Origin of the sequence: Campylobacter sp. CNRCH_2014_2452 (assembly GCF_025772865.1) — a bacterium.
Lineage (GTDB): Bacteria > Campylobacterota > Campylobacteria > Campylobacterales > Campylobacteraceae > Campylobacter_D > Campylobacter_D lari_D.
Genome location: NZ_JAKMSX010000001.1, coordinates 173015 through 219675 on the forward strand (window position 1 = coordinate 173015; position 46661 = coordinate 219675).

At 29.7% G+C, this 46661-nt stretch carries 48 protein-coding genes and 1 pseudogene (1 of these 49 cut by a window edge); 31 read left to right on the forward strand and 18 right to left on the reverse strand.

Annotated elements, in window-relative coordinates:
• The 7 genes in view from L8X38_RS00865 to yajC are tightly spaced (at most 8 nt apart) and all read right to left on the reverse strand, a layout consistent with a single transcriptional unit that may run on beyond the window.
• Nucleotides 1-1013, reverse strand: the 5' portion of a protein-coding gene (locus L8X38_RS00865) for a hypothetical protein (protein ID WP_263661013.1). It extends 355 nt beyond the left edge of the window; 1013 of the gene's 1368 nt are visible here — the first part of the coding sequence; the start codon lies at nucleotides 1011-1013; its stop codon lies beyond the left edge, outside the window.
• Complete coding sequence (lptE, locus tag L8X38_RS00870) at nucleotides 1014-1511, reverse strand: LPS assembly lipoprotein LptE (protein WP_263661014.1); 498 nt, start codon at nucleotides 1509-1511, stop codon at nucleotides 1014-1016.
• Nucleotides 1508-3937, reverse strand: a complete 2430-nt coding sequence (gene leuS / locus L8X38_RS00875; protein WP_263661015.1) for a leucine--tRNA ligase — start codon at nucleotides 3935-3937, stop codon at nucleotides 1508-1510. Before leuS ends, lptE begins: the two co-directional genes overlap by 4 nt.
• An 8-nt stretch (nucleotides 3938-3945) precedes the next feature.
• Nucleotides 3946-4287 (reverse strand): DUF6394 family protein, encoded by a 342-nt coding sequence (locus L8X38_RS00880; RefSeq protein ID WP_133318707.1) that lies wholly within the window; start codon nucleotides 4285-4287, stop codon nucleotides 3946-3948.
• A gap of 2 nt (nucleotides 4288-4289) precedes the next feature.
• Nucleotides 4290-5261: a protein translocase subunit SecF gene (secF, locus tag L8X38_RS00885; RefSeq protein WP_258107597.1), complete on the reverse strand. Its 972-nt coding sequence runs from the start codon at nucleotides 5259-5261 to the stop codon at nucleotides 4290-4292.
• Entirely contained in the window at nucleotides 5261-6841 is a 1581-nt protein-coding gene (gene secD, locus L8X38_RS00890) for a protein translocase subunit SecD (protein ID WP_039628546.1), read from the reverse strand. The genes secF and secD overlap by 1 nt, the downstream gene beginning before the upstream one ends.
• Nucleotides 6834-7109 (reverse strand): preprotein translocase subunit YajC, encoded by a 276-nt coding sequence (gene yajC / locus L8X38_RS00895; RefSeq protein WP_039618686.1) that lies wholly within the window; start codon nucleotides 7107-7109, stop codon nucleotides 6834-6836. The genes secD and yajC overlap by 8 nt, the downstream gene beginning before the upstream one ends.
• On the opposite strand from yajC, the gene L8X38_RS00900 reads away from it, so the two are divergent.
• The gene (locus L8X38_RS00900) at nucleotides 7079-8401 is read left to right on the forward strand and encodes an apolipoprotein N-acyltransferase (protein ID WP_263661016.1); all 1323 of its coding nucleotides are present in this window, start codon (nucleotides 7079-7081) and stop codon (nucleotides 8399-8401) included. The two genes, yajC and L8X38_RS00900, sit on opposite strands and share 31 nt — an antisense overlap.
• A gap of 10 nt (nucleotides 8402-8411) precedes the next feature.
• On the opposite strand, the gene metK is transcribed toward L8X38_RS00900, so the two are convergent.
• The gene (gene metK, locus L8X38_RS00905) at nucleotides 8412-9605 is read right to left on the reverse strand and encodes a methionine adenosyltransferase (RefSeq protein ID WP_263661017.1); all 1194 of its coding nucleotides are present in this window, start codon (nucleotides 9603-9605) and stop codon (nucleotides 8412-8414) included.
• Nucleotides 9606-9734: 129 nt separating this feature from the next.
• Between metK and sstT the strand changes: the two genes are divergently transcribed.
• The 18 genes from sstT (at nucleotide 9735) to L8X38_RS08485 (ending at nucleotide 25642) form a co-directional block, all read left to right on the forward strand.
• On the forward strand, nucleotides 9735-10961 hold the full coding sequence (gene sstT, locus L8X38_RS00910; protein ID WP_263661018.1) for a serine/threonine transporter SstT: 1227 nt from the start codon (nucleotides 9735-9737) through the stop codon (nucleotides 10959-10961).
• Nucleotides 10962-10970: 9 nt separating this feature from the next.
• On the forward strand, nucleotides 10971-11849 hold the full coding sequence (locus L8X38_RS00915; protein WP_263661020.1) for an aspartate carbamoyltransferase catalytic subunit: 879 nt from the start codon (nucleotides 10971-10973) through the stop codon (nucleotides 11847-11849).
• Nucleotides 11850-11853: 4 nt separating this feature from the next.
• Complete coding sequence (locus L8X38_RS00920) at nucleotides 11854-13575, forward strand: M3 family oligoendopeptidase (protein ID WP_263661021.1); 1722 nt, start codon at nucleotides 11854-11856, stop codon at nucleotides 13573-13575.
• The gene (locus tag L8X38_RS00925) at nucleotides 13568-14014 is read left to right on the forward strand and encodes a hypothetical protein (RefSeq protein ID WP_220566874.1); all 447 of its coding nucleotides are present in this window, start codon (nucleotides 13568-13570) and stop codon (nucleotides 14012-14014) included. Before L8X38_RS00920 ends, L8X38_RS00925 begins: the two co-directional genes overlap by 8 nt.
• Entirely contained in the window at nucleotides 14011-16074 is a 2064-nt protein-coding gene (locus L8X38_RS00930) for an ATP-dependent helicase (RefSeq protein ID WP_220566875.1), read from the forward strand. The genes L8X38_RS00925 and L8X38_RS00930 overlap by 4 nt, the downstream gene beginning before the upstream one ends.
• Nucleotides 16071-16889: a tRNA pseudouridine(55) synthase TruB gene (gene truB / locus L8X38_RS00935; RefSeq protein WP_220566876.1), complete on the forward strand. Its 819-nt coding sequence runs from the start codon at nucleotides 16071-16073 to the stop codon at nucleotides 16887-16889. Before L8X38_RS00930 ends, truB begins: the two co-directional genes overlap by 4 nt.
• Nucleotides 16883-17110 (forward strand): carbon storage regulator CsrA, encoded by a 228-nt coding sequence (csrA, locus tag L8X38_RS00940; RefSeq protein ID WP_012661763.1) that lies wholly within the window; start codon nucleotides 16883-16885, stop codon nucleotides 17108-17110. The genes truB and csrA overlap by 7 nt, the downstream gene beginning before the upstream one ends.
• Nucleotides 17107-17862, forward strand: coding sequence for a 4-(cytidine 5'-diphospho)-2-C-methyl-D-erythritol kinase (locus L8X38_RS00945; protein ID WP_220566877.1), 756 nt, complete (start codon nucleotides 17107-17109; stop codon nucleotides 17860-17862). Before csrA ends, L8X38_RS00945 begins: the two co-directional genes overlap by 4 nt.
• Nucleotides 17862-18317: an SsrA-binding protein SmpB gene (smpB, locus tag L8X38_RS00950; protein ID WP_257399249.1), complete on the forward strand. Its 456-nt coding sequence runs from the start codon at nucleotides 17862-17864 to the stop codon at nucleotides 18315-18317. The genes L8X38_RS00945 and smpB overlap by 1 nt, the downstream gene beginning before the upstream one ends.
• A 12-nt stretch (nucleotides 18318-18329) precedes the next feature.
• The gene (locus L8X38_RS00955) at nucleotides 18330-18947 is read left to right on the forward strand and encodes a TlpA family protein disulfide reductase (RefSeq protein WP_220566879.1); all 618 of its coding nucleotides are present in this window, start codon (nucleotides 18330-18332) and stop codon (nucleotides 18945-18947) included.
• Nucleotides 18931-19224, forward strand: coding sequence for an ATP-dependent Clp protease adaptor ClpS (locus L8X38_RS00960; RefSeq protein ID WP_220566880.1), 294 nt, complete (start codon nucleotides 18931-18933; stop codon nucleotides 19222-19224). Before L8X38_RS00955 ends, L8X38_RS00960 begins: the two co-directional genes overlap by 17 nt.
• Nucleotides 19221-21350: an AAA family ATPase gene (locus tag L8X38_RS00965; RefSeq protein WP_220566881.1), complete on the forward strand. Its 2130-nt coding sequence runs from the start codon at nucleotides 19221-19223 to the stop codon at nucleotides 21348-21350. Before L8X38_RS00960 ends, L8X38_RS00965 begins: the two co-directional genes overlap by 4 nt.
• Nucleotides 21325-21966, forward strand: coding sequence for a leucyl/phenylalanyl-tRNA--protein transferase (gene aat, locus L8X38_RS00970; RefSeq protein ID WP_220566882.1), 642 nt, complete (start codon nucleotides 21325-21327; stop codon nucleotides 21964-21966). Before L8X38_RS00965 ends, aat begins: the two co-directional genes overlap by 26 nt.
• Nucleotides 21967-22058: 92 nt before the next feature.
• On the forward strand, nucleotides 22059-22490 hold the full coding sequence (flgB, locus tag L8X38_RS00975; protein WP_220566883.1) for a flagellar basal body rod protein FlgB: 432 nt from the start codon (nucleotides 22059-22061) through the stop codon (nucleotides 22488-22490).
• A 10-nt stretch (nucleotides 22491-22500) separates the two neighbouring features.
• Nucleotides 22501-22995, forward strand: coding sequence for a flagellar basal body rod protein FlgC (gene flgC, locus L8X38_RS00980; protein ID WP_133318691.1), 495 nt, complete (start codon nucleotides 22501-22503; stop codon nucleotides 22993-22995).
• A 5-nt stretch (nucleotides 22996-23000) separates the two neighbouring features.
• Entirely contained in the window at nucleotides 23001-23297 is a 297-nt protein-coding gene (gene fliE / locus L8X38_RS00985) for a flagellar hook-basal body complex protein FliE (protein WP_133318690.1), read from the forward strand.
• A 3-nt stretch (nucleotides 23298-23300) separates the two neighbouring features.
• A complete protein-coding gene (locus L8X38_RS00990) occupies nucleotides 23301-25109 on the forward strand; it encodes a peptidoglycan D,D-transpeptidase FtsI family protein (RefSeq protein ID WP_220566884.1) in 1809 nt (602 codons plus the stop codon).
• Between the two features lie 329 nt (nucleotides 25110-25438).
• On the forward strand, nucleotides 25439-25642 hold the full coding sequence (locus L8X38_RS08485; RefSeq protein ID WP_412175435.1) for a BspA family leucine-rich repeat surface protein: 204 nt from the start codon (nucleotides 25439-25441) through the stop codon (nucleotides 25640-25642).
• Here L8X38_RS08485 and hemH read toward each other — a convergent pair.
• Genes hemH through L8X38_RS01005 form a run of 3 tightly spaced genes read right to left on the reverse strand, consistent with a single transcriptional unit; the run spans nucleotide 25637 to nucleotide 28496 of the window.
• On the reverse strand, nucleotides 25637-26563 hold the full coding sequence (hemH, locus tag L8X38_RS00995; protein WP_263661025.1) for a ferrochelatase: 927 nt from the start codon (nucleotides 26561-26563) through the stop codon (nucleotides 25637-25639). The two genes, L8X38_RS08485 and hemH, sit on opposite strands and share 6 nt — an antisense overlap.
• A 2-nt stretch (nucleotides 26564-26565) precedes the next feature.
• Nucleotides 26566-27423 (reverse strand): Gfo/Idh/MocA family protein, encoded by an 858-nt coding sequence (locus L8X38_RS01000; RefSeq protein ID WP_263661026.1) that lies wholly within the window; start codon nucleotides 27421-27423, stop codon nucleotides 26566-26568.
• The gene (locus L8X38_RS01005) at nucleotides 27420-28496 is read right to left on the reverse strand and encodes a DegT/DnrJ/EryC1/StrS family aminotransferase (protein ID WP_263661041.1); all 1077 of its coding nucleotides are present in this window, start codon (nucleotides 28494-28496) and stop codon (nucleotides 27420-27422) included. The genes L8X38_RS01000 and L8X38_RS01005 overlap by 4 nt, the downstream gene beginning before the upstream one ends.
• Nucleotides 28497-28604: 108 nt before the next feature.
• Between L8X38_RS01005 and alaS the strand changes: the two genes are divergently transcribed.
• The 6 genes from alaS to L8X38_RS01035 all read left to right on the forward strand — a co-directional run bounded on the left by alaS (nucleotide 28605) and on the right by L8X38_RS01035 (nucleotide 37140).
• The gene (alaS, locus tag L8X38_RS01010) at nucleotides 28605-31142 is read left to right on the forward strand and encodes an alanine--tRNA ligase (protein WP_263661027.1); all 2538 of its coding nucleotides are present in this window, start codon (nucleotides 28605-28607) and stop codon (nucleotides 31140-31142) included.
• Entirely contained in the window at nucleotides 31142-31684 is a 543-nt protein-coding gene (gene maf / locus L8X38_RS01015; protein WP_263661028.1) for a septum formation inhibitor Maf, read from the forward strand. The genes alaS and maf overlap by 1 nt, the downstream gene beginning before the upstream one ends.
• A complete protein-coding gene (locus L8X38_RS01020; RefSeq protein WP_263661042.1) occupies nucleotides 31684-33615 on the forward strand; it encodes a PBP1A family penicillin-binding protein in 1932 nt (643 codons plus the stop codon). Before maf ends, L8X38_RS01020 begins: the two co-directional genes overlap by 1 nt.
• Nucleotides 33616-33699: 84 nt before the next feature.
• Complete coding sequence (msrP, locus tag L8X38_RS01025) at nucleotides 33700-34593, forward strand: protein-methionine-sulfoxide reductase catalytic subunit MsrP (protein WP_263661029.1); 894 nt, start codon at nucleotides 33700-33702, stop codon at nucleotides 34591-34593.
• Nucleotides 34593-35153 (forward strand): sulfite oxidase heme-binding subunit YedZ, encoded by a 561-nt coding sequence (locus tag L8X38_RS01030; RefSeq protein WP_263661030.1) that lies wholly within the window; start codon nucleotides 34593-34595, stop codon nucleotides 35151-35153. The genes msrP and L8X38_RS01030 overlap by 1 nt, the downstream gene beginning before the upstream one ends.
• A gap of 91 nt (nucleotides 35154-35244) precedes the next feature.
• Nucleotides 35245-37140 (forward strand): NAD(P)/FAD-dependent oxidoreductase, encoded by a 1896-nt coding sequence (locus tag L8X38_RS01035; protein WP_147575233.1) that lies wholly within the window; start codon nucleotides 35245-35247, stop codon nucleotides 37138-37140.
• A gap of 33 nt (nucleotides 37141-37173) precedes the next feature.
• Here L8X38_RS01035 and L8X38_RS01040 read toward each other — a convergent pair whose 3' ends face one another.
• From L8X38_RS01040 to L8X38_RS01050, 3 genes are read right to left on the reverse strand one after another with little or no spacing between them, the layout of a single operon-like run.
• Nucleotides 37174-39294 (reverse strand): heavy metal translocating P-type ATPase, encoded by a 2121-nt coding sequence (locus L8X38_RS01040; protein WP_263661032.1) that lies wholly within the window; start codon nucleotides 39292-39294, stop codon nucleotides 37174-37176.
• Nucleotides 39284-39475: a cation transporter gene (locus tag L8X38_RS01045; RefSeq protein WP_263661033.1), complete on the reverse strand. Its 192-nt coding sequence runs from the start codon at nucleotides 39473-39475 to the stop codon at nucleotides 39284-39286. The genes L8X38_RS01040 and L8X38_RS01045 overlap by 11 nt, the downstream gene beginning before the upstream one ends.
• Nucleotides 39476-40021 carry a GNAT family N-acetyltransferase gene (locus L8X38_RS01050; protein ID WP_263661034.1) on the reverse strand — a complete coding sequence of 182 codons (546 nt, stop codon included), beginning with the start codon at nucleotides 40019-40021 and terminating at the stop codon, nucleotides 39476-39478. It lies immediately after the preceding gene.
• A gap of 80 nt (nucleotides 40022-40101) precedes the next feature.
• Here L8X38_RS01050 and L8X38_RS01055 point away from each other — a divergent pair, with 80 nt between their 5' ends.
• From L8X38_RS01055 to L8X38_RS01080, 6 genes are all read left to right on the forward strand, one after another.
• Nucleotides 40102-40809, forward strand: coding sequence for a YebC/PmpR family DNA-binding transcriptional regulator (locus L8X38_RS01055; protein ID WP_263659021.1), 708 nt, complete (start codon nucleotides 40102-40104; stop codon nucleotides 40807-40809).
• A gap of 11 nt (nucleotides 40810-40820) precedes the next feature.
• On the forward strand, nucleotides 40821-41303 hold the full coding sequence (locus L8X38_RS01060; RefSeq protein WP_133318677.1) for a peptidylprolyl isomerase: 483 nt from the start codon (nucleotides 40821-40823) through the stop codon (nucleotides 41301-41303).
• A 48-nt stretch (nucleotides 41304-41351) separates the two neighbouring features.
• Complete coding sequence (locus L8X38_RS01065; RefSeq protein ID WP_220566898.1) at nucleotides 41352-41780, forward strand: trehalose-6-phosphate synthase; 429 nt, start codon at nucleotides 41352-41354, stop codon at nucleotides 41778-41780.
• Nucleotides 41781-41830: 50 nt separating this feature from the next.
• Nucleotides 41831-42436, forward strand: a complete 606-nt coding sequence (locus L8X38_RS01070; protein ID WP_263661035.1) for a DedA family protein — start codon at nucleotides 41831-41833, stop codon at nucleotides 42434-42436.
• A 127-nt stretch (nucleotides 42437-42563) separates the two neighbouring features.
• Nucleotides 42564-43340 (forward strand): threonine/serine ThrE exporter family protein, encoded by a 777-nt coding sequence (locus L8X38_RS01075; RefSeq protein WP_263661036.1) that lies wholly within the window; start codon nucleotides 42564-42566, stop codon nucleotides 43338-43340.
• Nucleotides 43337-43855, forward strand: coding sequence for a threonine/serine exporter family protein (locus tag L8X38_RS01080; protein WP_133318673.1), 519 nt, complete (start codon nucleotides 43337-43339; stop codon nucleotides 43853-43855). Before L8X38_RS01075 ends, L8X38_RS01080 begins: the two co-directional genes overlap by 4 nt.
• Here L8X38_RS01080 and argS read toward each other — a convergent pair.
• From argS to L8X38_RS01100, 4 genes and pseudogenes are all read right to left on the reverse strand, one after another.
• Nucleotides 43852-45450 carry an arginine--tRNA ligase gene (gene argS, locus L8X38_RS01085; RefSeq protein ID WP_412175437.1) on the reverse strand — a complete coding sequence of 533 codons (1599 nt, stop codon included), beginning with the start codon at nucleotides 45448-45450 and terminating at the stop codon, nucleotides 43852-43854. The two genes, L8X38_RS01080 and argS, sit on opposite strands and share 4 nt — an antisense overlap.
• A 6-nt stretch (nucleotides 45451-45456) precedes the next feature.
• Complete coding sequence (locus L8X38_RS01090) at nucleotides 45457-45696, reverse strand: twin-arginine translocase TatA/TatE family subunit (protein WP_133318671.1); 240 nt, start codon at nucleotides 45694-45696, stop codon at nucleotides 45457-45459.
• A gap of 1 nt (nucleotide 45697) precedes the next feature.
• Nucleotides 45698-46312 (reverse strand): guanylate kinase, encoded by a 615-nt coding sequence (gene gmk, locus L8X38_RS01095; RefSeq protein ID WP_263661038.1) that lies wholly within the window; start codon nucleotides 46310-46312, stop codon nucleotides 45698-45700.
• Nucleotides 46309-46661: pseudogene (locus L8X38_RS01100) on the reverse strand (highly acidic protein); the annotation flags it as partial. The pseudogene L8X38_RS01100 and the gene gmk, both read right to left, overlap by 4 nt.

The window sequence follows — 46661 nt, forward strand, 5'->3', positions numbered from 1 at the left end:
TAAAGCTTATAGTTTTCATCAAGTTTTTTAAGTTCTTGAGCAAGACTCCACTGCTCTCTTTGCTCATCATCACTTGTAGCTTGAATTTGAGTTTTAATTTGCACTATTTGCTCGTTTGCATACAAAAGTTTATCTTTTAGTGTATCAAAATTAATTTGAACATTACCATTTTCATCTTTAGTTAAAGCATTAATAAATTTCACATCTTCTTGGCTGTTATCATAAAGCTTTGATACCATTTCATTTAAGCTTTCTAAGTGCTGATTAAAAAAAGAAAGGTTTTTTTGTATATAATATTTATCTGTTGCTTCTTTTTTTTGCAACATTAAATAATACTCATGTGCAAATTCTTTCCTGGCAATTAATTTAGGATTTTCTTTTAAATTTTGTTTAAACTGCTCAAGCTCTTTACTTGCTCCAAACAAAGACTCCAAAGAAGCTAGTAAAAGTTCAGCCTGCTTCTCATAAGATCTCTCCTTTAACATAACAATGAGTTTTTCAACTAAAGTGTGAAAATCCAAAAACGCTCGAATATTAAATTCTTCTAATTTTTTTAAAAGCTCATAATCCTCATAAGATTTTTCAAGCTCTCTCCATTTAGCTCTTAAAAGATATATGGTTTCTAAATCCATAGCTTGAGATAATCTGTGTTGAGTAATTTTTGCTAGTTCTTTGATTTTTTTATCTTTGCTAATACTAAGCTGATGCACAATCAAATCAAGCAAAGCATAAACATCTTCATATTTTCTACTTACTTGCCTATTAAGCCTAGAAACTAAAAACATCAAAAACTCATCAATAGTTCGAATACTTTTTCCTTTTAGCTCTTGCTTATAAATATCATCTAAAAGATTAGTATATTTTTCTATCCTTGCTTTATTAAAACTCATCACTCCCGCTTTTTTAGCACATTCTTCAAATACCTCACTATAATTTTCAGGAGTTGGATGCAACTTACGCTCTTTTAATTTTATCAATGTTTCTTTTGCGATCTCATTGATATGACTTGCCATTTATTTATAACCCCTAATAGCTATGATAGAAACAAATTCATCAAAAGCCTCACTTGATGCATTTTTAATTGCTTCAAATCTAGCTTGATCGCTAATAATAGAATTTGGATTAATATCAAAATTATAACTTCCCTTGGTATTTACAACTTCTTCTTTACCATTTTTATAACGCATAAGAAATTCCAAGTAAAGCTCTGCTTTATAATTAACTACATAACCATTTCTATCATACACCATAGGATGAAATTCTAACTTTTTCATCGTAACTATAATAGAACTATCTGCATTATGCTCATCTATGACTTTTCTGCCAAGCTTATTAAGCATAGCTTCTCTTAAAATATCTGTTATATAAACACTATTTTCGGGATCTTGTTTACTAATATTGATTTTCAAAAATACATTTTCACCCAAAACCCTACTTGCCATTTGAGATGATGGGATATATCCACAAGATATAATAAAAAAAGCAAAAAAAGATATTAAATATTTTTTCATTTAACCACCAAATTTACCAATTTCTTATCAATATAAATTTCTTTTACAATGGTTTTTCCTTCTAGCCATTTTGCAACATTTTCTTTAGCCAAAGCTAAAATCTCATCTTCTTTAGCCTCTGAATTTATTTCAATCTGCGCTCTTTTTTTACCATTAACACTAATAGCTATATTAAAACTATCTTTTACAAAAACTTCTTCTTTTATTTTTAATACTTTAAAATTTTCACATTTAAACAAATGCTCGCTAAGCTCAAAACAAACATGAGGGATAATAGGCTCTAAAATATTTAAAATAATATAAAAAGCTTCTTTTAAAACTTCTTTATGATTTATAGCATTTAAGGCATTTAAAGCTTCCATACATGCAGCTATTAAGGTATTAAAGGCAAAACTTTCTTCATAAACTTCAAAAGATTTTTTCAAAGCTTCATATACTTTTAATCTAGCATATTTTTCTTCTTTATTTAAACTTTGATGATCAATTTCTTGTAATTTTCCACATTCTAAACTCATAGCCTTTTCATAAAGCCTATTGATAAATTTAAACGCACCCTCTAGCGCACTATCGTTCCATTCAAGTTCTTTAGCAGGTGGTGCAGCAAACAATATAAACAATCTTGCACTATCTGCTCCATATTTTTCTATAATATAATCAGGATCTACTACATTACCCTTAGATTTACTCATCTTAGCACCATCTTTAGTGACCATTCCTTGGGTTAAAAGTCTATTAAAAGGCTCATCATCTTTTAAATAACCCAAATCTCTAAGTGCTTTTTGGAAAAATCTAGCATAGAGTAAATGTAATATCGCATGTTCAATCCCGCCAATATATTCATCAACATTCATCCAATAATTAACACTTTTTTCATCTACCGCTTTTTCTTGCCATGTTTTATCATCACTTGCAAAACGCGCAAAATACCAAGAACTTTCAAAGAAAGTATCTAAAGTATCGCTTTCTTTTTGTGCTTTTTTACCACATTTTAGACAAATGCACTCTTTCCATATTTCATGCTTATCAAGTGGATTTCCCTCTCCATTTATAATCACATCTTCAGGCAAGGTAATAGGTAAATTTTCTATTTTTTGAGGAACTATGCCACAAGAATTACACTTAATCATTGGTATAGGAGCACCCCAATATCTTTGTCTAGAAACACCCCAATCACGAATTTTAAAATTGGTAACCTTTTTACCAATACCCAAAGATTCAATTTTTAAACTAATTTTTTCTCTAGCATCATTACATTCTAATTGATCAAATTCGCCACTATTGGTTAAAACACCTTCTTTTAAAGTGTAACATTGTGCGTCATTTTCATCTTTATAAATTACTTTTTTTATAGCTAAATTATAAGTTTTTGCAAACTCATAATCTCTTTCATCATGAGCAGGCACACTCATAACAGCCCCACTACCATAATCACTTAAAACAAAATTAGCTACCCATAAAGGAATTTTTTCTTTACTTAGTGGATGGATTACATGAAGATTTAAAAAATATCCTTCTTTTGGTGCAGCTTGTCTTTGGCGGGGTGTTTGATTTTGTATATTTTGAATTTTTATGATAGTATCTTGATCTAGTAATTTTTTATCAATTAATTCGTTTACTATTTCATGATCAGGTGCTAAAGCAATATAAGACACTCCATAAATAGTCTCAGCTCTTGTTGTAAAAACATTGATCTTTTTTGCACTGATTTTATCATTTTCTTCTATATCAAAATCAAAACTAAGTCCTGTGCTTTTACCTATCCAATTTTCTTGCATAGTCAAAACCTGACTTGGCCATTTTCCTTCTAATTTTTTAAGATCTTGCAATAATTCATCTGCATAAGCGGTAATTTTTACATAATATCCTGGCATTTTTTTTCTAATGACTTCATGTCCACAACGCCAACATTTGCCATCTTCAACTTGCTCATTTGCTAAGACTGTTTTATCATTCTCACACCAATTAACTTCAGCTTCTTTAGTATAAACAAGTCCTTTTTCATACATTTTGATGAAAAATTCTTGCTCAAATTTAGTATATAAAGGATCAGAAGTAGCAAACATTCTTTTTTTAGAAAAGGAAAAGCCCAAAGAAGCAAGTTCATTTTGCATATAATCAATATTTTCATAAGTCCATTTCTTAGGATGAATACCGTGTTTTATCGCAGCATTTTCAGCAGGCATACCAAAACTATCAAAACCTATAGGATGTAAGACATTAAAACCTTTTTTTCTATAATATCTAGCCATAGCATCACCTATGCTATAGTTTCTCACATGTCCCATATGAATTCTACCACTTGGATATGGAAACATAGATAAAATATATTTTTTTGGTAAAGAAAAATCATCTTTTGGCTCAAAATATTCTTTTTCTTGCCAAATTTTTTGCCATTTTTTTTCTATTTTACCTGCCTCATATGCCATTTTAACTCCTAATTTTCTTCTTGACTTTTTACTGAATCAACTATAACTAAAATCATTGAAAAGATATTAGCTATCAAAGCACCAATTGCTAAAGTATAAACCATAACATTAGCTTCTGGATTAATTTGTATTAAAGCAAAAGCTGGAATTAAATGCAAATCAGCCACTAAAGAACTAGCAAATAATTCAGCTGCTAAGAAATTTCTAACTCCGATTTTCAATAAAGTAGAAATTAAATTCACACAAGCTGCAATAAATAATGCAACTTCATTTTGATCATATAAAAATCCTGCGGTTGTAGTTAAGCTCATTAGAGCAAAAAAGATATAAATAACCTTACCCCAATTCATTTTTACACCGTTCCTTTTTCATACATCGCTCTTAATTTCTCTTTTTCTTGTTTTTTCTTTACTTTTTCTAATTCTTTTTGACGATACTGCGTAACACTAAATTTGAACCATAAAAGTGCTGGACTTGCTACAAATATAGAACTTGCAGTACCTGCCACAATACCCACTATCATAGTTAGAGCAAAACCTTCTATCATAGATCCACCAAAGAAATAAAGCACTACAACAGTGATTAAAGTTAAACCCGTTGTTAAAGTAGTTCTTGATAAAGTTGCGGAAACTGATTCATTAATAATTAAATCAAGTTTTGAATTTTTACTTGTTTTAACACCTTCTCTAATCCTATCAAAAATAATAATCGTATCATTTAAAGAATATCCAAGCACAGTTAAAACAGCCGCCAAAATATCTAAATTTACATCTATTTCAAATAATGCAATAGCACCTAAAGTAATGACTATATCATGAATTTCACACACAATAGAAGCCATAGCAAAACGCCATTCAAATCTCACTGCCAAATAAATCAAAATAGCAATCAAAGAAATTCCAACCGCCATAAGACCTTTATTACGCAGTTCATCTCCTACTTTTGGACCTACTACATCCACGCGGCGCACTTCAAATTTGCCTGTATCTTTTAACAAATTTGCAATACTTACTCCAATATCACTTCCCAAGCTATCGCTACTTCCTGAAAAACGAATAATAACTTCATTAGCACTACCAAATTCGGTAACACTAGCTCCTTTTAAATTTTCATTTATAGATAAAGCTTTACGAATTTCAGCCAAGGGTGCTTTTTGCTCATATTGAAGTTGTATCAAAGTTCCACCGGTAAAATCAATACCAAAATTCAAACCCTTAGTAAAAAGGATAAAAATAGAACCAAAAAATAAAATAAAAGACAAAGAGATGGCTGCAAATCTCATTCTCATAAAATCATAAATATGCTTTTGACTAAAAAATTGCATTAAGGTCTCCTATATCCAAACCATAATCTTGTATTATTGCTTTTTTCCATACGGTTCATAAACATTTCAAACATACCATGAGTTCCAACAATAGAAGTAATCATTGAAACTAAAATTCCAATGCTTAAAGTCACCGCAAAACCTTTTACCGCACCTGTTCCATAAGCATAAAGTACTACTGAAGTAATAAGCGAAGTAATATTAGAATCTAAAATCGCGCTCATTGCATGCTTATAACCATTTTCAACACTTTGCCTTATACTAGCACCCTCTCGCAATAACTCCCTAATTCTTTCATTAATAATAACATTAGAATCTACTGCCATACCTACAGTAAGCACAAGTCCTGCCATACCAGGTAAAGTTAAGGTTGCACCAAACATAGCCATTACAGCAATAATCACTAAAATATTTGCCACTAAAGCAATATTAGCAAAAATTCCTGCTATACCATAATACATCACCATAAATGCAATAACTAATATAGAAGCACCTGCTAGGGCTATCATACTCATTTTAATACTATCAGCACCCAAAGATGGTCCAACACTTCTTTTTTCAAGCATTTTAACCGGTGCTAAAAGTGCCCCACTTCTTAAAGCAATGGCCACATCATGAGCTTCTTCAACAGTAAAGCTACCACTAATTTGACCACTACCTCCACCTATTCTTTCATTAATTCTTGGAGCTGAATATACTTTATTATCTAAAACTATAGCTAAGCGTTTGCCTACATTATTTCCTGTATAGTCTCCAAATTTTTTAGCACCTTCTGAATTTAAGGTAAAATTAATAACAGGAAGATTATTACTTTGCGCAAAACCTACTTTTGCATCTGTTAGCATAGAGCCATCAAGAATAGGTATAGATTTTACTAGATATTTAATTTGAGGATTTTTTGCATCTTCAAAAATTAAATCTCCATATTCAGCAGCTTGAGCTGGAGTAAGATTATTTACCTGATCCATTCTAACATCATCTACTTCCATTAATTGCAAATGTGCAGCTTTTGCAATAAGTTCTCTAGCTCTAGCCTCATCTGCAGCAGTTTTAATACCTGGAAGTTCGACTAAAATTTTATCCTCACCTGATCTTGCTACATTTGGCTCTGCAAGACCAAATTGATCAAGTCTATTTCTAATTGTTTCTACAGCTTGCAAAATAGCTTGCTCATGAGTTAATTTAATTTCTTCTTGGGTTAAAGAAAGTGTGTAGTGTAAATTTTCGTGCGTAATAGCCAAGCCTTTAATGTCTTTTAACAACAAATCAACCTTAGCTACATCATTTTCATCCAATAAACTAAATTCAATACTAGTATCATTTACTTTGATTTTATCAACAATAATATCTTCTTTATTGATAGAATAACTAAGAGAAGAGGCTATGGATTTAACCTTTGACTTAACTGCCTCTTCCACTTCTACACCTAATAACATATGCAAACCACCTTGCAAATCAAGTCCTAGGTTAATCTTAGCACCACTTTGGGTTTGCATAAAAGAAGGTATAGAAAAAACAAGCCCTATAAGAAAAACTACAAAGAAAATAATACTTCTATAAGTAATTTTTCCACTACGCATCAATTTTCTTTGCTATAAAATCTCTAGAAATTTTTACAACTACATTTTCATCATTAAGCTTAACTTTGATAAAATCCTCTTCTGGTTTTACCACCTCGCAAATTATCCCACCATTTGTGATGATTTTATCTCCTTTTTCTAAAGATGAAACCATCAACTTATGGTCTTTTGCTTGTTTTTGTTGTGGTCTAATAACCAAAAAATAAAAAATCGCAAAAAGCACAATGAGAGGCAACAATGAAGTCCAAATATTTCCGTTTTCTGCCATTTCTTCCCCTTTTTTTTAAGTTCATAAATTCTAATTCTACCACTTTTAAAATAATAAAAGCCTTTTTTTCTGCACTTTTATTGTCAAATTTTATTTATTTTTCTTTTTTTGAAAATTTACTTTTCGAATTTATCTCACCGTTTTTAAGCATATATGGTTTAATTTTATTACTAAGAAACAAAAGTAAAGCAGGATATTTTTACACCGGTTTTTTTATAGGAATTTTATGGTTTTGGTGGATAGGTTTATCATCAATTTATTTTAATTTAGCTTATTTAATTCCTTTAGAAATTATCTTAATTGGATTAATTTATGGATTTTTGTTTTTTATATGTTTTTTTCTTAAATATGATTTTTTAAGACTTTGTGGAATTTTTTTACTTTGTTTTATTCATCCTTTTGGCTTTGATTGGCTAAATTGGGGTGTTTTAAGTGTATATGGAATCTTTGATGCAAGTTACCAAGGTATTATAGCTATGTTTTTGATTGCTTATTTTTATTATGAAAAATATATTTCAAGATATTATAAAACAGCAATTATTCTAATCCTTATTCTAATCGGTGCTCAATATAATCAAAAACAATCGCAAACGCTAAATTTAGACTATAAATTAATCCAAACTAATATCTCCCAAGATCAAAAATTCATACAAGAAAATTTACAAACTCATTCTAAAGATATATTTTATCAAATCAACAAGACTATAAAAGAAGGTAAAGAAATAATTATTTTTCCTGAAACTGCTTTTGCTTTTGCATTAAATAAAGCACCAAGTTATTTACAAGCCTTAAAAGATTTATCAAAACAAATCATCATCATCACAGGTGCTATAAGCACTACACCTAATCATCTATACAATAGTACTTATGTATTTGACAATGGCAACATACAAGTTTTTAACAAACATTATCTTGTACCTTTTGGAGAAGAAATTCCTATATTTAAAAACTTTTTTAAAAAACACCTTTTAAATATTGATGAATTTTCAAAAGGAAAAGAATTAAATCAATACACTCTAAATAACCAGCTCATCACTAATGCTATCTGCTTTGAAGCTACAAAAGAAAAACTTTACAAACACTCAAAAATCATCATCGCTATTTCAAACAATGCTTGGTTTAATTTTTCAAGTGAGTATAAATTACAAAATTTTCTAATGCGTTTTTATGCAAATAATTATAATGTAAGTATATATCATGCAGTTAATGGAAAAGAAAATGCGGTAATTAAGCCAAAAGAAGTATTGATTTTAAAGATAAAAGAAAAACTTTTAAAGCAAAATGAAGCTTAAAAGCTTCATTTTATAATGCCTTAAATTCATCAAGTGCGTCTAATTTTTCCCAAGGATAATCAGCTTGACCCACTTGACCACGAGCAGCTACATCAGCATACATGAAAGTATCTTTACTTGGTTTATCAAGATTGAATTTATTTTTAATCCAATTTGGAGTTAATGGGAAAGTTTTCATCACAAAATCACTTAAAATATCATCATCTAATCTTGTATTTGTTCCCATGCAATCCACACTTACAGAAGTTGGTTTAGCCACACCTATAGCATAAGAAAGTTGCACTATACATTTTTTAGCAAGCCCTGCTGCTACGATATTTTTAGCAAGCCATCTTGCAGCATAAAGTCCACTTCTATCAACCTTAGTATAGTCTTTAGAAGATTGTGCACCACCTCCTATTGGAGCATAGCCACCAAAGCTATCTACTATGAGTTTTCTTCCTGTTAAACCACTATCATGTAATGAGCTGTGATTTACATATTTTCCCGTTGGGTTGATTAAAATTCTTGTTTTTTCTGGGCAAAAAAGCTCTTTTGGTAAATTTGAATCCAAAATCAAATCCATCACCAAAGCTCTTAAATCTTCTATTTTCATACTTTCAACACAAGGAGCTGAAACTACAATAGTATGGATACTTTGAGGTTTGCAATTTTCAAAATTTTCTTTATTTGCATAATCAATTGTAACTTGAGTTTTAATATCTACTCCAAGTTTATCAGGATTGTTTTTTGCAAACTCATATACTTTATCACAAAGCATTCTAGCATAAGAAATAGCTGCTGGCATATATTCTTTTGCTTCATTGCTTGCAAAACCAAACATTATACCTTGATCACCTGCTCCAATCTCTCCATCTTCTTGATCAACACCTTGATTGATATCAGAACTTTGCTCATTTAAAAATACCATTACATCTAAATCATCAGGGTGTAAACATTGTTTTTTGCTAAAATGCGGATTTCCATTGTAACCAATATCTGCTAGAGCTTTTTTTACAATATTTTCATAATCTTGTTTTTCTAATTTATATTTTGATTTAATCTCACCACCAATTACTACTTTATTTCCTGCTACAAAAACCTCACTAGCAACCCTTGAGTCTTTATCATGAGTTAAAAAAGCATCCACTATAGAATCAGCTATAATATCAGCACATTTATCAGGATGTCCTGCGCTAACAACTTCAGAAGTAAATAAATACATATTTTATATTCCTTATCATAAAAAATTCTAGCTTTATTTTAACACAAGCTAACTTAAAAATCAAAAAGCTTATTTAAGCTTTACTTTGCTAGAATAAATTTAAATTTATCACTACAAAAAAGGTAAGAAATGAGTTTATTTTCTTATGCAATCAAACGCTATAAAGATGGAAATCTTATTTTACAAATTTGCATAGGTATTGTTTTAGGAATTTTAGTAGGTATTTTTTCTAAAGATTTAGCTATTTTTGCAAATATTTTTGGTGCTTTATTTACAGGTGCGTTAAAAGCTATAGCACCAATTTTAGTTTTTATTTTAATTTTAACAACCATTTGCACAAAAGAATTTAATCATGGAAGTGAGAAAATAAAACACATTATTTTCTTGTATATTTTTGGAACCTTTTTAGCTTCTTTAAGCGCAGTTAGTATAAGTTTTGTCTTTCCTGTAGAATTAATATTAACCAATGTTGAAAAAGCTTCCACTACAAGCCCTGCGCATATAGGCGAAGTATTTAAAACCTTACTTTTTCAAGTAGTAGACAATCCGATCCATGCCTTATCTTCAGGAAATTATTTAAGCATATTAGCTTGGGCTATTGGTGGAGGTTTTGCTCTAAGACATTGCTCTAATGATGCAAAACAACTTTTTACTGATATAAATGAGGGTGTATTAAAAATTGTTAAATTTATAGTCAAGCTTGCTCCTTTTGGAATTTTTGGACTTGTGGCTAATTCAGTTGCCCAAACAGGAGCAGCAGGACTTTTAAGTTATGTTAAATTATTAATAATTTTAGTTTTGACTATGTTTTTTGTAGCTTTTGTGATTAATGCTTTAATTGTCTTTGCTTATACAAAGAAAAATCCTTATCCTTTGATTTTTATTTGTTTAAAACATAGCGCTGTTTTTGCATTTTTCACAAGAAGTTCTGCAGCAAATATTCCTGTAAATATGGCACTTTGCTCCAAATTAAATATCAACAATAACCTATATAGCATTTCTATTCCACTAGGTGCTACGATTAATATGGCAGGAGCAGCTGTAACTATAGCTATACTAAGTCTTGCAGCAGCTCACACAGTAGGTATTGAAATAAATTTTTTACAAGCTATGCTTTTGAGTGTTTTAGCTGCATTTGCAGCTTGTGGAGCTAGCGGGGTTGCTGGAGGTTCGCTCTTACTTATACCACTTGCTTGCTCTTTGTTTAATATTGATTATGACATAGCTATGCAAGTAGTTGCGGTTGGTTTTATCATAGGGGTTATCCAAGATAGTGTTGAAACTGCATTAAATAGCTCAACAGATGTTTTATTTAGTGCCATTTGTTCAGATAATGAGCTTAATTTAAAAATTTAAGGAGGACTTATGAGGCATTTAATTACTACAAAAGATTTTAACGATGATGAAATCCTGGCTTTATTTAAAGAAGCAAAAGAATTTTTGGATGAAAAACCGCGTACATTTTTAGAAGGAAAAAGTGTTACAACAATTTTCTTTGAAAATTCAACACGCACTCAATCAAGCTTTGAAACAGCCGCAAGAAGACTAGGTGCTAAAGTTTTAAAATTAGATGTTTCAAGAAGTAGTTCAAGCAAAGGCGAAACACTTTTTGATACTGCTGCAAATTTAGATGCAATGGCACCAAGTGCTATTGTAGTTAGACACAAAAACTCAGGTGTGCCTCATACTTTAGCAAATTATACTCATTGTCCTATAGTTAATGGAGGTGATGGTAAACACGCTCATCCTACCCAAGCTTTACTTGATCTTTTTACCATAATGGAGCATTTTGATTATAATGTCAAAGGTAAAAAAATAGCCATAGTAGGAGATATTAAAAACTCACGCGTTGCTGCTTCAAATTTAGAATTATTACCTCGTTTTGGTATAGACATTACCCTAGTAGCCCCACCTCATTTTATGCCAAATTATCCTATTAAAAAAACAAATAAACTAAAAGAAGTTATTGATGATGTAGATATTATCATGAGCCTTAGAACACAAACTGAAAGACACAATATTCCAACCTATGCATCGCTTAAAGATTATGCAAATGATTTTTGTATTAGCAAAGATTTAATAAAAGATAAAAATCTCATTATCTTACATCCTGGTCCTGTACATAGAAATATCGATATTAGCGATGAAGTAATGGCTGATAAAAGATGTAAGGTTTTAACTCAAGTTAAAAATGGTGTTGCCATTAGAATGGCTGTATTAAAAAAACTCATTTTAGAAAGCTAAAATCATGCAAAATTGGAACTTAAGTACATTATTTAAAGATGAGCAAGAATTAAATCTTTTTTTACAAAAAACCCAAGATGAAGCTTGTGAATTTAAAAAACAATATGAAAATAATCTTCATAGTTTAAGCAATGAGCAATTCTTGCAAGCTTTAAAAAACTATGAAGAATTAATCTTAAAACTTTCTCACATACTAACCTATGTGTATTTAAATTTTGCTCAAGATACTACCAAAGGTGCTTTTTATGCAAAATATGAAAATTTAAGTAAAAAAATAGAAGAAAATCTTTTATTTTTTGAACTTGAATTTTGCGAGTTAAAAGAAGAAAAAAGTAAAACTTTCATCACATTTTGCAAAGATTATGAGTTTTATTTAAATAATCTTATCAAACACAAAAAACACAATCTTTCTAAAAAAGAAGAAAGAGTTATCCTAACTCTATCAAGTACAGGTTCAAATGCATTTGCAAGATTATTTGATGAAACCTTTAGTGCTTTAAAATTTAATTTTGAAGGACAAAAATTAAGTGAGGAAGAAATTCTAAGCAAGCTTTATGATAAAGATAGAAACATTAGAAAAAAAGCTTCAAAATGCTTTAGCAAAACTTTAAAAAAACAAAACAAGCTTTTAGTATATATTTTTAATATGATTAAAAGTGAACTTGCTAATATTTGTGAGTTAAGATCTTATGAAAGTCCAGAAACCCCAAGACATATAAGAAATCAAATTTCTAAAAAAAGTGTTGATGCGCTTATTAGTGCTAGCGAGAATAGCTTTGATATTGTTTCTAAATTTTATAATGCAAAGAAAAAAATTCTAGGGTATAAAAAGTTAAAAGATTATGATCGTTATGCACCTATTGGAAAAGAAATGCAAGTTGATTTTGATCAAGGAAAGGATATAGTTTTAAAAGCCTTTGAAAAATTTTCTAAAGATTTTTATATGATAGCAAAAGAAGCTTTTGAGAATAATTGGATTGATATCTATCCTAAAGAATTTAAACAAAGTGGAGCATTTTCTCACTCAAGCACGCCGCTAAGTCATCCTTTCATACTTTTAAACTATACCAACCAAAGACGCGATCTTTTCACCCTGGCACATGAGCTAGGCCACACTATACATCAAAAACTTTCTTATAAAGTAAGTTTTTTAAATCAAGATACACCGTTAACTACAGCAGAAACTGCTTCAGTGTTTGCAGAAATGTTGATTTTTGATTATATTAAAGAAAATTTAGACAAAGAAGAGCTTTTATCTTTATATGCAGCAAAAATTGAAGATATTTTTGCTACTCTTTATAGACAAATTAATTTTACTACTTTTGAACGCAGATTTCATGCTAAAAAAGAAGAACTAAGCGCTCAAGAACTAAGTGAAATTTGGCTTGAAGAATCAAGAAAAATGTTTCAAGATAGCGTAGTTTTAACCAAAAACTATGCTCTTTGGTATTCTTATATACCACATTTTATACACTCTCCATTTTACTGCTATGCTTATGCTTATGCACAACTTTTAGTTTTAGCACTCTATGGTCTATATAAAAGTGGTAAATGCTCTAATTTTACTTCAATTTATATCAAATTTTTAAGTAGCGGGGGAAGTAAAAGCCCAAAAGAACTTGTAGCTATGTTTGGCTTTGATATAGAAAGTGATGAATTTTGGAATATAGGCTTAGAGCAAGTTAGGATACTAGTAGATGAATTTTTAAGGCTAAGTAATGATTGATAAAATTTTAAATAATAAAAATTTTATAACTTTAATGCAAAAAAGCATTTATGAATGTTTGCAAATTTTAATCCAAGAAGATATTGAGTTTAATATCATTGTAAATACTAAATTTGTTACACTCGAACCTCCTTTACCACCAGAATTAGATGTAGTGAGTAAAAATCCTTATTGTCTTTTTGCACTTGGTGGTTATACTTTTAAATCCATAGTTTTAACAAATGAGCATATAGAATTTCATGCAGGTTTTGGGCCTGATGATTTTGCAACCTTTGTGAAAGTGGATTTAGGGGCAATTACTCAAATTCAAGTTGAAGATAATATCATTTTTGTCAATTTTTCAAACTATTTTAAAAAGCAAAATGATCAAAAGTTAAAAGAAAAATCCATGAATGCTTTTTTAAACAATCCCAGCAATAAAGATTTATTTAAAAAATGAGTTTTTTTGAAGGTTTAAATGATAGCCAAAAAGAAGCTATCATGCATATTGATGGAGCTATGCTGATACTAGCAGGTGCAGGTAGTGGAAAGACTAAAACCATTACCACTAGACTTGCCTATTTAATCGATCATGTAGGTATTCCTGCGCAAAATACCCTCACGCTAACCTTTACAAATAAAGCTGCTAATGTAATGAAAACAAGAGCCTTAGCACTTTTACAAGATCAAAATTTACATAATCCCCTTTTATGTACTTTTCATAAATTTGGTTTGTTATTTTTAAGACTTTATAGCGAAAGAATTAATAGAGCAAATAATTTTGTCGTTATCGATACAGATGATAAAAAGAAAATACTAAAAGATTTAGCTAGCGAAAATTTACAAAGCTCTTTAGCAAGCATAGGTGCTTATATTTCAAATTTTAAAAATCAAAGCAAAAGCGCTCAAGAAATACGCAAAGAATTAGAATTTTTAAAAGATGAAAAAAACAAAAATTACGAAGAAATCATTCATTTATATGAGCAATATGAGCATTTTTTAATCCAAAATAATTTCATGGATTTTGATGATTTACTCATGCTAACTAATAAAATTTTAGAAGATGAACAATTTGCACAAGAGCAAAGTCAAAAATATACTTATATAACAGTAGATGAGTATCAAGATACTAATGCCTTACAATATCAAATTCTAAAAAAACTTTGCGTGTCTCATGAAAATATTTGTGTGGTGGGTGATGATGATCAAAGTATTTATGGTTGGCGCGGGGCTAAAATAGAAAATATCTTAAATTTCAAAGAACAATTTAACAATGTAAAATTAGTCAAATTAGAGCAAAATTATCGCTCAACTAGCGCTATTTTGCAAGCTGCGAATGAGCTTATAGAACATAATAGAAAAAGACTAGGAAAAACTTTAATTTGCACCAAAGATGAGGGCGAAGAAATCACAATTTTACAAAATGATGATGAGAAAATTGAAAGCTTTAAGGTTGCAAGAGAAGTTTCAAAACTTTTAAACTCAGGGATTAATCCTAGTGAAATAGCCATACTTTATAGAGTAAACGCCCTATCTCGTGCTCTTGAAGAAGCTTTTAGCAAAGAAAAAATTCCTTTTAAATTGCTAAGTGGAATTCGTTTTTATGAAAGAGCTGAGATTAAAGATATTATTTCTTATTTAAGATTACTTTCAAATTTAAATGACGATTATTCTTTTAAACGCATTATCAACCGCCCTAAAAGAAATTTTGGTAATGCAAGTTTAGAAAAGCTAGAAAATTATGCCAAAGAAAATCATTTGTCTTTATTTGAAAGCCTATGTGCTTTGCAAGGAAGTGGATTTTTTAGCAAAAAAACAGACAAAGAATTAGAAAAATTCATACTAAGCATACACAAAATCAAAGAAAAAGATGATTTACTTGCAATGATTTTAGCCTTAGAAGAAGAATTTAAAATCAAAGAATTTTACAAAGATAACCCAGAAGGCGAAGATAAACTTTTAAACATAGATGAACTTTATGCTAACTTAAAAGATAAAATCACTCATGGAAATTATAATGGCTTAGATGATATTTTAAATGAAATTTCTTTACTTAATGAGCAAGATGGACTTGATAAAGAAAGTATTTGTATTATGAGTATTCATGCAAGTAAAGGACTTGAGTTTGATTATGTTTTTATCATAGGCTTAGAAGAAGGATTTTTTCCACTCACTAGCGAATCAAGCAATATAGAAGAAGAAAGAAGACTTGCTTATGTAGCAATCACTAGGGCCAAGAAAAAACTTTATTTAAGCTATGCTAATTCTAGATTTTATAAAGGAAGTCGCACAAGATTAGAAAAAAGTAGATTTTTTGGCGAGAGCAATGTAATCAAAAAAGAATTAACACTAGATCATCAAAAAAATTGCTACAAAAAAGGCGATTTAATCAAACATAAAATTTTTGGCATAGGCAGAGTCACTGGGGTAAGTAAAATAGGTGCTGAAGAAAAACTCACGATTAATTTTGGAGGCATAGAAAGAATGATAATGTCAAGTTTTGTGGAAAAAGTGATATGAATAAACTTTTTGTAGCTTATAAACCAAGCGGTATGAGTTCTAATGCTTTTTTAGGCAAACTCAAGAAAAAATATAAAAATAAAAAAGCAGGTTTTTCAGGAACACTTGATCCTTTTGCAAAAGGTGTTTTACTCATAGCCTTTGATCAATACACAAAACTTTTTCGTTTTTTTGATAAAAATCCAAAAGTTTATAAAGCAACACTTTGGCTAGGTGCGCATTCACTAAGCCTTGATAATCAAAATATCAAAGAAATCAATCTTATAAATCCTTTTGAAGAGAAAGTTTTAGAACAAATTAAAAATGAACTTTTAGGTAAAATCACCTACACCCCACCCGCATTTTGTGCAAAAAAAATAGATGGGGTGCGCTCTTATGAGCTTGCAAAAAGAGGTTTTAAAGTCAATTTAAAGCCTTGTGTTATGGAAATTTTTTATACTAAAATTTTACACTATAGCCATCCCTTTTTAACCATAGAAATAGCAGTTAGTGAGGGTTCTTATATACGCTCTTATTGTGAATTATTTGCTAGAAAACTTGGTATTAAAGCCACACTAAGCTCATTAGAGCGTTTAAGCGAGGGAGGGTTTTTTTATGAGAATGAAAAAGAGTTAAATCCTTTAGCTTATTTAAATCTTAGAAAAAATACGATAAAATATCCCCAAAAATTACACAATGGACAAAAAATATTTTTGGACGATTTGGAAATTCAAGAAGAAGGTAGCTATATTTTAGAAGAAAAAGATTTTTTTTCTATCATTTCTATCCAAGATAATCAAGTGCAATATTATTTAAATAAGGTATTAAAATGTTAATTTTATCAAGAAAAGAAAATGAAAGTATAAAAATCGGAGATGATATAGAAATCAAAGTAGTTCAAACAGGCAAAGGCTATGCTAAAATAGGCATCGAAGCTCCAAAGTCTTTAATGATACTACGCAAAGAGCTTATCGAGCAAGTAAAAAGTGAAAATTTACATGCAATTAGTGATGAAACGATAAAACTTGACGATCTGAGTAAAAAGCTTAAAAAATGAAAGCTTACGCAAAAGCTAATATTTTTTTAAAAATCATAGGAATTGATTTAAGATCTTATCATTTATTACAATCACGCTTTGTTTTGTTAAAAGATATTTTTGATGAGTTAAACTTTAGTGATGAAAAAACCAAAGAAGGGTTTGAAATCACTGGAAATTTTACTCAAGATACCATCATACACAAAGCTTATAAAGAATTAGAAAATTTAGGTTTTTCTAATGAATTAAATGATTTTTTTAAAGACAAAAGTTTAAAGCTTACCAAAAACATTCCCATAGGTGGAGGCCTTGGTGGAAGCAGTACCGATGCGGTTGTATTTTTATTAATGATCAACGAAACTTTAAATTTAAAACTCAATCAACAACAACTTAAACAAATCTGCCAAAACCTTGGCTCTGATTTAATCTTTTTTTTAAGCGGATATGATAGTGCAAATGTTAGCGGGTGTGGCGAGATTGTAGAATATTTTGAAGATGATTTTGCCCAACTTGATTTTACTTTTCCAGCTATTGAATGCTCAAGTGCAAAAGTATATAAAGCATTTGATGAAAGTTCATATGATTTAACAGCGAATTTAAATTTAGCCAAAACACTCAAAACACTCAAAACAAGTGAAATTTTAGAGTATAAAAATACTGATTTAAACGACTTATTTGCTCCTTGTGTAAAAATTTATCCTAAAATGCAAACTTTTCTTAATGAGGCTTATTTTTTAAGTGGAAGTGGAAGTGGAGTTTTTAAGGCTAAATGATGAAAAAAACTATAGTAAAAAACAAAAAAGCTTTTTTTGATTATGAAATTTTGGAAAAATTTGAAGCAGGTATTGTTTTAAAAGGTTCTGAAGTAGTGGCATTAAGAGCTAGTAGAGCAAATTTGAAAGATTCTTTTGTGCGTATTATCAAAGGTGAAATTTTCTTACTTAATGCTCATATTTCTCATCTTAGCACTACACATTCTTTTTATAAGCATGATGAAAAAGGTGCGCGAAAACTTTTAATGCATAAAAAGCAAATCGATAGGCTTTTTGGTAAAATTAGCATCCAAGGCTTTACTATAGTGCCATTAGAACTTTATTTTAATGAAAAAAATAAAGCAAAAGTCTTAATAGCCTTAGCCAAAGGAAAAAACTTACACGATAAAAGAGAAAGCTTAAAGAAAAAACAAGCAGATCTTGAAGCAAGAGCTGCTATGAAAAATCATTATTAAAAAAGGATTTTGATGAAAAAAATTACTTATTTATTTTTTACATTTGCTTTTGCATTTTTAATAAGTGCTTGCTCAAGTGAAGAAAAAATCGAAAATGAATTTGCATTTGCTGAGTATAAAATGGGTGATGAAATTCTTTTAAAAAGTGTCAATGGTGGCGAGAAAACCCTAGTAAGAACACAAAATGGTTTTGTAGTAAAAGGTGAAGAGGGTAAAATTTTAATGTTTGATTTTTTTGGAACCTTTTGCACACCTTGTCAAGAAGAAGCCACTCATCTAACAAGTTTGTGGCAAAAAAATGCTGACAATTTTATCATCATAGGACTAAGTCATTTTGAAAATGTTAGCGATCAAGCTGTAAAAGATTTTGCCATTAAATATGGGGCGTATTATTTCTTAAGCAATTCTAAAGAAAATGATAGAATTGTTGCACAAGCATTAAAAGATATCAACTATCAAAGCATGGAACAACTTCCTTTTAAAGTAGTTTTAAAAGATGGAAATTATCAAGATCTAACAGATTTTTGGAATAAAGACTCAAAAAGTTATGTGAAATATTATCTTGGAAAAGTTTCTACTGAGATTATGCAAGAAGATATTACTAGGATATTAAATGAGTCTAAAAAATGAAATTTTAGAACAACAAAAACTAGCAGAACCTAAAATGTTTAAGGTTTTGCTTTTAAATGATGATATTACCACCATGGATTTTGTAATTGAAATTTTAATGAATATTTTTCATCATGATTTTGAAAAAGCAAGTGCAATTATGCTTGAAATCCATCATCAAGGAAGCGGAGTTTGTGGCATATACACAGAAGAAATTGCACTTAGCAAAAAACAGCAAGTTGACATGGCAGCAAAAAATAATGATTTTCCACTCCAAACAAGGATAGAAGAACAATGAAATATAAAGAATTGATTGACTCATTTATACCAAATGCAAGACATTTAAGCTTTATCAATCATCATGAATTTATCACTTGTGAGCATTTGCTTTTTGCTTTAGTTAAGCTTAGCAATGATTTTAAAAATCTACTTGAAGAAATCGGAGATGGTGATTTACAAGGCTTTGAAAATGAATTAAAAAATTATCTAGCTAAAAATAATGAAATTTTAAAAAAAGAAATAGAACCTATTTTTTCTGTGATCTTGGAAAATATATTACACAAGCTAAATGCAAAAAATCAAATAAGTGTGATTGATTTTATCATCGCACTTTGCAAAGAAGAAAAAGCTTATTCTTATAATATCTTAAAAAAACACCTAATAGAAGAAGAAAAAATAAAAGAATTGTTACAAAATGCTGAATTTGAAAATTTAAAAACCCATACCATAGAGCTAGTTGAGCTTGCAAAAAAAGGCAAAATAGATCCTGTTATAGGTAGAAAATTTGAACTTGAAAGAATGATGCAAATTCTAAGCCGTCGTAAGAAAAATAATCCTATTTTAGTTGGTGAACCAGGTGTTGGTAAAAGTGCCATTATAGATGGGTTAGCGCTAGCTATAGCTGAAGAAAAAGTACCAAAACATTTAAAAAACTCAAAAATTTATAGCCTTGATATGACAAGCTTGCTTTCGGGGACAAAATATAGGGGTGATTTTGAAAAAAGGTTAAAAGATATCATTAAAGAATTAGAAAATATCCCTAATGCTATTTTATTTATAGATGAAATTCACACCATAGTAGGAACCGGCGCAAGCAATGAAAGTCATGCAGATATGTCAAATTTATTAAAACCTGCATTAAGTAATGGCAACATCAAATGCATAGGTGCAACTACTTTCATAGAATACAAAAATACCTTTGATAAAAACAAAGCTCTAAGTAGAAGATTTGCAAAAATTGATATAGATGAGCCAAGCGAAGAAGAGTGTTTTTTGATCTTGCAAGGCTTAAAAAGCAAATATGAAAATTTTCACAAAATCAAAATTAGTGATGAAATTTTACAAACAAGCATAAAACTAGCAAAACAATTTTTACATGATAAATTTTTACCCGATAGTGCAATTGATTTAATTGATGAACTTGGCGCAAGCTTTGCTTTAGAAGATAAAAAAAGTAAAAAAATAGTAAAAATAAAAGATTTAGAAAATACTTTAGCAAGAATGACACATTCTCATAAAATTTATGAAAGTGATCAAGGTAAAATCTTAAAAAATTTAGAGCAAAACTTAAAGCAAAATATTTTTGGACAAGATGAAGCCATTAAAGCTTTGTGTTCTATTTTAAAACAAAGCTATGCGGGGTTAAAAGGCAAAAATACCCCAAAAGGCGTGTTTTTATTTACCGGTTCAAGTGGAGTTGGTAAAACCGAACTTGCAAAAAATTTAGCACAAATTTTAAACCTTAATCTTGAAAGATTTGACATGAGTGAATACTCGCAAAAACATGATGTGAGCAAACTCATAGGAACTTCAGCAGGTTATGTGGGCTATGAAGATGGTGGCTTGCTTAGTAATAGTATTAGAAAAAATCCATTTAGCGTAGTCTTATTTGATGAGATAGAAAAAGCTCATCCTGATTTAACTAATACCTTTTTACAAATTTTTGATAATGCAAGTTTAACAGATAATAGTGGATTAAAAGCTGATTTTAAAAATACTATTATCATTATGACTTCAAATTTAGGTCTCAAAGAAAGTAATGAGCTTGGTTTTTTAAGCAGCGATAAAGAAAAAAGTAATAAAGCCATAAAAGATTTCTTCGCACCTGAATTTATCAACCGTATAGATAAAATCATTCATTTTAATGACTTAAGTCAAGAAATTTTAGAACAAATCGTTCAAAAAGAACTAGATTTAATGGCAAAAAATTTAAACAACATCACCATGGAAGCTGATAAAAAAGTAAAAGAATTTCTTGCTAAAAAAACTAATAATAAAGAATTTGGAGTAAGATTATTAAAACGCATTATTGCTGAAGAATTAGGAGAGAGATTAAGTGATGAAATTTTATTTGGAAAATTAAAAAATGGTGGTAAATTAAAACTCAAACTTTCCAAAAATGAAAAAATTGAATTTGTATTCTAAACTTTTAAAAAGCCCTGATGATGCGCCTGTTTTTATTAGTGAAAAACTAGAAGTAGATTTTATACCTCATGCTTATAGCTTAGGGCTTTTTCCATGGACTAGCAATCCTGTTACTTGGTGGTGTCCTTCTCCTAGAATGGTACTTTTACCTGATGAAGTGCGCATACAAAAAAGCATAAAAAAAGCTTTAAAAACTTATGAAATAAGACTTAATTTTGATTTTAACTCGCTTATAAGTCATTGCGCAAAAAGAAAAAAAACTTGGATAAGTCAAGAATTTATACAAGTTTATACAAAGCTTTTTGAGCAAAATTTAGCTCATAGTGTTGAAGTTTATGAAAATGATATTTTAATCGGCGGTTTATACGGACTTATAATAGGTAAAATATTTTTTGGTGAAAGCATGATAAGTCTTAAAAAAGATACCTCAAAAGTAGCCCTAATAAGACTTTGTGAGCTTTTAAAACCATATGATTTTTTAATAGATTGTCAAGTGCCTAATGAGCATTTAAAATTTATGGGTGCTAAAGAAATGACAAAAAAAGATTTTTTGAAAACACTAGAAAAAAAAGTTTCACTTGAAAGTGGCTTTAAAAATTTCAAAAATTTACTATAAAAAGATATACTTATACATAAATAAAATTGCATAAATATTTTGGAATGATTTTTGCTTTTAGTCTATAAAAGCTTTATTTTAAAGGAAAAATTATGATAAGCCCTTTTAAGTCAAAAGAACTTATTGTTGATGCTTTAGCAGGAAGAAACCTAAGAAGTCAAATGATTAATTCTAACCTTGCAAATGTTGATACTCCTTTTTATAAAGCAAGAGATATAGAATTTGAAACTGCTTTAGTTAATAGAGCAAATGAAATTTTCAAAAGAAAAGATACTAAAGAGCTTGAATTAGCAAGCACAAATACAAATCATCAAAAACCTTGGAAATTTCCAGATCCTAATAAATCAACTATTTATTTAAGAGATGGACATTTGGCAAGAAATGACGCAAATACAGTAGATCTTGATGTAGAAACTACTGAAATGAGCAAAAATACTATGATGATTTCTGCTTTAGATGGTGTTTTAAGAAGACAAAGTAATATTTTTTCAACCATCATAGAAACAAGCTCTAAATTAGGCTAGGAGAAAAATAATGGCTTATTTAAGTGATTTTGATATTAGTGGATATGGACTTAGTGCTCAACGCTTTAGAATGAATGTAATTAGCTCAAATATAGCTAATGCTAATACTACTAGAACAGCAGAAGGTGGTCCATATAGAAGAAGAGAAGTGATTTTCAAAGCAACTGATTTTAACGAATTGCTAAACAAGCAAATAGCTAAAGATAATAATTTTTTAGAATATGAAAATCCTTTAAACGATCCTGCTTCACAAAAAGATGCAAAACCTGCTATAATGAGCGTAGTAGTTGATAAAGTTGTAAGAGATGATAAAGATTTTCGTATGAAATTTGACCCATCTCATCCAGATGCGAATGAACAAGGTTATGTTGCTTATCCAAATATAAATCCTGTTATTGAAATGGCCGATTTAATAGAAGCAACAAGAGCTTATCAAGCTAATGTAAGTGCCTTTACTAGCACCAAAACTATAGCACAAAGTGCGATAGATTTACTAAGAGGTTAAAATAAATGAACACTATTAATGGTATAAATCAATTTAACAATGTTAATAACAAAAACAATAATAACAACACAAGCAACATAGGAGATGAGTTTTCGAGTTTATTAAAAAATTCCATCAACGATCTTAATAAAACTCAAGAAACCGCCGAAGCTGCTATGGTAGACATTGCAACAGGTGAAGTCAAAGACTTACATCAAGCTGCAATTGCGATTAGCAAAGCTGAATCAAGTATGAAATTTATGCTTGAAGTTAGAAATAAGGCTATAAACGCATATAAAGAAATTTCAAGAACTCAAATTTAATATATGCTTTCAAATACCATTAGAAATAGGGTTTCAAAAGTAGCTTTTGCTTTTTGTATGGCTCTGTTTTTTATGGCCTTATTTTTACTTTCTACTTTTTTTCTAACCTCAAAACGCCATATACCAAACACTCAAAAAGAACAATATTTTTCCGCTCTTAGAGGTAATATCATCACAAGCGATAATTTTACCGTAACTTCTAGTAGGCAAATTTATAGAGCTGAAATTGATCTAAGGAGCTTAAATCCCGATAAAAAGGATTTGTTTTTAACTCTTTTTCAAATTTATAGTGGCGCAAGTGATGAACAAATGCAAGATATAAAAAAAAGAATGCTTGCAAAGAAAAAAAGAAGTTATAATTTTATTTTACTCCAAGATATTAACTCAAAAGACGCAAGTTATTTAAAAGAACTAGCTAAAAAACTTTATACTCAAGGTTTTTTTAAATCTTTCACAAATAATAATGGCAGAGTGGAGACAAGAGGGCTTGATATTATAGAACATAAAGAAGATCGTGTATATATGCCAAAAGATTCACTTACTCCAATCATAGGCTACACAAGAACCTATATGGATGAGCAAAGTGAAATTTTTAAAAATGTCGGCATAAAAGGTTTGGAAAAATACTATAATGAATGTTTAAATCCTTTGCAAAATGCTAAAATTCAAGGTTTAAGAGATATAGGTGGTAATATCATCTTGAATTTGCATTCTTATGAACAACGCAAAATAGATGGTTGTAATTTATACTTAAATATTTCCTTAAAACTTCAAAAAGGTTTAGAAAAAGCTATCGATAAAAGAAATGAAGATCTAAAAGCCAATGAAATTATAGTTGCCATCATGGAAAGTAAAAGCGGAAAAATTCTAGCACTTGCTAGCTCAAGAAGATACGATCCGCAAAATCGCGGAAAAGATCTATCTGTGCTCAATGCAAGCGCCATAGAATATGGCTATGAAGCAGGATCTGTTATAAAACCTTTTATATTTACCACTGCATTAATGCTTGATAAAATCAAAGTTGATGAAATCATTGATACTCAAGGTGGACAATACAAACTTGGTCGTTTTACTATACGTGATGATCACAAAAAAAATAAAATGAGCATGGAAGAAGTTATTACTTACTCTTCAAATGTCGGTATGATTAAAATTGCCCAAAGATTAAGTAATCTTGAAATCATCTCAGGGCTTAGAATTTTTCGTTTTGGAGAAAAAAGCGGTATTGATCTTCCTTATGAGCAAAAAGGAGAAATACCAAATCCAAAAAGATTAAGAGAAGTTGAAAAATCTGTATTAAGTTATGGTTATGGCTTGAAAACAACTTTTATACAACTTTTAGCTGCTTATAATGTATTTAACAATGATGGAATTTACATCACCCCGCAAATTGCAAATAAAATTTATCAAGATGGGCGTTTAATAAAACTTGATGATGAAGTTAAAAAAGAAAAAATTCTTTCAAGCAAAGCTGCCAAAGAAATGCAGCAAATTTTAATTAATGTTATAGAAAAAGGAACCGGTAAAAAAGCACGAACTCAAGGTATCATTATAGGTGGAAAAACGGGTACAGCTAGGATTGCTGAAAGAAAAGGCTATACTTCAAATCGCTATAATGCCTCGTTTTTTGGCTTTGCAAATGATGAGAAAAATACCTATACCATTGGAGTTTTAGTAAGACATCCTACCAAAGCTTATAGTTATTATGCCGCACAAAGTGCTTTACCTATGTTTAAAGATACAGTAAATCTTTTGATTAAAGAAAGTTATTTAAAACCAATAGAAAACAAAAACAATGACATTAAAAAATAAAATTACAATAATAATCTTTTTTTATATTGATTTTTTGTTTCGCTTATTTAAAACATTGAGTTTTATTATTTATAACTTTACTTGTGTTTTTAGCCATATTATATTAACTCAAACTGCAATCAAAAAAGATAATCCACAAACCAAAAACAAAAGAAACTCTTAAATATTTGATACTATCAGATATTCCGCTTAAAAATATAAATACAAGCAATGTTGACAATATTGAAGGAGTGTTTTTAGGATATAAAATCCAACAAGCTCTAAATAACTACAACAAAAAAGCTTAAAAATTCATTGCTGGGATGTTTCAAATGTATTATGGATGGAATATGCATTTTTTTGTGAATCTATTTTCAAAATTCCTTTTTTCAAAAACTCCAAAATTTAATCAAGATTTAAACAATTGGAATATTGATAGTGTTATAAGCGCACAAAATATGTTTAGTGGATGTATAAATTTCAATCAAAAACTATCAAACTGGAATTTAGAAAATATCCCGAGAAAAAATATATGTTTTTTAATACCGCTATAAAACATTAATATAAAAACTATATTTTACTTGATTTAAAATAAACTCTATAAACTCATCACTATCATTAGGACATTTAATAAGCTCATAATCGCTTTTTGCTAAGTGCCTATATTCAACTCCAAGCTCAAAAATTGTTTCAGAGCAATCTATACAAAAAGATATAGGATAAATCAAAGCTTTTTGATCTAAACTTTCTAAAATATCACTTGTGTTAGGCTCAAGCCATTTAACTGGACCTAGTTTTGATTGATATGATAAAATGATTTGGTCAAATTTATTTTTAAGTTTTCCTTTTAAAATATCCACATGCTCTTGCACATGTTTTTCATACAAATCACCTTTTTTAATCACTGAAAGCGGTAAAGAATGCGCAGAAAAAATCAAAGTTTTATAATCGTATTCTCTTTTTTTTTCTAAAATATGCTTTATAATCATTTCATTATAAAGTTCATCTTTATAAAAAACATCAATGATTTTTACATTAACTTGGTTTTGGATATTTCTTAGCTCATTTTCCACTACTTCTAAAGAACTAGTTACAGTGGTTTTAGAATGATGGGGATATAAAGGAAATAAAATAATTTCGTCATTTTGCTTAAAATCATATTTTGAAAAAACCTCATTTGCAAAAGGTGGTACATAAAGACTAATAAAATCGAATTTATATTCTCTAGTTTTAGAATTTAATTTATCACATAAACTTTGTGTGATTTGAGTAAGTGGGGATTTCCCACCCATTTTTTCATAGTTTTGTTTCATAGCTTTTAATCTTGATTTTCTTATCATAAAGGCTACAAATTTTCTTAAAAAAACATTTTTTATCCCTAAAATATAAGGATCATTAAACATATTTTTTAAAAAAACTTCACACTCGTCAAGTTTATTAACCCCGCCCATATTTAAAAAAAAGACATATTTCACTATCAAACACCTTCTAAAATTTCTTGTACCCTCAAAGCATCTTCAATGCTAGCCAAATTTTCACAAACCCCATTTTGTAAAAACTCAAAAAAAGCCTCATGCTCAGCATATAAAGGAGAATTTTTATATAAATTTGGAATTTTTTGCATATTAATAAAAAGTTCAAAATTTTTAAGATCAAGTTCATAAGTATGTTTTTTACCTAAAAGTGTGATCTTTCTTATAATGCATTGTCCATTCCAACTATCATGGATATTTGCTAAAATATTTTCCAATTTTAAACCTATCATTACCTCATCTTCAAATTTATCATGATGAAAGCTTTTATAAATATTTGCTTTTAAAATTTGTTCTTGACTTAAAAATCTAACTAAGTCAATATCATGCACACTAAGATCACTTAAAACACCCACATCATTTATTCTTTGTGGATAAGGAGAAATTCTTTGTATGTTAATACTTATAATATCATCTTCTAAAAGTTTTTCTTTTAAAGTTAAAATAGCCGGATTAAATCTCTCACAAAAGCCCACCCCTACTCTGACTTTATTTTCTCTAGCTTTTTGCTCTAAAATTAAAATTTCATCTACATTTAATGCCAAAGGCTTTTCTATTAAAACATTTTTTATTTTAGGAAAAACCTTTAAAGCTATATCTAAATGCGTATGAGTAGGCGTAGCAATGATAACGCCATCAAGATTTTGTGCTAAAAAATCATCAAAATTTTTATGAAAAAAGTGTTTAAATTTATCTTTACAGAAAGGATCATAAAGATGAATTTCTTTTACTTTTAAATTACGCTCGAGTTCTCTTAAATGGTTTTTACCCATTTTACCAAGGCCTATAAGCCCTATTTTCATTTAAAAGCCTCAATCACTCTAATTTGGTGTTCTTCTTTTAAAAACGCACTCATAGGTAAGGATAAAATTTCATCACTTAATAGCTCTGTATTTGGCAAATCACCTTTTTTATAAGCAAGATAATCGAAAGCTTCTTGCAAATGAAGCCCCAAAGGATAATGCACCGCAGTAGGTATACCTTGCTCTTGTAATTTTTGCATGAATTTTTCTCTATTCTTTACACGCACGCTATATTGAGCCCAAGCACTCACAAAATCATCTTTTCTTGGCGGTAAAATACAATTTTTTAAATTTTCATCATAAACTTTTGCTATTACTTCTCTTTTTTTAATCTCTTCATCTAAGTATTTTAATTTCACATTTAAAACAGCCGCTTGGATGGTATCAAGCCTTCCATTAATACCGATGTATTTATGCTTATATCTTTGCACTTGTCCATGATTTAAATAAATTTTTATTTTTTGCGCTAATTCATCATCTTGGGTAAAAATCGCCCCGCCATCTCCATAAGCACCTAAAGGCTTAGACGGAAAAAAACTCGTGCAAGATATATCAGCTATAGCACATGATTTTATACCCTTTTGACTAGCTCCAAAACTTTGCGCACTATCTTCTATCAAAGCAATGTTTTGACTTTTACAAAGTTCTTTTAAAGCAAATATATCAGGCATAAGCCCAAAAATACTCACAGCAATTACAGCTTTAGTTTTAGGCGTGATAGCGCTTTGAACTTTTTCTAAGCTAAGATTATAATCTTTAAAATCAATATCTACAAAAACAGGCTTAGCACCGATTAGAGCAACCATTTCAGCCGTAGCTATAAAGGTAAAACTTGGCACTATTACCTCATCATCCCTACCCACACCCAAAGCCATCAAGGCTAAAAATAACGCGCTTGTACCACTTGAACAGCCTATTGCATGTTTAACACCTACATATTTAGCCAAATTGTTTTCAAATTCTTCTAATTTTGTACCACCTATAAAAGAGGTGCTTTGTAAAACTTCACCAATAGCCTCATCGATTTCATTTTTATAAGCATTATATTGAGCATTTAAGTCTATAAAAGGAATTTTCATTATATTAACCTTATAAATTTAAAATCATGATTATAAGATAGTTTTACTTAATTTAAAGTATTTTTGGTATTATTTTAAGTAAAAAACTAGCTAGGAAAATCTATGGATATAAGAAAAGAATATTTAGAATTTTTTAAATCAAAAGGACACGAAATCACTCCTTCAAGCCCTTTGGTGCCTGATGATGCAACTTTACTTTTTACTAATGCAGGTATGGTACCTTTTAAAAGCATATTTACCGGAGAAGTACCACGCCCTAATCCTCCGCGTAAAACAAGCTGTCAAACTTGTATAAGAGCCGGTGGAAAACATAATGACTTAGACAATGTAGGCTATACGGCAAGACATCATACTTTCTTTGAAATGCTTGGGAATTTTAGTTTTGGAGATTATTTTAAAGAACAAGCCATTGCTTATGCTTGGGAATTCGTAACTGAAGTTTTAAAATTACCTAAAGAAAAATTATATGTAACCGTTCATGAAAGTGATGATGAAGCATATGAGCTTTGGCAAAAGCATATAGAAAAAGAAAGAATTTATAAATTTGGCGATAAAGATAATTTCTGGCAAATGGGCGATACTGGACCATGCGGGCCTTGTAGTGAAATTTTTTATGATCAAGGCGCTGAGCATTTTAATTCTAGTGAAGATTATATGGGTGGAGATGGAGATAGGTTCTTAGAAATTTGGAACCTAGTTTTTATGCAGTATGAAAGAAGTGCAGATGGAACGCTTACTCCATTACCAAAACCAAGTATTGATACAGGCATGGGGCTTGAAAGAGTTAGTGCTATAAAAGAAGGAAAATTTAGTAATTTTGATAGTTCTTTGTTTATGCCTATTATTGAGAGTATTGCAAAACTTTGCGGTAAAACTTATACTTATGAAAGCGGAGCTAGTTATAGAGTAATTGCTGATCATATAAGATCAAGTGTATTTTTACTTGCTCAAGGAGTTGGGTTTGATAAAGAAGGCAGGGGCTATGTTTTAAGAAGAATTATGCGTCGTGCCTTAAGACATGGATATTTGTTAGGTCTTAAAAGAGCTTTTATGTATGAGCTTGTAGATGTAGTTTGTGAGTTAATGGGTGGGCATTATACTTACTTAAATGAAAAAAAAGAATTTATTAAAGAACAAATCAAACTAGAAGAAGAAAGATTTTTAAGCACTATTGAAAATGGTATAGAAATTTTTAACGAAGAACTTAAAAAAACTAAAGATATTTTTAGTGGTAAAGTAGCTTTTAAACTTTATGATACTTATGGTTTTCCGCTTGATTTAACCCAAGATATGCTAAGAGAAAAAAATCTTAGTATAGATGAGGCTAAATTTAATGAGCTTATGCAAGAACAAAAAGATAGAGCTAAGGCTTCTTGGAAAGGAAGTGGGGATAAAGCAGTTAGCGGGGACTTTAAAGTTTTATTAGAAAAATTTGGTAAAAATGCTTTTAGTGGCTATGAAAATTATGAAGAAAAAACTAAAATCATGGCTATTTTGGATGAAAATTTTAAAATCATAACCGAAACTAAGGCAGGAGATATAGCGTGGTTAATGCTTGAAAAAACTCCATTTTACGCAACAAGTGGAGGGCAAAGTGCTGATATAGGTTTTATCAATGAAAATGAGGTTTTAGATACACAAAAATTCTTTGATATTAATCTTAGTCAAGTGAAATTAAAACAAGATCTTAAAACAAACGATGAAGTGTTAGCTTGCATAGATACTAAAAAAAGAGAACAAATTGCTAGACATCATAGTGCGACACATTTATTACACCATGCTTTAAGAGAAATTCTTGGCTCACACATTAGCCAAGCAGGCTCTTTAGTAGAACACAATAAATTAAGATTTGACTTTACTCATCCAAAAGCTCTAAATAAAGAAGAATTAAAGCAAATAGAAGCTTTAGTAAACACTTACATCATACAAGCAAATGAAGCTAAAATTGAAATTTTAGCTTTAGATGAAGCTAAAAAAAGCGGTGCAATAGCTTTATTTAGTGAAAAATATCAAGAAAAAGTAAGAGTTTTAACCCTAGGAGCTAGCAAAGAGCTTTGCGGTGGTACTCATGTGAAAAATAGCTCTGAAATAGGAAGTTTTTACATCATCAAAGAAAGTGGTGTTAGTGCTGGGGTTAGAAGGATAGAAGCGGTGGTAAGTAAAGCTGCACTTGATTATGTTAGTGAAAATTTAAAAGAGCTTAATCAAGCCAAAGAAGAATTAAAAACTCAAGATATTTTAGGCTATGTAGCAAAATTAAAAAATGAAATAGTCAGTTTAAAAAATGAATTAAAAAATTCAAACAAAACAGAATTAAACTCTAAAGAACTAAATGGCATTCAATATTGTGTACAAAAAATAGATAGTGGTGATATAAAAACTATGATAGATGAGTTTAAAAATAAATTTAACAAAGCTGTAATTTTACTTTTACAAGAAAAAAAAGGTAAGATTATCATAGCAGCAGGTGTTAAAGACGCTTCATTAAAAGCTGGCGTTTTAGTAAAAGAAATTGCACAAATACTTGGTGGAAACGGTGGCGGTAGAGATGATTTTGCAACAGCTGGCGGTAAAGATACAAGTAAAATAGAACAAGCACTTGATCATGCTAGAAAAATCATAGAAGAAAGTCTTGCTTAATGCTTTATTTAGCTTCAAGTTCGCCTTCACGCGTTGCTTTATTAAAAGAAGCAAATATCGCTTTTGAGCAAATTATTATCGATTATGATGAGAGTTTAATAAAAAAAGATAATCCAAGCTCTTATGTGCAAAAAATTGTTTTAGAAAAAGAAAGACAATTTTTTACAAAATATCCTGACTTAAAAAATGTTTTATTTGCTGATAGTATAGTTTGTACTCAAAATATCATTCTTACTAAAGCTAAAAGCGACAATGAGGCTTTTAATATGCTCAATTTGCAAAGTGGCAAAAGCATTAGCGTTTTAAGCGCGATGATTTTAGTTTTAGAAGATAAAAAGATTTCTAATCTTAGCAAGTGTGATTTGATTTTGGATAAATTTGATTTAAAAGATATGCAAGAATACATTGATTCAAAACTTTATCAAGGTAAAGCCGGTGCTGTGATGTGTGAGGGATTTCATAAAAAATATATTAAAAAAATCATAGGCCATCAAAGTACAGCACTAGGGCTTAATATAGAACTTTTGAAAGCATTTTTATGATAAAAATTTTAAAAATATTTCTTTCTTTTTGTATAGTATGTATGGTTGGAGTTTTTATATTTATTGCATATTTGTTTTCTGATTCTGATTTAAATCAATACACCTTTAAAGATTACAAACCGCCTCTTACAACACAAATTTTTGATAAAAATGGAAAATTAGTTGCAAATGTTTTCGAGCAACACCGCTTTTATGCTCCTTACGAAGAACTTCCACCAAGACTTATAGAAGCTTTGGTAGCCATTGAAGATACTAGCTTTTTTGAACATGGTGGGGTTAATATAGATGCAATTTTTAGAGCAGCTATTAAAATCATAAGAAGCGGTGGAAAAACTATGGAAGGAGCTTCCACTCTTACTCAACAATTCATAAAAAATACAGAATTAACTCCTGAGCGTACTTTGAGCAGAAAGCTAAAAGAAGCTTTGCTTGCATATAAGATAGAAAATACTTTAACTAAAGAGCAAATTTTAGAAAGATATTTAAATTTCATCTTCTTTGGACATGGATATTATGGAGTAAAAACTGCTGCGCTTGGGTATTTTAGAAAAAATTTAGATGAGCTTAGCTTAAAAGAAATTGCCATTTTAGTAGGTATGCCAAAGGCTCCAAGTACTTATGATCCTACCAGACATTTAGATCTTTCTTTAGCTAGAGCAAACAGCGTAGTACAAAGGATGTATAATCTTGGTTGGATTTCTAAAGAAGAGTATGAAAATGCCTTAAAAGAAATTCCAAAAGTATATGATGATACCTTAACGCAAAATGCAGCTCCTTATGTTACTCAAGAAGTTTTAAAACAACTAAGTGGGATTAAAGACTTAAAAAGTGGTGGCTATAAAATAGAGCTTGCCATTGATCTTGATGTGCAAAATATTGCAAGAGAAGCCTTAAAATTTGGCTATGATGAAATAGTTAAAAGAGATAAAGATGCAAATTTAAGCACACTCAATGGAGCTATGATAGTAGCAAATCATCAAAATGGAGACATTTTAGCCTTAATTGGTGGAGTAAATTACACAAAAAGTAATTTCAACCGCGCTACTCAAAGCTTAAGACAACCAGGGAGTTCTTTTAAGCCTTTCTTATATCAAATTGCCATTGACATGGGCTATTCTCCTATGAGTAAGGTTGCTGATATTTCAAGAATTTTTGAAAGTACTAAAAAAGATGAGAAAGATTGGAAACCTAAAAATTATGGTGGAAAATTTCTAGGACTCATAAGTTTAAAAGAAGCGCTAACTGGCTCAAGAAACCTAGCTACCATAAATTTAGCTCTTGCCCTAGGACTTGATGTAATCCACGATAAGCTTCAATTTATGGGCTTTGAAAACATACCAGTTGATTTATCTATAGTTTTGGGTAGCTTTGGAATTTCCATTTATGATTATGCTAAACTTTACACGGTATTTGGAAACTATGGTGTGCAAAAAGACTTATTACTCATTAAAAGAGTAATCGATAAAAATGGTAAAATAGTAGTAGAATTTAATTCCGGAGAAAGAAAAATCAGCGAACCTGAACAAGCCTTTTTAGTCAATGATATGATGCAAAATGTTGTAAAAAAAGGCACTGGGCGTAATGCTAGAGTAGAAGGGATTGAAATAGCTGGAAAAACAGGCACTTCAAATAAAAGCATTGATGCGTGGTTTTGTGGCTTAACTCCTGAAATAGAAGCTATCATTTGGTATGGAAATGATGATAATAAGCCTATGAAACAAATAGAAGGTGGGGCAAGAACTGCTGCGCCGGTTTTTAAAGAATTTTTAACAAAATACTTAGAACTTTATCCTGATAGCGCTAGAAAATTTATCATCCCAAAAGGGGTTTATCAAGGAATTTATGAAAAACAAAGAGAGTACTACACCAATACTTCTCCATTTCCAAAAAACAACCCTGCTCTATCTGAAAATAATGAGGTAATTTTTTAAAAATATTTTTTATAAAATAATAAAAATTATCCTTCTATTTTCCTTTATATGTTTTAATATCACAAAATATATAAAGGATGCTTCATGAATATCACAAACGAACAATTATATAACAAAAGACGCCATTTTTTAAAACTAGGTGCTGGAGCTTTAGTTAGTTCAGCTTTAGTTCAATCTGAATTAATGGCATTAAATTTCTTTCCTGATCCTAACAATGAAAAATTAAATTTAAGTGAAGAAAAAATTGCAACTAATTATGTTAATTTTTATGAATTTTCTACTGATAAAAAAAGAGCTGTTGAGCTTGCAAAAAATTTCAACACAAATGGTTGGAAAATAGAAGTTAGCGGGGAAGTTGAAGAACCTTTGACTTTAACTATGCAAGATTTATTGGCTTTTCCATTAGAAGAGAGAATTTATAGATTTCGCTGTGTTGAAACTTGGTCCATGGTGGTGCCTTGGGTTGGTTTTGAATTGCGTGCTTTAATAGAAAAATGTAAAGTTAAAAGTGAGGCTAAATTTATAAAATTTACCACTCTTTTTGATAAAAATCAATTTGCTGATCAAGCCTCATTTTTTCCAACTCTTGATTATCCTTATGTAGAGGGCTTAAGATTAGATGAGGCTATGCACCCACTAGCACTTATGGCTGTGGGCATGTATAAAAAGCCTTTATTAGGACAAAATGGAGCACCAATTCGCCTTGTAGTTCCATGGAAGTATGGTTTTAAAAGTATAAAATCTATTGTAAAAATAGAATTTACCAAAGAACAACCTAAAAGCACATGGGAGCTAGCAAACCCAAGAGAGTATGGATTTTATGCTAATGTTAATCCAAATGTTTCCCACCCTAGATGGTCTCAAGCAAATGAGCGTCCTTTGGGAGAATTTTTTACAAAGCCTACGCAAATATTTAACGGATATGAAAAAGAAGTGGCACATTTGTATAAAGATATGGATTTAAAGGTTAATTTTTAATGAGTAAAAAAAACTGCAATATCATAGCATTTTTATTTTTTATTTTAAGTATATTTTATAGTTTCTATCAAATTAAACAAGAATTTGATATTGTAAAATCTATTTATTTTTATAGTGGTGTATTTGGCTTAATCTTTTTTGGATTAAGCCTATTTTTTTCACTTTTAAAGTATAAACACACAAAAGATTACCCTAAATTTTTAGGTTTTTATGCATTTTTTTGGGCTATAGTGCATTTTATAAATTATTTTGCTTTTGGAAAAAATTTAAATTTTATAATTTTTTTAAAAGATACTTTTAATAAAAATTTAGAATTTAGTGGCTTTATAACATTTTTTCTGCTAACTTTAATGTTTATTAGTTCTTTTAAGTTTTTTAATAAACTCATAAAAATAAGAAAATTAGCTTATATTTGTTTTTTAATAGCATCTTGGCATTATTTTTTATCTGCAAAAATTCCACAAATATCACATATTTTAGCTCTGAGTATAGCTGTGTTGTTTTTACTCACTAAAATATGGAAAAATTATAAAAAGAGAAAAAAAGTAACCTCATTTTAAATTTTCACAAAACAGCAAAAGACATTAAGCATAATAATATAAATATTTTTTTAAAATAAGACTTGATATATCTTAATTTTAAGGAAAAATAATGCAAAGACGAGATTTTTTAAACGGAATGGCTTTGACTATACTTGCGGGAATGACTCCATTGCAAGTTCTTTATGGTAAAGAAGCTAAAATAGAAGATTTCACTAAAGAATACTACCCACCAAAATGGCTTGGATTAAGAGGTAGTAATAATGCAAGTTATGAATTTGCTCATATGTTAAGAGATGGTGAAAAATTTGATTTTAGCGCTATTAAACCAAAACAAGAATATGATTTAGTTGTAGTTGGAGCAGGTATTAGCGGTTTAGCAGCAGCCTGTTTTTATCAAAATAAATTTGGCAAAGATAAAAAAATTTTAATTCTTGACAACCATGATGACTTTGGTGGACATGCTAGAAGGAATGAAATACAATTAGAAGATGGAACTATTTTAAGCTATGGTGGTAGTGAAACTTTTCAATCTCCAAATGCTTTGTTCTCAAAAGAAGTAATAGACTTATTAAATTCTTTAGGAATTGACATTGATGAATTAGCAAAACGCTTTGATGTAAATTTCTATCCTGATTTAAAACTAAGTAGAGGGGTGTATTTTTCTAAAACTGAATTTGGAGTAGATAAAATAGTAAGTGGCAATCCTAGAAAAGTAATTTGTGATGATATACCAGAAGGTAGACACAATGGTAGAAGCGTTGAAGCTTTTATCGGTGATTTTCCATTAAACGAAAAAGACAAAAAAGATTTAATTGCTTTATTTAAAAGCGAAAAAGACTACTTAAAAGGCATGAATAAGCAACAAAGAGATGAATATGTTGCAAAAACAAGCTATAAAAAATTCTTAGAAGAAAAAGTTAAACTTTCTCCACAAGCTGTAAAATTCTTTGAAGGTATGACAGATGACTTTTTGGCTTTAGGAATTGATGCTGTTTCTTGTGAAGACGCTAGAGCTTCTTTTTTACCTGGTTTTGATAAACTTGGTCTTGATCCTATAGAAGGAGAGGCATTAGCTGAAATGGAAGAGCCATACATTCACCATTGTGCTGATGGCAATGCTACAGTTGCTAGATTAATGGTTAGAAGATTAATTCCTGAAGTATCTAAAAAGGGTAAAGATATGGATGAAGTTACTTTGGCTCATTTTGATTATTCTAAACTTGATTTAGCTAAGAATAAAGTTCGCTTAAGATTAAATAGCACTGTTATAAATGTAGAAAACACAAAAGATGGAGCTTTAGTAACTTATGTTAATAAAGGCAAAAATTACAGAGTAAAAGCTAAAAAAGTAGTTATGGCAAACTATAATAGCATGATCCCTTACATCATTCCAACTCTTCCTCAAGAACAAAAAGATGCTTTAAGTAAAAATGTAAAAACTTCACTTTTGCATACAAATGTTATTATAAGCAACTGGGAACCTTTTATAAAACTTGGCGTTCATGAAATTTATTCTCCAAAAATGCCTTATGCTAGAACCAAGCTTGATTATCCTGTGGATATGGGAGGATACCACCACCCAAGAGATCCTAAAAAACCAATTTGCGTTCATATGGTATGTTCACCTTTAGTGTTTGCTTCTATGCAAGGAATTGATCTTGAGGGAATGGATGCAAGAGATAGAGCTAGAGTAGGTAGAAATTTATTATTTACTATGAGTTTTGAAGAACACGAAAAAATTATCCGCGATCAACTTCAAGGTATGTTGGGTTCTGCTGGATTTAATCACGAAAGAGATATAAAAGCTATAGTTGTAAATCGCTGGGGACACTGCTATTCATATACAGAGAATAGTCTTTTTGATGATAGCGAAGAAGCACAAAAAACAATAGAACTTGCAAGAAAACCTTTTGGAAACATTACCATAGCTAATTCAGATTCTGATTGGGATGCTTATATGCATGCTGCTATTGATCAAGCATATCGCGCTGTTAATGAATTATAAAATTTAAACTCCATTTTTGGAGTTTAAATTAATTTAGCGTAGTCTTATTGAATTTAAAACAACCATTATAGAACTAAAACACATTGCTAAAGCTGCCAAATGCGGACTAAGACTTATAAATGACACAAGACCTGCCGCAATGGGAATACATAAAGCATTATAAACAAAAGCCCAAAAAAGATTAAGTTTGATGATATTTTTAGTTCTTTGAGAAAGCTCAAAACAATAAGCTATTAAAGATAAATCATCTTTTATCAAAATCAAATCTCCGCTTTTTTTAGCAAGCTCACTTGCTTTAGAAAAACTTATGCTTGCGCTAGCTAAATTTAAAGCAGGAGCATCATTGATACCATCTCCTATAAAAAGAACTTTTTCTTTTTTGATTTTTTCTTTTATGAAATCAAGTTTTTGCTCAGGTTTTAAATCAGAATAATATTCATCAACATTAAGTTCATTTGCTATTTTAGTAACACTTTTTTTATTATCACCACTTAAAATAATACTTTTTATACCTTTTTGTTTTAAATTTGCTATCAAATTTTTAGCTTCGTTTTTAAGTTCATTTTTTAAACAAACCCCACCAAGACAAATATTATTTTTTGCAAAATACAAACATATAGGTGCTTGATCTTCAAATTCTTGCAAAAATTGCTTGCTTTTTTGTATATCAACACTATTTTCAAGCATTAATTTTTCATTGCCTATTAAATATTTATCATCATTTTCCTCATAAAGCAAACCACTACCCACTAAAACACTTAATTTTCCTTGTAAATTTAAATTTACATTCAATTTTTTAGTAAAAGCCTTTGCGATTGGATGTGAGCTTAAATTTTCAATTTGCGTGAGTTTTTGAAAATTTTCTTGAGTTAGATCATGCTTATAAACACTTAAATCATCTTGACTTAAAGTGCCTGTTTTATCAAAAATAGCAAGTTTTATACTAGCTAAATTCTCTAATACCGCTGGATTTTTTACTAAGATAAAATTTCTTGCACCATTTGCTAAAGCACTAACTATGGCTATAGGGGTTGCTAAGCCCAAAGCGCAAGGACAAGAGATTAAAAGAGTGGCACAAGCATGTAAAAATGCTGCGTTGACTCCTTCTTTAAAATACCAAAAAACAAACACAAAAAGCGATAAAACAATAATACAAGCTACAAAATAAGCTGAAATTTTATTAGCTAAATTTGCTAAAGGTGTTTTGATATTGCCTGCTTTAAAAACAAGATCTTTAATTTGTTCTAATGAGCTTTCAATCGCCTTTTTACTAGCTTTAATCTTTAAGCTTCCATTAATCAACACACTTCCTGCTAGAATTTCATCATTTTGCTTTTTCAAAAGTGGTAAAAATTCTCCTGTTAAAAAACTCACATCAACCTCAGCCTCGCCTGCTATAATCACCCCATCAACAACAACGCTTTCACCCTCTTTTACTAAAATCACATCATTTTCTTTTACAAAAGCACTAGGTATGCTTTTTATACTTGCATCTTCTAAGATTATATTAGCTTTTTTAATATCTATATTTTTTAGTTTGTTTTGATATTCTAAGGATTTAAATTTAGCCTTTTCTTCTAAGTATTTACCTAATAATACAAAGCTTACAATCATCGCTCCGCCACTAAAATACAAATAACCATCTTTACTAAATACCTCAAAATACACAAAAAAAGAATATATAAAAGAAGTAAAAGCACCTAAGGATATCAAGGTATTCATATCTAAATTTTTATGTTTTAATCCTTTAAGAGCGTGGATAAAAAAACCTTTTCCACAATAAAAAATCGCTACCATAGATAAAAACATTTGAATTAAAGCAGAAACATTTCCTTGAACAAACATTTCAAAATACATCACAATAGAGCTTAAAATTATACTCATAATAAGCTTTGTTTTCATATTTTTAAGCTCTTTGAGTTTAAATTCGTATAAATTTTGCTCTTCTTGTAATATTTCAAAACCCAAAGCCTTAATTTTTTCTTTGATCTTTGCTTCTAAAGATAAATCTTTAAGCAAAAACACTCCACTAGAATTGACATAAGAAACACTTACATCTTCTACCCCATCAATTTTTGCACAAACTTTTTCTATAGCATTAGAGCAATTAACACAGGTCATATTGCCTATTTTTAGCTTTAACTCATGCTTCATCTGTCTCAAAACCTAAATCTTGCAATTGTTTTTTAAACTCTTCAACTTGCTCTACTTTTAAATCAATCTCTATGCTTTTATTTTCAACACTTATTTGCATAGCACCAAATTCATCTTCCAATGAAGCTTTGATTAAATTTACACAACTTTGACAATTAATATTTTTAGTTTTTATAATCATTTATTCTCCTTTTTCTCTGTATTCATATTTATGAGTGTGAAAAATTTTATTTTTTATAAATTTAAAACCCATTTTTTCATAAAGCATTTTTGCATTTATATTTTCATCTTCTACGATTAATGAAAGCTTTTTGCCATTTTTCAAAGCTTCATTGAAGGCATATTCAATCAATTTCTTAGCAATACCTTTCCCTCTTGCCTTTTCATCCACGCAAATACTATCTAAATAAAACTCATTATCACATTCTTTTAAAACTTTTTCATTAATTCCTAAAAATTCTAAATGCTCATTTAAAGGTTTATCTAGCTCATCTGCCAAAGCCCCATCATAAAAACAAATCACACCTAAAATTTCATTATCTTCTTCATAAACATATATATTTTCATAGCTTAAACGATTATTTTCTTGAGTGAAGAAATTTTCTAAAACCTCTATGGCTTTTTGATGATCATTATAGCCACTAAGTTTATATATAAAATGATCCATTGCCAAAGCAAGCAATTGTATACATTTTTTAACATCATCTTTCCTAGATTTTCTGATCACTCTTTTGCTCCTTTAAAATCAAATTTAGACTTCTTAGTTTATACTTTTAACTTTAAAACAATATAAGAAAGAGAGAATTTATGGGAAGAGCGTTTGAATATCGCAGAGCCTCTAAAGAAGCAAGATGGGATAAAATGAGCAAACTTTTTCCAAAACTTGCAAAGGCTATACAAGTAGCAGCAAAAGAAGGCGGAGCTGATCCTGATATGAATCCAAAGCTTCGTAGTGCCATAGCTACTGCAAAAGCTAATAATATGCCAAAAGACAATATCGATGCAGCTATTAAAAGAGCAAGTGGAAAAGATAGTGCTGATATTAAAAATATCCACTATGAGGGAAAAGCAGCACATGGAGCTTTAATCATTGTTGAGTGTATGAGTGACAATCCTACACGCACAGTGGCTAATGTAAAAGCAATTTTTAGCAAAAATGGTGGAGAAATTTTACAAAATGGCTCTTTAACTTTTATGTTTTCACATAAAGCTGTTTTTCATCTTGAAAAATATGATGGAGATTTAGAAGAACTTGAACTTGAACTCATTGATGCAGGACTTGAAGAACTTGAACAAAATGAAGAAGAATTACTAATTATAGGTGATTACACTGCTTTTGGTGAACTTAGTAACGCCATAGAAAAAAAAGACTTAGTGCTTAAAAAAGCAGGACTTGAATATCTTGCTAATAACCCCGTAAGCTTTAGCGAAGAGCAACTTCTTGATATTGAAAAATTGCTTGATAAATTAGAAGATGATGATGATGTACAAGCAGTTTATACCAACATAGAATAGGAGCAAAAAAAATGCTTAAAAAAATCGACATAAAAGATGCAAAAAAATACAATTTTGCTATCATTAGCACCGAAAAAGGTGATATGAAATTAGAATTATTTCCCGATGAAGCACCACAAACTGTGTGTAATTTTGCCAACTTAGCCAATGAAGGTTTTTATGATGAGCTTGTTTTTCACCGCGTGATTCCAAATTTTGTAATACAAGGTGGCTGCCCTTATGGTATAGGTTCAGGTGGCCCTGGTTATGAGATAGAATGTGAATGTGACGATCAAAAACACAAGCACTTAAGAGGTAGCTTATCTATGGCTCATGCCGGTAGAGATACAGGTGGTTCACAATTTTTTATTTGTCACAGCCCACAACCTCATTTAGATGGAGTGCATACTATCTTTGGACAAATCAATCCTGAAGACAAAGAAAGTTTAGAAGTACTAGATAGCATTAGAGCAGGAGATAAAATCAAAACTATCCAAATTTTAGAAAAACTTTAATTTTACATCTCCTTAAAATTGTGCTATGATTTTTTAAGGAGATTAGTTGTGCATTTTATTTTTATTTGTATTCATCTTATCTGTGCTATATTTTTTATAGCCTATGTATTTTTTGATGTTTGTGTTTATTGCTTTGCTTATAAACACGAAAGCAAAGAAGATTGCGATAAAATTAAAAAAGCCTATACCAAGTCAAGTATTTTTATTTTTGCTAGTATTTTTATCTTACTTTTATTGAGTGGTTTTTATCTTTTAAGTTTTTATGAATTTAATTCTTTTTGGGATTTTTTTGCAAGCAATTTTGGAGTATTTTTATTTATCAAGCTTTTGCTACTAATAACAATGTTAGCTTTAACTTGTTATTCTTTGTTTTTTATAAAAATTTTAAAAAGAAAAGATCCTTTAAAATCTCACTTGATTGCATTGATTTTATGCATTTTAATAGTCATTTGTGCAAAAGCCATGCTATATTTTTAAAACATTAAAACTAAATTTATATCATTAGTTTAAAAAATTAAAGGGTGTTTATGCTTGGTGATATTATAGATTTTTTACTTACTCTTGCAAAAGATTGGGGTTATTGGGGGATTATCTTTCTTATGTTTATAGAAAGCTCCTTTTTTCCTTTTCCTAGTGAAGTAGTGATGATACCTGCTGGATATTTAGCTCATCAAAACGAACTTAACTTTTGGCTATGTCTACTTTGTGGGACTTTTGGAGCTCTTTTGGGTGCTTTATTAAATTATTACTTATGTTATTTTTTAGGGCGTAATGTTATTTTAAAAATATGTAAATATTTTGGAGTTAATGAAACAAAATTTGCTCAGTTTGAAGCCTTTTTCAATAAACATGGTGAAATATCAACATTTAGTGGTAGATTAATCCCTGGATTGCGTCAATACATTTCTTTACCTGCTGGACTTGCAAGAATGAATTTGAAAAAATTTATATTTTATACTAGTTTAGGAGCTGGAATTTGGTGTTTAATTTTACTTATATTAGGTTATATTTTAGGTAAAAATGAAGACTTACTTAAAGAATATCTACATTTTGTTATTATTGCTTGTATTATTTTTATAAGTATGCTTTTAGCTATTTATATTTATATACAAAAAAAGAAAAATCGCACTTAATTTTTTTTAACTTCCTTAAATTACCTAGTGCATATATTTTTAATATTTTTACAAAAATATTTTAAATTTATAAGATTTTATATTTTAATTTTGATAAAATCTTTAAAAACTATTTTAAAGAATATTTATGCAAAAACCATCAATTCAAAATTTAACTAATTTTTTAATCGAATATATTAGCGTTTTTCTAAGTGCAGGAACTTACACAGCAAGAGTAGCAAAATGCGTTGGAAGGATAGCTAATGCGTATGGTTATGAAATTAATATGAATTTTTTCTTTCATCATACTACGCTAAATATTTTTGATAAAGATGACAATTCTATACAAAGAACCTACATCATACCTAACAAACACAATCATATTAATTTTAAACTTATTTTAGAACTTAGTGCATTAAGTTGGCAAATTCATGATCATAAATATAACCTAGAAGAAGCCAAAATTTCTCTTTTAAAACTCAAACAAACCAAAAGAAATCCTTTTTTAGCTAATTTATTTTTAGTTTCAGCAGCAAATTCGGCCTTTTGTAAGCTATTTGGGGGAGATTTTTATGGATGTTTATTTGTATTTTTAGCTACTTTGGCGGGTTTTAGTTTGAGAGTTTTACTCACTAGAATAAAAATTGATTTAAGAATTCAATATATTTTTTGCTCTTTTTTATCTTCTTTTATTGTGTTTTTTGGAGTGGATTTAAAGCTTATACAAGAAGCAAATATTGCTTTGGGTTCTAGTATCTTGTATTTAATACCTGGAGTTTATTTTATAAACTCAATTATAGATATTTTAAAAGATCACATACTTATGGGTTTTAGTCGTATTATTAGTGTGGCGATATTGGTATGCTGTATTGCTATTGGAATTTATACCACTCTTAGCATTAGTGACTTTGGAATTTTAAGATGATTGATTATTCTTCTATACTTTGGGATATGTTTTTTGCAGCTTTAACAGGATTTGGTTTTGCTTATGTGTGCAATCCACCCTTTAAAACACTCATACTCTCAGCCATATTGGCTGCCATAGCACATGGTATGCGTTTTACTCTAATGGGGTATTTTGGCTTTCAAACTTTAGCTATTGCGACCTTTATAGCTTCTTTTAGCATAGGTTGTCTTGGTTTGTTTTTGGCTAAGATTTTTAAAACACCTGCTGAAATTATAGCTTTTCCCGCTCTTATCCCTATGATACCCGGAATTTACGCATACAAAGCTATATTGTATTTGATTTCTTTTATACGCTCAGAGGATATTGGCGAAAAAACTAATTTTTTGATTCATTTTTTTGATTATTTCTTTACAACACTTTCGGTAACATTAGCTCTAGCAGTAGGAGTAAGCATAACCTTGCTTTTATTTTTTGAACAAAGCTTTATGATGACAAGAAGTATTAAAAAAAGCAAAAATCACGATCAAAATTAATCGTGATTCATTTTATTCTTTGCCTCTATTCCCATGAGTGCAAAAGCTGTTTTAATACTCAAGGCACATATGGCAAAAAGTTTTAAAAGCTCATCTTCATTGCTTGAGCCAACAACTTTATTTTCATTATAAAATTTATGAAATAAAGAGGCTAAATTTTTTAAATAATCAGGAATTTTTTGCAAGGCTCTTGATTCGAATGCATCATTAAGTACTGCTTTTAAATTTAAGCTTTCAAACAAAAGATTCATACCATCTTCATTTAAACTCTCAAATTTAGCATATATAACATCATTTACACTCTTACCTGCTTTGGCAAATACTTGATGAATTCTCGCATGAGCATAATTAATATAATACACAGGATTAGAGCTGTCTTCTTTTTTAAACTCATCTACATCAAATTCCAAATGCGTATCACATTTTTTACTGATAAAAATATATCTTAGCACATCACTACCAAGTTCTTCTAAAACATCACCCATTAAAATGAAATTTCCTGCTCTTTTACTCATCTTATAAGGCTCGCCATTTTTTAAGAGTGAAACCATTTGTGCTAAGATAATTTCAAGATTTTGACTATCATGACCTAAAAATTCCATAGCAGCTTTCATTCTAGCTATATAGCCGTGATGATCAGCCCCCCATATATTGATACACTTATCATAACCACGACTCATTTTATCTTTATGATAAACTATATCAGCAGCTAGATAAGTTCCTCTTCCATCATCTTTAATAATCACACGATCTTTTTCATCACCTTTAGCACTTGATGTAAGCCATATTTTACCATCTTGCTCATAAGTACCACCATGCTCTTTTAAGACTTTTAAAGTATTTTCTAATTCACTATAATAGCTTGTTTCACTCACATAAGTATCAATAAATATCTTAGCATCGGCTAAATTTTGCTTAATAATTTTTAGCATTTTATCCTTAGCCCAAAGCGCTAATTGTGGAATATTTCCTTCTATAAAAAAATCTTTTTCAAATTCAGCAAAAGCCTCTTTTGCCACATCTATGATATATTCACCTTTATAATACTCATCAGGATATTGAACTTGCTCTTTTAGGCAATGTTCTTTTACTGCAAGCAATATAGAAAGACCTAAAAGATAAATTTGATTACCCGCATCATTAACATAATATTCTGTATCAAATTTATATCCTAAATGTCTAGCAACCCTAGTTAAAGTATCACCAAAAATAGCCCCTCTAGCATGCCCTATGTGTAAAGGTCCTGTTGGATTTGCACTAACATATTCAAGTAAAAAACTCTGCTCTTTTTTTTCATCTTTTGCAAAATTTTCACTATCACTCAAAGCTTGCGTAGCCAAAGAATTTAAAAAAGCCTTTGAAAGCTTAAAATTTACATAACCATTTAAAGCCTCTACACTTTCAAAACAATCACAATCTTTTAACTTAGCAACAATATCATTAGCAATTATTACAGGGTTTTGCCTTAATTCTTTAGCTAAAGAAAAAGCCAAAGGTGTAGCAAAATGGGCTAGATTTTTATTTTTAGGATTTTCTAAGATAAAATCTCTTCCTAGTTTCTCTTTAATTTCTTTATAAACTAAAGTTTTCAACATATCGCCTTAAGCTTTTTTTGTTTCTTCATTATTTTCTTTTACCAGCACATCTTTCTCGTTGATTTTTTCAATTTTTTGTGCATCTTCTTGAACGATTTTTTTATCATCATCAGTATTCATTTCATCTTTAAAAGTTTTAATACCTTTTCCTAAACCTTTAGCAAGCTCTGGAATTTTTTTAGCACCAAAAAGTAATACTACAATAAGTAATATGATTAACCATTGGGTTCCACTTGGCATATGCATTTTATTCTCCTTTATTCCATTGAATTTGAATTTGTTTTAAATCATGTTTTGCACTTTTTAATTTTGAAGCTTCAAAAACTGCTTCTAATTCCCTATAACTTTTTTCTAGATCATCATTTATGATTAAAAAATCATATCGATCCAAATAAGTCATTTCATCACTAGCATTTTCTAATCTTTTGCTAATATCTTCTATTTTATCAGTATTTCGCTTAAGCAATCTTTTTTCAAGTTCTTTTTTGTTTTTGGTTGTAATAAAAACAGAGGTAATATATTCAGGCATTTTTTCTTTAGCTATGCAAAAACCTTGTACATCAATATCAAAAACGACACTTTTACCCTCTTGTAATGCTTTTTTTACAGGGATTAACGAAGTACCATAGTAATTTTTATGCACCAAAGCCCATTCTAAAAAATCGCCTTTTTCTATACCTTGTTTAAATTCTTCTTCGCTGATAAAAAAATAATCTACTCCATTTTTTTCATTTTCTCTAGGAGCTCTTGTTGTACTTGAAATAGAAAAATAAATATTATCTTTTTCTTTAAAAAGCCTTTGAAGCAAGGTGCTCTTCCCTGCTCCACTTGGTCCTGAGATGATTAAAATTTGACCACTCAATGTTTATCCTCATCAAAGCTTATATTAATGTTTATATTCATTTTCATGCCTTTTAAGGCTGCTTTTAAAGTATCATCAGTAATACTTGAAGTAATGGTTTGAGCTATACTCTTACTAAGCTCATTTACCATTTCATCTTCTTGTAAATTTTCTATTTTTTCTTGAGTGCTTAATCTATTTTCTTCTTTCTTTTCTACAATAGCTGGAGCAAGCTCTTCGCCTAAAGCCAACATAATATCATTTTCATTTAAATTTGCAAACTCATCTTGTGTATCGTCTAAAATTTCGCTCATATTTTCCTCTATATTTTCCTCTATATTTTCCTCTATATTTTCCTCTATATTTTCCT

Excerpts from the sequence above, each read along its gene's own strand:
- lptE (WP_263661014.1), bottom strand. The coding sequence starts at position 1,511 with ATGAAAAAATATTTAATATCTTTTTTTGCTTTTTTTATTATATCTTGT.
- leuS (WP_263661015.1), bottom strand. The coding sequence starts at position 3,937 with ATGGCATATGAGGCAGGTAAAATAGAAAAAAAATGGCAAAAAATTTGG.
- L8X38_RS00880 (WP_133318707.1), bottom strand. The coding sequence starts at position 4,287 with ATGAATTGGGGTAAGGTTATTTATATCTTTTTTGCTCTAATGAGCTTA.
- secF (WP_258107597.1), bottom strand. The coding sequence starts at position 5,261 with ATGCAATTTTTTAGTCAAAAGCATATTTATGATTTTATGAGAATGAGA.
- secD (WP_039628546.1), bottom strand. The coding sequence starts at position 6,841 with ATGCGTAGTGGAAAAATTACTTATAGAAGTATTATTTTCTTTGTAGTT.
- L8X38_RS00900 (WP_263661016.1), top strand. The coding sequence starts at position 7,079 with ATGAAGTCCAAATATTTCCGTTTTCTGCCATTTCTTCCCCTTTTTTTT.
- yajC (WP_039618686.1), bottom strand. The coding sequence starts at position 7,109 with ATGGCAGAAAACGGAAATATTTGGACTTCATTGTTGCCTCTCATTGTG.
- metK (WP_263661017.1), bottom strand. The coding sequence starts at position 9,605 with ATGTATTTATTTACTTCTGAAGTTGTTAGCGCAGGACATCCTGATAAA.
- sstT (WP_263661018.1), top strand. The coding sequence starts at position 9,735 with ATGAGTTTATTTTCTTATGCAATCAAACGCTATAAAGATGGAAATCTT.
- L8X38_RS00915 (WP_263661020.1), top strand. The coding sequence starts at position 10,971 with ATGAGGCATTTAATTACTACAAAAGATTTTAACGATGATGAAATCCTG.
- L8X38_RS00920 (WP_263661021.1), top strand. The coding sequence starts at position 11,854 with ATGCAAAATTGGAACTTAAGTACATTATTTAAAGATGAGCAAGAATTA.
- L8X38_RS00925 (WP_220566874.1), top strand. The coding sequence starts at position 13,568 with ATGATTGATAAAATTTTAAATAATAAAAATTTTATAACTTTAATGCAA.
- L8X38_RS00930 (WP_220566875.1), top strand. The coding sequence starts at position 14,011 with ATGAGTTTTTTTGAAGGTTTAAATGATAGCCAAAAAGAAGCTATCATG.
- truB (WP_220566876.1), top strand. The coding sequence starts at position 16,071 with ATGAATAAACTTTTTGTAGCTTATAAACCAAGCGGTATGAGTTCTAAT.
- csrA (WP_012661763.1), top strand. The coding sequence starts at position 16,883 with ATGTTAATTTTATCAAGAAAAGAAAATGAAAGTATAAAAATCGGAGAT.
- L8X38_RS00945 (WP_220566877.1), top strand. The coding sequence starts at position 17,107 with ATGAAAGCTTACGCAAAAGCTAATATTTTTTTAAAAATCATAGGAATT.
- smpB (WP_257399249.1), top strand. The coding sequence starts at position 17,862 with ATGAAAAAAACTATAGTAAAAAACAAAAAAGCTTTTTTTGATTATGAA.
- L8X38_RS00955 (WP_220566879.1), top strand. The coding sequence starts at position 18,330 with ATGAAAAAAATTACTTATTTATTTTTTACATTTGCTTTTGCATTTTTA.
- L8X38_RS00960 (WP_220566880.1), top strand. The coding sequence starts at position 18,931 with ATGAGTCTAAAAAATGAAATTTTAGAACAACAAAAACTAGCAGAACCT.
- L8X38_RS00965 (WP_220566881.1), top strand. The coding sequence starts at position 19,221 with ATGAAATATAAAGAATTGATTGACTCATTTATACCAAATGCAAGACAT.
- aat (WP_220566882.1), top strand. The coding sequence starts at position 21,325 with ATGAAAAAATTGAATTTGTATTCTAAACTTTTAAAAAGCCCTGATGAT.
- flgB (WP_220566883.1), top strand. The coding sequence starts at position 22,059 with ATGATAAGCCCTTTTAAGTCAAAAGAACTTATTGTTGATGCTTTAGCA.
- flgC (WP_133318691.1), top strand. The coding sequence starts at position 22,501 with ATGGCTTATTTAAGTGATTTTGATATTAGTGGATATGGACTTAGTGCT.
- fliE (WP_133318690.1), top strand. The coding sequence starts at position 23,001 with ATGAACACTATTAATGGTATAAATCAATTTAACAATGTTAATAACAAA.
- L8X38_RS00990 (WP_220566884.1), top strand. The coding sequence starts at position 23,301 with ATGCTTTCAAATACCATTAGAAATAGGGTTTCAAAAGTAGCTTTTGCT.
- L8X38_RS08485 (WP_412175435.1), top strand. The coding sequence starts at position 25,439 with ATGCATTTTTTTGTGAATCTATTTTCAAAATTCCTTTTTTCAAAAACT.
- L8X38_RS01000 (WP_263661026.1), bottom strand. The coding sequence starts at position 27,423 with ATGAAAATAGGGCTTATAGGCCTTGGTAAAATGGGTAAAAACCATTTA.
- alaS (WP_263661027.1), top strand. The coding sequence starts at position 28,605 with ATGGATATAAGAAAAGAATATTTAGAATTTTTTAAATCAAAAGGACAC.
- maf (WP_263661028.1), top strand. The coding sequence starts at position 31,142 with ATGCTTTATTTAGCTTCAAGTTCGCCTTCACGCGTTGCTTTATTAAAA.
- msrP (WP_263661029.1), top strand. The coding sequence starts at position 33,700 with ATGAATATCACAAACGAACAATTATATAACAAAAGACGCCATTTTTTA.
- L8X38_RS01030 (WP_263661030.1), top strand. The coding sequence starts at position 34,593 with ATGAGTAAAAAAAACTGCAATATCATAGCATTTTTATTTTTTATTTTA.
- L8X38_RS01035 (WP_147575233.1), top strand. The coding sequence starts at position 35,245 with ATGCAAAGACGAGATTTTTTAAACGGAATGGCTTTGACTATACTTGCG.
- L8X38_RS01040 (WP_263661032.1), bottom strand. The coding sequence starts at position 39,294 with ATGAAGCATGAGTTAAAGCTAAAAATAGGCAATATGACCTGTGTTAAT.
- L8X38_RS01045 (WP_263661033.1), bottom strand. The coding sequence starts at position 39,475 with ATGATTATAAAAACTAAAAATATTAATTGTCAAAGTTGTGTAAATTTA.
- L8X38_RS01055 (WP_263659021.1), top strand. The coding sequence starts at position 40,102 with ATGGGAAGAGCGTTTGAATATCGCAGAGCCTCTAAAGAAGCAAGATGG.
- L8X38_RS01060 (WP_133318677.1), top strand. The coding sequence starts at position 40,821 with ATGCTTAAAAAAATCGACATAAAAGATGCAAAAAAATACAATTTTGCT.
- L8X38_RS01070 (WP_263661035.1), top strand. The coding sequence starts at position 41,831 with ATGCTTGGTGATATTATAGATTTTTTACTTACTCTTGCAAAAGATTGG.
- L8X38_RS01075 (WP_263661036.1), top strand. The coding sequence starts at position 42,564 with ATGCAAAAACCATCAATTCAAAATTTAACTAATTTTTTAATCGAATAT.
- L8X38_RS01080 (WP_133318673.1), top strand. The coding sequence starts at position 43,337 with ATGATTGATTATTCTTCTATACTTTGGGATATGTTTTTTGCAGCTTTA.
- argS (WP_412175437.1), bottom strand. The coding sequence starts at position 45,450 with ATGTTGAAAACTTTAGTTTATAAAGAAATTAAAGAGAAACTAGGAAGA.
- L8X38_RS01090 (WP_133318671.1), bottom strand. The coding sequence starts at position 45,696 with ATGCATATGCCAAGTGGAACCCAATGGTTAATCATATTACTTATTGTA.